This window comes from Melissospora conviva, from assembly GCF_049523535.1.
GTDB lineage: Bacteria > Actinomycetota > Actinomycetes > Mycobacteriales > Micromonosporaceae > Melissospora > Melissospora conviva.
On sequence record NZ_JBLLDT010000001.1, the window covers coordinates 525,082 to 580,501 of the forward strand.

General features: G+C 71.0%; 55 protein-coding genes and 1 riboswitch (2 of these 56 running past the window's edge). Of the genes, 31 read left to right on the plus strand and 24 right to left on the minus strand.

Annotation, left to right across the window (positions count from 1 at the left end; translation table 11 throughout):
* Positions 1-387, plus strand: partial view of a glycoside hydrolase family 65 protein gene (locus ACK8GG_RS02625; RefSeq protein WP_440354224.1) — the end only. Its footprint begins 1,986 nt before the window's first position; only the last 387 of its 2,373 coding nucleotides appear in the window; its start codon lies beyond the left edge, outside the window; the stop codon is at positions 385-387.
* Positions 388-447: 60 nt separating this feature from the next.
* Here ACK8GG_RS02625 and ACK8GG_RS02630 read toward each other — a convergent pair whose 3' ends face one another.
* Genes ACK8GG_RS02630 through ACK8GG_RS02640 form a run of 3 tightly spaced genes read right to left on the minus strand, consistent with a single transcriptional unit; the run spans position 448 to position 2,311 of the window.
* The gene (locus ACK8GG_RS02630) at positions 448-1,242 is read right to left on the minus strand and encodes an ABC transporter permease (RefSeq protein WP_440354223.1); all 795 of its coding nucleotides are present in this window, start codon (positions 1,240-1,242) and stop codon (positions 448-450) included.
* Positions 1,239-1,955, minus strand: a complete 717-nt coding sequence (locus tag ACK8GG_RS02635; RefSeq protein ID WP_440354222.1) for an ABC transporter ATP-binding protein — start codon at positions 1,953-1,955, stop codon at positions 1,239-1,241. Before ACK8GG_RS02635 ends, ACK8GG_RS02630 begins: the two co-directional genes overlap by 4 nt.
* Positions 1,952-2,311 carry a hypothetical protein gene (locus ACK8GG_RS02640; RefSeq protein ID WP_440354221.1) on the minus strand — a complete coding sequence of 120 codons (360 nt, stop codon included), beginning with the start codon at positions 2,309-2,311 and terminating at the stop codon, positions 1,952-1,954. The genes ACK8GG_RS02635 and ACK8GG_RS02640 overlap by 4 nt, the downstream gene beginning before the upstream one ends.
* Before the next feature lie 72 nt (positions 2,312-2,383).
* On the opposite strand from ACK8GG_RS02640, the gene ACK8GG_RS02645 reads away from it, so the two are divergent.
* Together ACK8GG_RS02645 and ACK8GG_RS02650 are read left to right on the plus strand one after the other, a co-directional pair.
* Positions 2,384-2,911 (plus strand): helix-turn-helix domain-containing protein, encoded by a 528-nt coding sequence (locus ACK8GG_RS02645; protein WP_440348434.1) that lies wholly within the window; start codon positions 2,384-2,386, stop codon positions 2,909-2,911.
* A 58-nt stretch (positions 2,912-2,969) separates the two neighbouring features.
* Positions 2,970-3,635 carry an SGNH/GDSL hydrolase family protein gene (locus tag ACK8GG_RS02650; RefSeq protein WP_440354220.1) on the plus strand — a complete coding sequence of 222 codons (666 nt, stop codon included), beginning with the start codon at positions 2,970-2,972 and terminating at the stop codon, positions 3,633-3,635.
* Between the two features lie 127 nt (positions 3,636-3,762).
* Here the strand turns inward: ACK8GG_RS02650 and ACK8GG_RS02655 are convergent, their stop codons facing one another.
* Entirely contained in the window at positions 3,763-3,936 is a 174-nt protein-coding gene (locus ACK8GG_RS02655; RefSeq protein WP_440348432.1) for a hypothetical protein, read from the minus strand.
* Between the two features lie 319 nt (positions 3,937-4,255).
* Here ACK8GG_RS02655 and ACK8GG_RS02660 point away from each other — a divergent pair, with 319 nt between their 5' ends.
* On the plus strand, positions 4,256-4,903 hold the full coding sequence (locus ACK8GG_RS02660) for a dienelactone hydrolase family protein (protein ID WP_440348431.1): 648 nt from the start codon (positions 4,256-4,258) through the stop codon (positions 4,901-4,903).
* Positions 4,900-5,592, plus strand: a complete 693-nt coding sequence (locus ACK8GG_RS02665) for an NADPH-dependent F420 reductase (RefSeq protein ID WP_440354219.1) — start codon at positions 4,900-4,902, stop codon at positions 5,590-5,592. The genes ACK8GG_RS02660 and ACK8GG_RS02665 overlap by 4 nt, the downstream gene beginning before the upstream one ends.
* Here ACK8GG_RS02665 and ACK8GG_RS02670 read toward each other — a convergent pair.
* Positions 5,568-6,689, minus strand: a complete 1,122-nt coding sequence (locus tag ACK8GG_RS02670) for an AI-2E family transporter (protein ID WP_440354218.1) — start codon at positions 6,687-6,689, stop codon at positions 5,568-5,570. The genes ACK8GG_RS02665 and ACK8GG_RS02670 overlap by 25 nt on opposite strands.
* 170 nt (positions 6,690-6,859) lie before the next feature.
* Between ACK8GG_RS02670 and ACK8GG_RS02675 the strand changes: the two genes are divergently transcribed.
* From ACK8GG_RS02675 to ACK8GG_RS02695, 5 genes are all read left to right on the plus strand, one after another.
* Positions 6,860-6,982 carry a hypothetical protein gene (locus tag ACK8GG_RS02675; protein ID WP_440354442.1) on the plus strand — a complete coding sequence of 41 codons (123 nt, stop codon included), beginning with the start codon at positions 6,860-6,862 and terminating at the stop codon, positions 6,980-6,982.
* A 51-nt stretch (positions 6,983-7,033) separates the two neighbouring features.
* On the plus strand, positions 7,034-7,237 hold the full coding sequence (locus ACK8GG_RS02680; protein WP_440348428.1) for a heavy-metal-associated domain-containing protein: 204 nt from the start codon (positions 7,034-7,036) through the stop codon (positions 7,235-7,237).
* A gap of 149 nt (positions 7,238-7,386) precedes the next feature.
* Entirely contained in the window at positions 7,387-7,659 is a 273-nt protein-coding gene (locus ACK8GG_RS02685; RefSeq protein WP_440354217.1) for a GlsB/YeaQ/YmgE family stress response membrane protein, read from the plus strand.
* Between the two features lie 116 nt (positions 7,660-7,775).
* Complete coding sequence (locus tag ACK8GG_RS02690) at positions 7,776-8,192, plus strand: hypothetical protein (RefSeq protein WP_440354216.1); 417 nt, start codon at positions 7,776-7,778, stop codon at positions 8,190-8,192.
* Positions 8,193-8,382: 190 nt separating this feature from the next.
* Positions 8,383-9,162 (plus strand): hypothetical protein, encoded by a 780-nt coding sequence (locus ACK8GG_RS02695; protein ID WP_440348425.1) that lies wholly within the window; start codon positions 8,383-8,385, stop codon positions 9,160-9,162.
* 48 nt (positions 9,163-9,210) lie between these two features.
* Here ACK8GG_RS02695 and ACK8GG_RS02700 read toward each other — a convergent pair whose 3' ends face one another.
* From ACK8GG_RS02700 to ACK8GG_RS02725, 6 genes are read right to left on the minus strand one after another with little or no spacing between them, the layout of a single operon-like run.
* On the minus strand, positions 9,211-9,513 hold the full coding sequence (locus ACK8GG_RS02700; protein ID WP_440354215.1) for a DUF2470 domain-containing protein: 303 nt from the start codon (positions 9,511-9,513) through the stop codon (positions 9,211-9,213).
* Positions 9,510-10,184 (minus strand): biliverdin-producing heme oxygenase, encoded by a 675-nt coding sequence (locus ACK8GG_RS02705; RefSeq protein WP_440348423.1) that lies wholly within the window; start codon positions 10,182-10,184, stop codon positions 9,510-9,512. Before ACK8GG_RS02705 ends, ACK8GG_RS02700 begins: the two co-directional genes overlap by 4 nt.
* Positions 10,181-11,071, minus strand: a complete 891-nt coding sequence (locus ACK8GG_RS02710) for a heme ABC transporter ATP-binding protein (RefSeq protein WP_440355438.1) — start codon at positions 11,069-11,071, stop codon at positions 10,181-10,183. Before ACK8GG_RS02710 ends, ACK8GG_RS02705 begins: the two co-directional genes overlap by 4 nt.
* The gene (locus ACK8GG_RS02715) at positions 11,068-12,126 is read right to left on the minus strand and encodes a FecCD family ABC transporter permease (protein ID WP_440355439.1); all 1,059 of its coding nucleotides are present in this window, start codon (positions 12,124-12,126) and stop codon (positions 11,068-11,070) included. Before ACK8GG_RS02715 ends, ACK8GG_RS02710 begins: the two co-directional genes overlap by 4 nt.
* Positions 12,123-13,145, minus strand: a complete 1,023-nt coding sequence (locus ACK8GG_RS02720; protein WP_440354212.1) for a heme/hemin ABC transporter substrate-binding protein — start codon at positions 13,143-13,145, stop codon at positions 12,123-12,125. Before ACK8GG_RS02720 ends, ACK8GG_RS02715 begins: the two co-directional genes overlap by 4 nt.
* On the minus strand, positions 13,142-14,023 hold the full coding sequence (locus ACK8GG_RS02725; RefSeq protein ID WP_440355440.1) for a hypothetical protein: 882 nt from the start codon (positions 14,021-14,023) through the stop codon (positions 13,142-13,144). The genes ACK8GG_RS02720 and ACK8GG_RS02725 overlap by 4 nt, the downstream gene beginning before the upstream one ends.
* Positions 14,024-14,243: 220 nt before the next feature.
* Between ACK8GG_RS02725 and ACK8GG_RS02730 the strand changes: the two genes are divergently transcribed.
* From ACK8GG_RS02730 to ACK8GG_RS02740, 3 genes are all read left to right on the plus strand, one after another.
* Positions 14,244-15,725 carry an HtaA domain-containing protein gene (locus ACK8GG_RS02730; protein ID WP_440355441.1) on the plus strand — a complete coding sequence of 494 codons (1,482 nt, stop codon included), beginning with the start codon at positions 14,244-14,246 and terminating at the stop codon, positions 15,723-15,725.
* Between the two features lie 81 nt (positions 15,726-15,806).
* Complete coding sequence (locus ACK8GG_RS02735; protein WP_440355442.1) at positions 15,807-16,973, plus strand: WxL protein peptidoglycan domain-containing protein; 1,167 nt, start codon at positions 15,807-15,809, stop codon at positions 16,971-16,973.
* Entirely contained in the window at positions 16,973-17,827 is an 855-nt protein-coding gene (locus ACK8GG_RS02740) for a hypothetical protein (RefSeq protein WP_440355443.1), read from the plus strand. The genes ACK8GG_RS02735 and ACK8GG_RS02740 overlap by 1 nt, the downstream gene beginning before the upstream one ends.
* 236 nt (positions 17,828-18,063) lie before the next feature.
* Here the strand turns inward: ACK8GG_RS02740 and ACK8GG_RS02745 are convergent, their stop codons facing one another.
* On the minus strand, positions 18,064-19,086 hold the full coding sequence (locus ACK8GG_RS02745; RefSeq protein ID WP_440355444.1) for a coiled-coil domain-containing protein: 1,023 nt from the start codon (positions 19,084-19,086) through the stop codon (positions 18,064-18,066).
* 3 nt (positions 19,087-19,089) lie between these two features.
* Positions 19,090-19,219, minus strand: a riboswitch (cyclic di-AMP (ydaO/yuaA leader).
* 297 nt (positions 19,220-19,516) lie between these two features.
* Between ACK8GG_RS02745 and ACK8GG_RS02750 the strand changes: the two genes are divergently transcribed.
* The 6 genes from ACK8GG_RS02750 to ACK8GG_RS02775 all read left to right on the plus strand — a co-directional run bounded on the left by ACK8GG_RS02750 (position 19,517) and on the right by ACK8GG_RS02775 (position 26,295).
* The gene (locus ACK8GG_RS02750; RefSeq protein ID WP_440348414.1) at positions 19,517-20,176 is read left to right on the plus strand and encodes a methyltransferase domain-containing protein; all 660 of its coding nucleotides are present in this window, start codon (positions 19,517-19,519) and stop codon (positions 20,174-20,176) included.
* 180 nt (positions 20,177-20,356) lie between these two features.
* The gene (locus ACK8GG_RS02755) at positions 20,357-21,793 is read left to right on the plus strand and encodes an MFS transporter (RefSeq protein ID WP_440355445.1); all 1,437 of its coding nucleotides are present in this window, start codon (positions 20,357-20,359) and stop codon (positions 21,791-21,793) included.
* Complete coding sequence (locus ACK8GG_RS02760; protein ID WP_440348412.1) at positions 21,790-22,350, plus strand: TetR/AcrR family transcriptional regulator; 561 nt, start codon at positions 21,790-21,792, stop codon at positions 22,348-22,350. Before ACK8GG_RS02755 ends, ACK8GG_RS02760 begins: the two co-directional genes overlap by 4 nt.
* 23 nt (positions 22,351-22,373) lie before the next feature.
* Positions 22,374-23,555 (plus strand): L-2-hydroxyglutarate dehydrogenase, encoded by a 1,182-nt coding sequence (lhgD, locus tag ACK8GG_RS02765; protein WP_440348411.1) that lies wholly within the window; start codon positions 22,374-22,376, stop codon positions 23,553-23,555.
* Between the two features lie 174 nt (positions 23,556-23,729).
* Positions 23,730-24,872 (plus strand): serine hydrolase domain-containing protein, encoded by a 1,143-nt coding sequence (locus ACK8GG_RS02770; protein ID WP_440355446.1) that lies wholly within the window; start codon positions 23,730-23,732, stop codon positions 24,870-24,872.
* A 124-nt stretch (positions 24,873-24,996) separates the two neighbouring features.
* Positions 24,997-26,295: a hemolysin family protein gene (locus tag ACK8GG_RS02775; protein ID WP_440354205.1), complete on the plus strand. Its 1,299-nt coding sequence runs from the start codon at positions 24,997-24,999 to the stop codon at positions 26,293-26,295.
* Between the two features lie 4 nt (positions 26,296-26,299).
* Here ACK8GG_RS02775 and ACK8GG_RS02780 read toward each other — a convergent pair whose 3' ends face one another.
* From ACK8GG_RS02780 to ACK8GG_RS02795, 4 genes are read right to left on the minus strand one after another with little or no spacing between them, the layout of a single operon-like run.
* Positions 26,300-29,047 carry a cation-translocating P-type ATPase gene (locus ACK8GG_RS02780; RefSeq protein WP_440355447.1) on the minus strand — a complete coding sequence of 916 codons (2,748 nt, stop codon included), beginning with the start codon at positions 29,045-29,047 and terminating at the stop codon, positions 26,300-26,302.
* A gap of 53 nt (positions 29,048-29,100) precedes the next feature.
* Positions 29,101-29,736 (minus strand): dihydrofolate reductase family protein, encoded by a 636-nt coding sequence (locus tag ACK8GG_RS02785; RefSeq protein ID WP_440354203.1) that lies wholly within the window; start codon positions 29,734-29,736, stop codon positions 29,101-29,103.
* Positions 29,733-31,094 carry an RNA polymerase sigma factor gene (locus ACK8GG_RS02790; RefSeq protein ID WP_440355448.1) on the minus strand — a complete coding sequence of 454 codons (1,362 nt, stop codon included), beginning with the start codon at positions 31,092-31,094 and terminating at the stop codon, positions 29,733-29,735. Before ACK8GG_RS02790 ends, ACK8GG_RS02785 begins: the two co-directional genes overlap by 4 nt.
* 3 nt (positions 31,095-31,097) lie before the next feature.
* Positions 31,098-31,454 carry a YciI family protein gene (locus ACK8GG_RS02795; protein ID WP_440355680.1) on the minus strand — a complete coding sequence of 119 codons (357 nt, stop codon included), beginning with the start codon at positions 31,452-31,454 and terminating at the stop codon, positions 31,098-31,100.
* A gap of 238 nt (positions 31,455-31,692) precedes the next feature.
* On the opposite strand from ACK8GG_RS02795, the gene ACK8GG_RS02800 reads away from it, so the two are divergent.
* Positions 31,693-31,866: a CsbD family protein gene (locus ACK8GG_RS02800; protein ID WP_440348407.1), complete on the plus strand. Its 174-nt coding sequence runs from the start codon at positions 31,693-31,695 to the stop codon at positions 31,864-31,866.
* A 132-nt stretch (positions 31,867-31,998) separates the two neighbouring features.
* Here ACK8GG_RS02800 and ACK8GG_RS02805 read toward each other — a convergent pair whose 3' ends face one another.
* A complete protein-coding gene (locus ACK8GG_RS02805) occupies positions 31,999-33,492 on the minus strand; it encodes a SulP family inorganic anion transporter (RefSeq protein WP_440355449.1) in 1,494 nt (497 codons plus the stop codon).
* Positions 33,493-33,837: 345 nt separating this feature from the next.
* On the opposite strand from ACK8GG_RS02805, the gene ACK8GG_RS02810 reads away from it, so the two are divergent.
* Positions 33,838-35,460, plus strand: a complete 1,623-nt coding sequence (locus ACK8GG_RS02810; protein WP_440355450.1) for an FAD-dependent oxidoreductase — start codon at positions 33,838-33,840, stop codon at positions 35,458-35,460.
* A 40-nt stretch (positions 35,461-35,500) separates the two neighbouring features.
* Here ACK8GG_RS02810 and ACK8GG_RS02815 read toward each other — a convergent pair whose 3' ends face one another.
* A complete protein-coding gene (locus ACK8GG_RS02815) occupies positions 35,501-37,720 on the minus strand; it encodes a hypothetical protein (RefSeq protein WP_440355451.1) in 2,220 nt (739 codons plus the stop codon).
* A 284-nt stretch (positions 37,721-38,004) separates the two neighbouring features.
* Between ACK8GG_RS02815 and ACK8GG_RS02820 the strand changes: the two genes are divergently transcribed.
* Both ACK8GG_RS02820 and ACK8GG_RS02825 read left to right on the plus strand, forming a co-directional pair.
* A complete protein-coding gene (locus tag ACK8GG_RS02820) occupies positions 38,005-38,595 on the plus strand; it encodes a hypothetical protein (RefSeq protein ID WP_440355452.1) in 591 nt (196 codons plus the stop codon).
* 163 nt (positions 38,596-38,758) lie between these two features.
* Positions 38,759-39,622, plus strand: a complete 864-nt coding sequence (locus ACK8GG_RS02825; RefSeq protein ID WP_440355453.1) for a metallophosphoesterase family protein — start codon at positions 38,759-38,761, stop codon at positions 39,620-39,622.
* Between the two features lie 22 nt (positions 39,623-39,644).
* Here ACK8GG_RS02825 and ACK8GG_RS02830 read toward each other — a convergent pair whose 3' ends face one another.
* Complete coding sequence (locus ACK8GG_RS02830) at positions 39,645-40,595, minus strand: LysR substrate-binding domain-containing protein (protein ID WP_440355454.1); 951 nt, start codon at positions 40,593-40,595, stop codon at positions 39,645-39,647.
* 218 nt (positions 40,596-40,813) lie between these two features.
* On the opposite strand from ACK8GG_RS02830, the gene ACK8GG_RS02835 reads away from it, so the two are divergent.
* Both ACK8GG_RS02835 and ACK8GG_RS02840 read left to right on the plus strand, forming a co-directional pair.
* A complete protein-coding gene (locus tag ACK8GG_RS02835; RefSeq protein ID WP_440355455.1) occupies positions 40,814-44,263 on the plus strand; it encodes a bifunctional proline dehydrogenase/L-glutamate gamma-semialdehyde dehydrogenase in 3,450 nt (1,149 codons plus the stop codon).
* Positions 44,264-44,513: 250 nt separating this feature from the next.
* Positions 44,514-46,427 carry a CBM96 family carbohydrate-binding protein gene (locus ACK8GG_RS02840; protein WP_440348399.1) on the plus strand — a complete coding sequence of 638 codons (1,914 nt, stop codon included), beginning with the start codon at positions 44,514-44,516 and terminating at the stop codon, positions 46,425-46,427.
* A gap of 71 nt (positions 46,428-46,498) precedes the next feature.
* Here ACK8GG_RS02840 and ACK8GG_RS02845 read toward each other — a convergent pair whose 3' ends face one another.
* On the minus strand, positions 46,499-47,728 hold the full coding sequence (locus tag ACK8GG_RS02845) for an MFS transporter (protein WP_440348398.1): 1,230 nt from the start codon (positions 47,726-47,728) through the stop codon (positions 46,499-46,501).
* 424 nt (positions 47,729-48,152) lie between these two features.
* Here ACK8GG_RS02845 and ACK8GG_RS02850 point away from each other — a divergent pair, with 424 nt between their 5' ends.
* The 4 genes from ACK8GG_RS02850 to ACK8GG_RS02865 are packed head-to-tail and all read left to right on the plus strand — an operon-like array spanning position 48,153 to position 51,027.
* On the plus strand, positions 48,153-48,584 hold the full coding sequence (locus tag ACK8GG_RS02850) for a YbaB/EbfC family nucleoid-associated protein (protein WP_440348397.1): 432 nt from the start codon (positions 48,153-48,155) through the stop codon (positions 48,582-48,584).
* Positions 48,574-48,897 (plus strand): type VII secretion target, encoded by a 324-nt coding sequence (locus tag ACK8GG_RS02855; RefSeq protein WP_440348396.1) that lies wholly within the window; start codon positions 48,574-48,576, stop codon positions 48,895-48,897. The genes ACK8GG_RS02850 and ACK8GG_RS02855 overlap by 11 nt, the downstream gene beginning before the upstream one ends.
* Positions 48,894-50,711 carry a WXG100-like domain-containing protein gene (locus ACK8GG_RS02860; RefSeq protein ID WP_440348395.1) on the plus strand — a complete coding sequence of 606 codons (1,818 nt, stop codon included), beginning with the start codon at positions 48,894-48,896 and terminating at the stop codon, positions 50,709-50,711. The genes ACK8GG_RS02855 and ACK8GG_RS02860 overlap by 4 nt, the downstream gene beginning before the upstream one ends.
* 31 nt (positions 50,712-50,742) lie before the next feature.
* Entirely contained in the window at positions 50,743-51,027 is a 285-nt protein-coding gene (locus ACK8GG_RS02865; RefSeq protein WP_440348394.1) for a hypothetical protein, read from the plus strand.
* A 24-nt stretch (positions 51,028-51,051) separates the two neighbouring features.
* On the opposite strand, the gene ACK8GG_RS02870 is transcribed toward ACK8GG_RS02865, so the two are convergent.
* Together ACK8GG_RS02870 and ACK8GG_RS02875 are read right to left on the minus strand one after the other, a co-directional pair.
* Entirely contained in the window at positions 51,052-52,311 is a 1,260-nt protein-coding gene (locus ACK8GG_RS02870; protein WP_440355456.1) for an RNA polymerase sigma factor, read from the minus strand.
* Positions 52,312-52,314: 3 nt separating this feature from the next.
* Complete coding sequence (locus ACK8GG_RS02875; protein ID WP_440354192.1) at positions 52,315-52,650, minus strand: YciI family protein; 336 nt, start codon at positions 52,648-52,650, stop codon at positions 52,315-52,317.
* On the opposite strand from ACK8GG_RS02875, the gene ACK8GG_RS02880 reads away from it, so the two are divergent.
* Both ACK8GG_RS02880 and ACK8GG_RS02885 read left to right on the plus strand, forming a co-directional pair.
* A complete protein-coding gene (locus tag ACK8GG_RS02880; RefSeq protein ID WP_440354191.1) occupies positions 52,640-53,161 on the plus strand; it encodes an ArsR/SmtB family transcription factor in 522 nt (173 codons plus the stop codon). The two genes, ACK8GG_RS02875 and ACK8GG_RS02880, sit on opposite strands and share 11 nt — an antisense overlap.
* 2 nt (positions 53,162-53,163) lie before the next feature.
* The gene (locus tag ACK8GG_RS02885; RefSeq protein ID WP_440355457.1) at positions 53,164-53,655 is read left to right on the plus strand and encodes an SRPBCC family protein; all 492 of its coding nucleotides are present in this window, start codon (positions 53,164-53,166) and stop codon (positions 53,653-53,655) included.
* A 108-nt stretch (positions 53,656-53,763) separates the two neighbouring features.
* On the opposite strand, the gene surE is transcribed toward ACK8GG_RS02885, so the two are convergent.
* The gene (surE, locus tag ACK8GG_RS02890; protein ID WP_440355458.1) at positions 53,764-54,627 is read right to left on the minus strand and encodes a 5'/3'-nucleotidase SurE; all 864 of its coding nucleotides are present in this window, start codon (positions 54,625-54,627) and stop codon (positions 53,764-53,766) included.
* Positions 54,617-55,420, minus strand: partial view of a 1-phosphofructokinase family hexose kinase gene (locus ACK8GG_RS02895; RefSeq protein ID WP_440349200.1) — the 3' portion only. The gene runs 132 nt beyond the window's last position; only the last 804 of its 936 coding nucleotides appear in the window; its start codon lies off the right edge, out of view — the gene reads right to left on this strand; it ends in the stop codon at positions 54,617-54,619. The genes surE and ACK8GG_RS02895 overlap by 11 nt, the downstream gene beginning before the upstream one ends.

A 55,420-nucleotide genomic window follows, 5' to 3' on the forward strand; every position in this document is an offset into this window, starting at 1 on the left:
GCGGAGAACACCCGCGACGGCGTGCACATCGCTTCGCTGGCCGGGGCGTGGATCGCGCTGGTCGCCGGCTTCGGCGGCTTCCGCGACCACGAGCCGATTCCGGACTTCGCGCCCCGGCTACCGGGGCGGATCACCCGCCTCGAGTTCTCGGTGCTCTGGCGGGGGCTGCGGCTGCGGGTGCGGATCACGGCCGAGGAGGCGACGTACAACCTGGTCGGGGCCGACGACGATGCGTCGCTGGAGATCCGCCATCACGGTGAGAAGGTGGTGGTGACCGGCGGTCAGCCGGTCACCTGCGCGCTGCCGGAGATCCCGACGCCGCCGGTCGCCCCGCGACAGCCACCGGGCCGGGCGCCGCTGCGCCGCAACTACAGCCCGGACTTCTGACGCCCTGATCCAGCCGACAGCCCGCACGGGCTGGTGAGAGGCCCGGATCCGCGGAGTCGTTCACGTCAGGTCCCGCCGAAGGGGGGCGATCACGGCGAGAATCGCCGCAGCGGCCGCGTACGCCACGAGGACCGAGGCGCCAAGCACGGGCGAGGCCACCGTTGCAGGTGCCAGCGCGGTCTGGCTCGCGATCGCGTCGGTGAGGAAGTCGAAACTCGTCAGTGACGCCGTTGCGCCGCCTGGCAGGAACGGGTAGATGGCATTGATGCCGGGGATCAGCATCAGGATGTACTCCGCGAACATGAAGTAGCCGAGCACGATTCCGATTGCGACGAGCGGCGAACGCGCCAACGCGCCGATTCCGACACCGAGCAGCATGTAGGCGGCAGCGGCGAGACTGAGCTGGATGAGTGCTGGCGTCAGATCCGCAGGGTCGACGCCCAGCGGCACACCGCGCATCCAGGACGCGACGATCAGGGCGAGCAGGGCCGATAGCGAGACGATAGTGCCGTAGACGATGCCCAGCACCGTGTAAACGGTGAGCTTGGCCGTGAGTACTCGACCCCGTCGAGGGACGACGAGGAACGTCGTCCCGATCGTGCGGTGCCGGTACTCGCTCGTGATCGCGACGGTCCCGATCAGTGCGGGAACGAAGAGAAGGACCGTACCGATGCCGAGCACGAACCCCACGCCTTCGGGCGTGTCGATGTCCGGCATGGGGGGCTGGGCGTTCTGCGGTCCGGTGAGCGCAAGGAGAAGGGTCAATCCGCCTCCGCACGCGAGCGCGATGAGTGTCGACCACAGCGGTACGCCCGTGGCGCGCAGTCGCGCGACTTCTCCGTGAATGACGTTCATGAGAGGGGCCCTTTCTGTGTCAGGCGCAGGAAGGCTTCCTCGAGGGGCGCGTCTTTCGTCACGAGTTGTTCGAGTGCACCCGTCCAGACGGTGCGGCCGTGGTCGATGAGGATGACGTCGTCGATCGTGTGCTCGATCTCATGGAGCACATGGCTGGAGAGCAGTACTGCGCCGCCGGCATCTGCGAACCTGCGCAGGAACGTCCGAAGCCAGGCGATTCCGCCCGGGTCGAGGCCGTTCGATGGCTCATCCAGCACGAGGATGTCGGGGTCGCCGAGCATTGCGGTCGCCAGCGCGAGGCGCTGGCGCATCCCGGTGGAGAATGTGCCGATCCGGCGATCGGCGTACGACTGTGCCTCTACGAGCGATAACACGGTGTCGACCCGCGACCGGGCCATCCCCCCGAGTGCCGCGTACGTGCGAAGGTGAGCGCGTGCCGTCATGCGCGGATGGGCCGACGCGATGTCCAGCACAGCGCCCACCCTTTTCGCAGGCGCAGGCAGGTGCGCATAGGGCAGACCGGCAATGTGCGCCTCACCGTTGTCCGGGCGGACCAGGCCGAGCAGTGCGCGCATCAGCGTGGATTTCCCCGCCCCGTTGGGGCCGAGAAACCCGACGACGCGCCCGAACTCGGCTCGCAAAGCCACATCTTCCAGCGCGACGACTGCCCCGAACCGCTTCGAAAGGCCCCTGACCTCGATCGCAGCGCTCACGGGTGCACGCCTGATCGGAGATCTGCCGCAATCGACTCTGCATCGTCGGTACTCAGAAGGATCTCGTCGAACCCGACCGTGGCTCGGTCAACGGCGATCCGGAGCAGCGGGTGCCCGCGCTTCATCGAGACCAGGCGCCGCACTCCTGAAGGGTGCCTGAACGTCCCCAGCTTGCGGAAGCCGGAGACGACGAGACCGGATCTCACCCCGAGCATCTCTGAGGTCCACCCCTGTCCGGTTGATACATCTCGGATCGCCGACTTCGGTATCAGCAGCTGCGGCAGGCCCGTCATCGTCGCCTCCCATCCGGGGAACTGCACGTGCACCCCCGTTCGGTCGCAGGTGACGGTCGTCATCGTGCTCTCCTTGATCGTTAGAATGGAATCGTACTGGGAACATTATCAGGCTGAGAATGGTTGGGGGTCAAGGTGTCGGACAAGCTCGCTCTGGCGGATGTCGTGCTGCACCCGGTCCGGTTGCGAATCATCCAGCAGCTGGGCGGGCGCAACCGCACGACGGCACAGTTGCGCGAGGCGCTCCCGGATATCCCGCAGGCCACGCTCTATCGCCATGTGGCCGCGCTCCTCGACGCCGGGGTCGTCGCGGTGGTCGATGAGCGCCGGTCCCGAGGCGCCATCGAGCGAACCTTGGCGCTGGGGGATCGAATGGCCGCCGTCGACCACGCCGAGCTTCTCGCCATGAGCGGTGCTCAACTCCGCACCGCCTTCCTGACCTTCCTGGGTGACGTCACACGTGACTTCGACCGCTTCCTCGGTGCAGAGTCGGCCCAGTCGCGTGAGTTGGTCGGATTCGCGCGAACGCCCCTCTACGTGAACACGGAAGACCTCGCCACGATCCAAGCAGGCCTCGCCGACCTGCTCGCCCCCTATCTGGCGGAACGAGAGGACGGCCGACAACGCGTCAACCTCGCCACGATCCTCCTTCCCGACCTCTGAATAAATGAAGCAGGACCGGGTTGAGCCTCACGACGAGAACGACGGTAAAGGAGCCAAGATGCCAACGACGAAGCACATCCTTGTCTACTCAGACTCGCTGACCTGGGGCATCATCCCGACGACCCGGCAGCGACTCCCTTTCGAGGAGCGCTGGCCCGGAGTTCTGCACGCCGCGCTCAACGCCGGAGAGAATGGGCGCATCCGGCTTACGGAAGACTGTCTCAACGGGCGTCGCACCGCCTTCGACGACCCTTACAAGCCCGGGCGGAACGCGCTCAGCGGGGTCCAACAGGTCATCGAAGCGCAATCCCCGCTCGACATCGTGATTCTCTTGCTCGGCACCAACGACTTCCAGTCCATGCACCAGCACAAGCCCTGGCACTCCGTGACTGGCATTGCAGCGCTCATCAATGCGATCAGGACAGCGCCGGTCGAGCCCGGAATGCCGGTCCCGCCGATTCTCGTCATCGCGCCCCCGCAATTGGACAACCCTCGAGGGCCGATCGGCCCCAAGTTCGAGGGCGGGGATGTGGCCTCCCGAGGTCTCGCGCAGGCGATTCGCCAGGTCAGCGGAGATGCCGGCTGCGCTTTCTTTGACTCGAACACCGTCACCACCAGCAGTACACACGACGGTGTACATCTCGACGCCGATCAGCACCATGCATTGGGAGTCGCACTCGCTCCGGTCGTCGCCAAACTACTGGCAGACGGCGCAACTGACTGAAGCTCCTCAGCCGGCACCGCGGGCGCTAAACGCCTAGAACTGGGACTTCTGACCCGTACGCCGTGCTCCCGGCCGGGAGCACGGCGATGGCCGGCGCGCGGCCGTTACGCCGGTGCCGGCCAGGTGGTCAGCGGGTGCCGTCGGTAGAAGGGCGGCCGGCCCGGTCGTGGGGCGCCACGGCCCGCGGGTCGTCGGCGGTCCGCGCCTTCGCTGCCTCGTCGGCCCAGTCGCTCTCGCCGCTCTTCTTCCGCTTGTGCTCGCTGCCGGCCGCCTTCGGCCTGTTCTGATCCTTACGCCCCATCACACACCTCCCGCTGCTCGACCTGCCCGCCACCGGAACCCCGCTCCATGCCGTACGCGGGACTGCCCTGACCCAGGGCTGCCCGGCGTCAGGTGGGTGCGGCGTACCCGGCGCCGGCTGCGGCAAACGACCGGGCGGTCCGGCGGGGAGCGGGCGGTCCGGCGGGCGGTGGCCCGGCGGAACGGTGGCCCGGTGGTCAGGTGGGGTGGCGGCCGGGAGTGGTGAGTCCGACGGGTGCGGGGGTGGCGGCGGCCGGAGCGGGTATGCGGGCACGGACCCGTGGCCGGGCCGCGGGCGACGTCGAGGCAGGGGAGGCCCGATGCAGGCGCAGCGCCGCGAAACCATGATCCCGAGCGCCGGAACACAGCTGCCGGCCGACCTGTCAGTGCCGCCGGGCAGCAGCGAGGTGGTGCTCTTCGCGCACGGCAGCGGCAGCTCCCGGCGCAGCCCGCGCAACACCGAGGTGGCCCGGCAGCTCAACGAGGCGGCCCTGGCGACGGTCCTGGTCGACCTGCTCACCGGAGACGAGGACGAGCCCGAGGCGATCCACGGCGACCTGCGCTTCGACATCAGCCTGCTCACCGACCGGTTGATCGACATCGTCGACTGGGTGCGCGCCGACCCGCAACTCGGGAAACTGCCGATCGGACTCTTCGGCGCCAGCACCGGCGCTGCCGCGGCGCTCTCCGCCGCGGCGGCCCGCCCTGACGCGGTCCGCGCGGTCGTCTCCCGGGGCGGCCGCCCCGACCTCGCCGGCCCGGCGCTGGCCGACGTGCAGGCCCCGACGCTGCTGCTCGTCGGAGGCCGGGACGAGCAGGTACGCGAACTCAACGAGCGGGCGCTGGACGCGCTGCCGCCCAGCGCGCAGTTGCGGGTGGTACCCGGCGCGACGCACCTGTTCGAGGAGCCGGGGGCGTTGACACAGGTCGCCGACCAGGCCAAGAGCTGGTTTGCGGCGAACCGGTGAGCGGCGTGCGGATCGGCATCCTCGGCGCGGGCCGGCTGGGGGAGGCGCTGGCCCGGCACTGCATCTCGGCCGGGCACCAGGTGGTGATCGCCAACTCCCGTGAGTCGGGGACGCTGGCCCCGCTGGCGCGCCGGCTGGGGCGGTCGCTGCACCCGGCCACGGCCGTCGAGGCCGTCGAGGCCGGCGAGCTGGTCCTGCTCGCCGTCCCGTTCGGCCGCTACTGCGAACTGCCGGCCGGGCTGCTGACCGGAAAACCGGTGGTGGACGCGACGAACTACCGGCCGCGGGTGGACGGGCCGTACCCGGAGCTGGACCTGGACTGGACCACCTCCAGCGAGCTGATCCGGGCGCAGCTGCGCGGCGCGAAGGTGATCAAGGCGTTCAACACGATGCGGGCGGATCAGGTGCGCGACTACGGGCACGAGGCGGGCGCGCTCGAGCGGTACGGCATGCCGCTGGCCGGCGACGACGACCTGGCGAAACGGCGGGTCGAGGATCTGATCGAGCAGTTCGGCTTCGATCCGGTCGACACCGGGGACCTGGCCAACGGGGGCCGGCGGATGCAGCCGGGCGGGGTCGCGTACGGGGTGGTTCTGCCCGGGTCGCAGCTGCGCAGCCGGCTCGGGCCGCCGGTCTACGACCGCCGGGTACGGGCGGCGATGGTTCAGGCCGGTTCCGGGGGCGGCTGACCGGCCGGTGGCAGCTCCCGGGGTTCGTCGGCGGTCCGGCGTCGTTCGGTCGCCACAGCGTCGATCACCCGGTACGTCACCGCGACGATCGGCACCGCCACGAAGGCGCCGGCGATCCCGGCGGCGAGGGTGCCGGTGGTGACCGCCACCAGGATCACCACCGGGTGGAGGCGGACCTGGCGCTTCATCACCAGCGGTTCCAGCAGGTTCCCCTCCAGCTGCTGCACGGCGATCACCGCGAGCGCGGTGAGCAGCGCGGCGGTGGGTCCCTTGGCGGCGAGCGCCACCAGCACGGCGACAATGCCGGCGACGGTGGCCCCGACGATCGGCACGAAGCCGCCGAGGAAGGTGATCAGGGCCAGCGGCAGGGCCAGTGGCACCCGGAGCAGGACCAGGGCGAGGCCGATGCCGAGCGCGTCGACGCCGGCGATGAAGACCGTACCCCGGGTGTACGAGGAGAGGGTGTGCCAGCCGACCCGGCCGGCCCGGGCCCAGAGGGTCCGGCGTTCGGCCGCCACCCGGTCCAGCGTCCACCGCCACATCTGCCGGCCGTCCTTGAGCAGGAAGAAGAGGAGCACGAGGCCGAGCAGGATCGCCCCGGTCACCTGCAGGGCGGTCTGGGCGCCGGCGACGGGGTCGGGGGTGGCGCGTCCGGCGGCGTCGAGGGCCTGCCGGGTCCACCGGTCGAGTTGTTCGCCGCTGACCGGCAGCGAGCCGGTCAGGAAGTCGCGGGTGCGGTCGAGACCGCCGTCGAGTTCGTCGGAGAGGCGCCCGAACTCGCTGGCGGTCAGGGTCCAGACCAGCAGCCCGGCACCGGCGAGGCCGCCGATCAGTGTCAACAGCGAGATCAGCGAGGCCAGGACCGGGCGAAAGCCGAGCCGCCCCAGGGCGGTGCGGAGCGGGTCGAGCAGCGCGGCGAGGAAGAGGGTGGCGGCGAGCGCGATCGCCAGCGGCGCGAGCCGGACGGCGAGGCGGGCGAGGAGATAGAGGGCGGCGGCGACGACGAGCAGGCAGGCGCTCCACACCACGGCGTCCCGGACCAGCCAGGGCAGCCGTTCCCAGCTCTGCCGCGGGCTCGCGCCCGGATCGTCCGACATGTCAGAAATGTAACCCTAGTGGCGCGCGGGTACCGGCCACCTGCCCAGGTGTCCGGTACCCGCCGGCGTCAGCGCACCTTCGACTTCATCTTCTCCATCACGCTGCGCCCGTTCGGCGACGGCGTGCCGTACCGCCGTGGGTTTCGCGGCCGGCTGCACTCGCCGAGGAGCTGCACTGCTCGGAGCGGAGCGTCAAGCGGGCGACCGCGGCTCTGCTGCGCAAGCTGCGGGTCGCCAGCCGGACGGAGGCGGCGGCGCTCGCGGGACACGCGGGTCTGCTGACCGAGGGGTGATGCGATCGATACCCCTTAGGGGTACGATTCCCGGGAGAAGGAGGTCGCCACATGACGACTGCTCAGTACACGGTCCAGGGAATGACCTGCGGCCACTGCGTCAACGCCGTCGATGCCGAGGTCCGCCGGATCCCCGGTGTCACCGACGTCGCCGTCGACCTGGCGTCGGGGACGGTGACCGTCACCAGCGACGCGCCCCTGGCCCGGGAGGCCGTCCGGGAAGCGGTCGACGAGGCCGGTTACGAACTGGCCTGATCCTCCCCGGTCCGCGGCGCGTCGCAGCGCCGCGGACCGCCACACCGTGGGAGCCTGGACCGTCGTGGCGCTGCGGACTTGCGCTTCGGTGTTTCACTGGGACACCGGCCGGGCATGGTGCGGGTCATAGATCCGAAGGGAGTTCGACAATGGAAATCGGCGGCTTCTTCACTGCCATCATCATCGGTCTGATCATTGGTGCGCTCGGGCGGTTGGTGGTGCCGGGCAAGCAGTCAATTCCGATCTGGCTGACGCTGCTCATCGGTATCGTCGCCGCGCTGCTCGGCACCGTCGTCGCCGGTCTGCTCGGTGTGGACGACACCCGGGGCATCGACTGGATCGAGCTGCTGATCCAGGTCGTCTTCGCCGCCATCGGTGTGGCCCTCGCCGCCGGCGCGTACGGCCGGCGACGCGTTCGCTGACACTTTCCCGCAGACAGCCGACGCCCCACGGTGGACTCCCCGTGGGGCGTCGTCGTGTCCGGGGCGGGCTGCCGCACGGGCTGCGCATCCGGTCCGGTCGCGCTATGTTGGTGTGCATGTCCGCCGCAGTGTCCCGTTCCGTCCCGGATTCCCGGGTCGTGCGGCACACCCTGCGCGCCGCCGCGGCGGACTCCTGGTCGGTGACCCTGCGTTCCCTGCGGGTGCTGACCGGGGTCGCGGTGACCTTCCTGCTGCTGCTCTTCGGCCCGGCCACTGCGGCGACCGCCACCGGTCAGCCGGGCCCCCAGGCGACCATCGCCCAGGCGGCTGACAGCCGGCCCGCCACGGGCGGGGCTCCCGCAGTCGACGAAGCCCACAGCGCCGACGCCTCGTTCCCCGGCAGCGCCGCTCCGCGGCCCGCTGACGGCGGCGAGACCGCCGCCCCGCAGCGCCCCCGGCCGGCCACCGCTGACGAGAACGCCGAGAGCCGCGGTCGCCCCGCCCTCGGCGAGCGCGCCCCGCCCCGTCGCTGACCGCGTCCTGCCTGGTCGCCACCGCATGTCGCGTGGCAACTGACCGCACCTGCCTGGTCTGACCGCACCCCGCCTGGTCGCTCGACTGCCGTCGGCATCGAGACCGGCGGCGGCAGTCCCGGCCCCGCCCCGACCGGGCGTCCCGTTGAGCCAACTGTCCGCGCTGCCTGCTCACCCTTAGGTACCGGTGATGGAAATCTTCCTCTCGCAAGTCCTGCCCGAAGCCCCCCGCGCCGCCGTCATCTGGCTGCTGCTGCTCGCTGTCGTCATCGCCGCCGCCGCGGCCATCGGCACCGATCGCGGCCGTAGCTGGTTCGACGGCGACGGCCGGATCCGCCGCGCCGCCCTGCCCGACGCCCCGCCGGCAGCCGCCACCGAACGCCAGGAGCTGACCCGGTACGCCGACGAGGTGACCGTCGCCGCCGACCGTGCCGGCACAGCCGCCCGCCGCTGGCGGGACCAGTGGTCGGCCGCGGCCGAGGAGGCCGCCACGGCCTGGGTGGCGTACGAGATGGCCGAGGCGCAGCTGCGGCGCCTCGATGCCACCACGGCGCTGCCCGCACCGCGGACCCCGCGCACCCCCGCCGAGTACGCCGAGCGGGAGCGGCACCTGCACCGGTCGGCGCTGGCCGCGTACTGGCGCGGTGATCTGACGGTGGCCGAGCTCAGCGACGTCTTCGCCCACCGCGACGGCTGGGATCCGCGGCTGCACCCGGTGCATCAGGAGGTGTACCTGGCCCGGCGGGTACGCGACAGCCGGGCGGCCCGGCACCGGGCTGCCGTCGACCGGGAGCAGGCGGCCTGGCAGGAGGCGGAGGCGGCGGCCGTTGCGGCACGCAGCCTGCGGCAGGAAGCGATGGAGGCCCTGGCGCGGCTCACCGCCGCCGGCGGCCGGGCCCCCGAGGAATCGGCGGAGCTGTTGCCGTGGAGCACCGAACCAGTCGGGCAGCCGGCGGCCCGCTTCGTGTGACGGGTCCGCCCGGCTGCCCGGTGCGGTGCGTGGTTCTCGCGACTGTCGTCAGTGCCCGCGCGGCGTGAGGCCGAGCGCGGCGCAGGACTCCTCGTACATGCGGACCACCTCGTGGCGGACCTGGACCCGCTCGGTGATCTCGGTGGCGAAGGGGACCCGGACCGGGACCTCTGCGCCATCCACTGTGGCCGTGAAGTCGATGCCGGTGGTGTCACACCCGGTCATCCGGGCCGCCGAGGCCTGCGGCTGACCGCCGAGCGCCCGGCAGATCAGCAGGTTGTCCTCGGCGTGGTCGCCGTTCATGTGCTTCGTGATCGCCGCCACCGCGGCGTCGTCGAGGGTGAAGCTCATGCCTGCGCCTCGGGCTTCGGCGCGGCCGGCACCAGCTCGGCCAGCTCGGCGAAGACGGCCGTGTTGTGCGCGTACGCCACGACGACCTCGTCGATCAGCGCCTGCTTGGCCGGGCCGTCCAGCGGCAGGGCGTCGAGCTTGGCCCGGTACTCCTTCTTGTACGTCGGGATCGCCGGGATCTCGTCGAACTCGTAGAACTTCGCGCCCACCCCGTCGACGAGGCCGAACGTCCTGTTCACCACGCGGCCGATCATCACGCCGCCGGAGAGGTCGCCGATGTAGCGGGTGTAGTGGTGGGCGATGTACGCCGTCGCCGAGGTGGCGCAGGTTTCGCGGATGCGCGCGGCGTACGCGGCGGTCGCCGGGATCGGCGAGATCTTCTCCGCCCAGTCCGGACCGACCAGGAAGGTCAGGTCGGCCTCGAGGGTCGCCAGCCGGTGCAGGGCGTCGTCGACGAAGGGAGCTGCCATCGGGTCCTCGCGCATCGCCTCGGCGGCGGTCTCCAGCGCGGCGTAGATGAAGTAGTGCTGCACGGCCAGCGCCACGTAGCCCTCCAGCGGCAGGACGCCGTCGAGCAGCGCGGTGACGAACCGCTCCGACTCGGCAACGCCGTGCACCTGCTTGGTGGCTTCCCGGACCTGGACGGAGAAGGAGGCTTCGGTCGTGTTCATCGGCTTTCCTCAGGTGTTGGAATCAAGCGGGTCGTTCGGGCCGGACGGTGGGGAACCACCAGCGGCAGGCCGTTGCGCGGGTGGGCGATGACCTCGATGTCGTGCCCGTACGTCTCACTCAGACAGTCGCTGGTCAGGACCGCGTCCGGGGTGCCGGCGGCGCGTACCCGGCCTTTGGCGATCAGAGTGACAGTGTCGGCGTAGGCCCCGGCCAGGGCAAGGTCGTGCAGCACCACCACGACGGCGTCGCCGGCTTCGGCGCGTTCCCGGGCCACCTGCATGACCAGCTCCTGGTGGTGCAGGTCGAGCGCGGCGGTCGGTTCGTCGAGCAGCATCACGGTCGCACGCTGGGCGAGCACCCGGGCCAGCGCCACGCGGGCCTGCTCCCCACCGGAGAGGGCGGTGAAGGGCCGCTCGGCGAACTGGGCCACGTCGGTACGGCGCAGCGCGTCGGCGACGATCTCGTCGTCGCCGGCCGACTCGGGCAGCCCGCTCCACGGCGCCCGGCCCATCTGGGCCACCTCGTTCACCGAGAACGGGAAGCTGATCATGGCCCGCTGGGTGAGCATCGACCGGCGCAGCGCCAGCTCCGTGGAGCTCCACTGCGACCAGGGGGCGCCGTCGAGTTCGATCTCGCCGCCGGACGGGGCGACGTCGCCGCAGATCGCGGCGAGCAGGGTGGACTTGCCGGCGCCGTTCGGGCCGACCAGGGCGTGCACCTCGCCGGTGCGCACCGTCAGGTCGATCCCGTCGAGCACCCGGCGTCCGCCGAGTTCGACCCGCAGGTCGCGTACCTCGATGGCGACGCTGCCCGCGGGCCGGGGCACCGGCACCCGGGGACGGCCCCAGCCGAAGACGGGGCGCAGCCGGCGGCTGATGCGGCTCATCCCCAGCCTCCGGCGCGGGTACGGGTGCGGCGCAGCAGCCAGAAGAAGGCGGGTCCGCCGACGGCGGCGGTGAGCACGCCGAGCGGCATCTCCTGGTAGTCGACCAGGGTGCGGGCGGCCAGATCGGCGGCGATGACCAGCAGCGCGCCGCCGATGGCGCTGGCGGGCAGCAGCACCCGGTGGGCCGGGCCGGCGACCATGCGGATCAGGTGCGGCACGACCAGGCCGACGAAGCTGATGATGCCGGTGAAGGCGACGGCCGCCGCGCCGAGCAGGGCGGTCATCACGATCATCTGGATGCGCAGCTTCTCGACGTTGACGCCGAGGTGCTGCGCGGAGCGTTCGCCGAGGGCGAGCAGGTCGAGCTTGCGGCTGTTGGCGAAGGCGAAGGTCAGCCCGATCGCCAGGCAGGGCAGGGTGATCCAGACCGCGGTCCAGTTCGCCTGGGCCAGACTGCCGAGGTTCCAGAAGGCGATCGCCGAGACGCCGGAGTCGTCGGCGAGGAACATCAGCAGCCCGATCAGGGCGCCGCCGATGGCGTTGACGCCGACACCGGTGAGCACCAGCGTGACGACCTCGGTCCTGCCGTTGGCCCGGGAGATCAGATAGACGGCGAAGGTGGTGATCAGGCCGGCCACGAAGGCGCCCGCGGCGACGGTCCAGCTGCCCCAGGCGGTCAGTCCGGTCACGATGACCAGGGCCGCGCCGACCGCGGCGCCGGCGGAGACGCCGATGACCCCGGGCTCGGCGAGCGGGTTGCCGAAGATGCCCTGCATCACCGCGCCGGCGCAGCCCAGGGCGGCACCGATGATGGCGGCGAGCACGACGCGCGGAAAGCGGACCTGCCACAGGGCGCTCTCGCCGTGCGCGACGGAGGGGAGTGGGCCGACATCGAGCCCGAGCCGGTGCAGCACCGAGCCGATCACCTCGGCCGGGGAGATCTGCACCTGGCCGGTGCCGGCGGCCACCAGCACGACGGCGAGCAGGCCGACGCTGAGCCCGGCGATCAGCACCGGCCCCCGCGCGCTGCGGACAGTGCCGGAAACGGTGGTCACGCGGCGCCCTGGCAGCGGTGTACGGCGTCGGCCAGGGCCTGCACCGCCTTGCCGGTGCGGGTGCCGAAGTTGAGCAGCAGCCCGTCGGCCATGTCGACGATCCGCCGGTTCTGCCCGGCCGGGGTCTGGGCGACGCCGGGCATCTTGAGCAGGCCGTCGATGCCGCCGACCGATTCAAGTCCCTTGGTCATCACCAGCAGCACGTCCGGGGCGGCGGTGATCAGGCCTTCGCTGGTCATCGGCCGGAAGCCGTCAAGCCCCAGTTCGCTGCCGGTGTCGATGCCGCCGATCGCCTCGATCATCGCGTCCGAGCCGATGCCGTCGCCGCCAATGAGGTAGACACCGGCGGTCCCGCGCAGATAGAGGAAGGCGATCCGGGGCGAGTCCGCCGGGGCGTCCTTGCCCGCCGCGTCGATCTCGCTCTGCACACGTGCGATGAGCTGTTCGCCGGCGTCGGCGACGCCGAGCGCGGCGGCGACCGCGCGGATGTTGACCGGTACGGCGTCCAGGGTCTGCTCGTCATCGATCATGACGACCGGGATGCCGGAGCGGCGGAGCTGGTTGAGCACCTCGGCCGGGCCGATGCTGGCGTCGGCGAGGATGACGCTGGGGTTGAGCGCCAGGACCGACTCGGTGGAGAGGTCGTGGCTGCCCGGAGTGACCACCGGCAGGTGCTCGGCGGCGGCGAAGGTGGTGGCGGTGTCCCGGCCGACGACCTTGTCGCCGAGGCCGAGACTGAAGACGATCTCGGCGATCGAGCCGTAGAGGTTGACCGGCAGGATCCGGCTCGCGTCGGTGACGGTGACGGTCGCGCCGTCCGCGCCGGTGACCGTCACCGGCAGCACGGGCTGCGGGGCGGGGCTCAGCGGCTCCGGATCCATCGAGGCGACGGTGGCGGTGACCGGGCCGCAGGAGGCGCCGCCGGAAGCGGACGCCGGGCCGGGGCCGCGATCGGTGCAGCCGGTGACGCCGCCGGCGACCAGGAGCAGCGCCGTGGCGGCGAGGGCGAGACGCTTCACTTGGCGGCCCTGCGGCGGAGCAGCTTGGTGATGATCAGCAGGAGGGCGATCGCGCCGACGCCGATCAGGGCCATCGTCCAGAGCTGGCTGTTGTCGCCGGCGGAGCTGACCCGGCTCACCTCGACGCTGTCGTTGCCGGCGGCCTGGGCCGCGGCGGCGTCCAGGTCGGCCTCGTTGTCCGGGGCGACGCTGCCGGCGGTGGTCCCGGGGGCCTGCCCGCCGGTCGTGCCGTTCTGTCCACCTGTGGTGCCGCTCTGTCCGCCGGCCGTGCCGGTCTGCCCACCGGTGGTGCCGCTCTGTCCGCCGGTGGCACCGCCGGTGCTGCCCGACTGCCCGGAGGCGAAGGTGACGGGTACCTTCACGTCCTGGCTGCGGTCGGATCCGCGGGTGTGGTCGGCGCGGGTGGAGACCACGCACCTGCGTACCGTGCAGTCGACGTCACCGATCTTGGCGGTGACCTGGACCTGGGCGCTGAAGCTGCCGCCGGGACCGTACGGGATGACCAGATCCTGTGCGTACGAGGGCGGGTCGTTGGAGATCCAGGTGGAGGCGCCGGTGCTACCGGTCATGTCCACTCCGCCACCGCAAGGGCTGGCGACCTGGCCAGCGCCGTTGTCGACGCAGTAGGCGACGTAGATGCCCTTGCTGGTGTCGAAGCCTGCGCCGGTGACGGTGACCGTCTCGCCGGAGCGGCTGATGTTGCCGGCCTTGGAGACCGTCAGGGTCTGTCCCGCACTGCCCCGGCCAACCGTGTTCGCCTGCGCGGCGGTGGCGGTCACGCCGATCGCACCGATCGTCAGCACGGCGCCGGTGAGGGCGGCGGCGATGGTGCGGCGGGTGCGCGCCCGGTACGGGGTCACGGTGCGCGGCGAAGACATGGATCCCCCTGAGATACGTGGATCAGATTGGATGTAAAGGTCAAGATAGGTTCGCCTAACCTAAGGGAACCGTCATCCCGGAAGCAAGAGCCGGTTGGCCTGGTTTCTTGAACATCACATCTGATGGGATTCTTGGTTAGGTTGGCCTAACCTAAGTCCGACCTCCGGGCGTCTCGGCTGACCGCCGCAGACCCCGTCAACGATGTGGAGGACCGCAAGCATGATCCTTTCGAAGGCCGGTGTCCGGCGCGGCCGGACCGGGCGCTGGCTGGCCGTCGTCGCGCTCGGCGCGGCGACCGCGCTCGTCGCCACCCCCGCGGCCGCCGCCGAGGCCGAACTGAACGCCGGCAGCCTGAGCTGGGGCTTCAAGGAGTCGTTCCGCAACTACGTGAAGCGCGGCGACGGCAACCCGCCGATCGCGGCGTCCCAGGGCGCCACCATCAACGCCGACGGCACCTTCAGCTTCTCCTTCGCGGAGGGCACCTACGACGCCGTCACCGGCGCGGCGTCCGTGGAGTACGACGGCAAGATCGCGTTCTCGTACCCCGGACACGGCATGAACATCACGATCGCCAACCCGACGATCGTGCTCGGCAACGGAACGGGCACGCTCAAGGCCGACGTCGCCCTCAACCCGGGCGGCGCCGACGGGTTCGTCGCCACCCAGGCCGACCTCGCGGTGCTCACCACCACGGGCAACGTCGCCGTCGACGGTGCGGTCGTCACCGGCACCAACCTGCCGGCCGCCATCACCGCCGCCGGCGCCGCCGCCATGGACGGCTTCTACGCCGCTGGCGAAGCGCTCGACCCGGTCTCGTTCGCCTTCACCAGCGACGACTCCGTGCCGGCAACCCCGAAGGTCAACATCTCGAAGACCACCGGGCTGAGCCTCGACGAGCCCACCAGCATCACCGTCACCGGCTCGGGCTTCGACCCGAACGCCGCCGGCGGGCAGGGCATCTACGTCGGCTTCGGGCCCAAGACGGAGAACTTCCACACCAACTCCGCCATCCTCGGTGCGGCGAAGTGGCTGAAGGCGAACCCGGCCTCCTACCAGGAGCCGCTCAACGCCGACGGCACCTTCAGCACCACCCTCTCCCTCAGCGCGGTCTACACCACCCGCGGCGGCGAGGCTGTCGACTGCACGCAGGTCCAGTGCTACGTGATGACCTTCGCGGCGCACGGTTCGACCGACCGCAGCCAGGACACGTTCGCGCCGGTCACCTTCGCCGCCGTCCCGGCGCCCGAGGGTGGCAGCGCCAGCCAGCAGATCAGCGCGACCGTCCTCGGCGGCCCGCTGACCCTGGGCGTGGCCGGTTCCTCGGTCGCCCTGCCGGCCGCCGGCATCGGCTCGGTCACCACCGGTGCGCTCAACAGCGCCACCGTCGCCGACCTGCGTGGCACCAACGCCGGCTGGAACCTGGTCGGCCAGGTGGGTGACTTCGTCTCCGCCGACGGTGGCGTCATCGCCGCCGACAACCTCGGCTGGACCCCGAACGCCACCGGCGCCGACGGCAGCGTCGTCACCCCGGGTGCCGCCGCCACCCCCGGCAGCGGCCTGGGCAGCGCCCGTACGCTCTGCAGCTCCGCCGCCGGAGCCAGCGCCGGTACCTTCACCTGCGGCGCCGACCTGGCCCTCGGCATCCCGTCGACCGCCTCGGCGGGCGACTACACCGCGACCCTGACGCTCACCCTTTCCTGAGCCCACGGTCAACCGGTGGGGTGGGGCCTTTCCGGCCCTGCCCCACCGCACCGTTTTTCCGTCCTTCCCGAAAGCCCGGACATGACTCTCCGCGCCACCCTGCACCGGACCCTCGCCGCGCTCGCGACCACCGCCGCGCTGCTGGTCACCGCCGTTCCCGCCGGGGCCGCTCCCGCGCCTTCGCCGACGCCGGACGCCGCCCCGGCCGGTGCCGCGCCGGCAGCGGACGGCGGGTTCCGCTGGGCGGTCCAGCCCTCCAGCAAGGAGGGTCCGACCGGGCGCAACTACTTCGTCTACGACCTCGCCCCCGGTGACCGGATCACCGACTACGTCGGCATCAGCAACCTCGGCACCGAACCGATGACCTTCAGCGTCTACGGCACCGACGCCTTCACCACCGACGACGGCTCCTTCGCGCTGCTGCCGGCGAGCGACAAGCCGACCGACGTCGGCTCCTGGATCAAATTCGCGCAGGGGCGCTACACCGTGCAGCCCGGCCAGCGGCTCGACATCCCGTTCCGGCTGACCGTGCCGGCCAACGCCACGCCGGGTGACCACGCCGGTGGCGTCATCGGCGCGCTCGCCCAGATCGAGACCGACGCCGCCGGTCAGCGGATCAACGTGGACCGGCGCATCGCCGCCCGGGTCTACCTGCGGGTCGCCGGGGAACTCAACCCCGCCGTCGCGGTCGAGTCGGTCGACCTGCGCTACGACAACCCGCTCAACCCGGTCGGCGGCGGCGAGGCCGTCATCGTCTACCAGGTCCGCAACACCGGAAACGTCCGCCTCGGCGGCACCGGCACGGTCACCATCACCGGCCCGTTCGGCTGGGAGCTGGCCCGGACCACCCCGGGCGAACTGCCCGAGCTGCTGCCGGGCGCCACCATCACCGTCACCGAACGGATCACCGGCGTGCTGCCCGCGATGCGACTCACCGCCGAGGTCGAGCTCGACCCCCGCGCCGGCGATCAGCGGCTGGAGCCGGTGACACGCGCCAGCGGAGTCTGGGCCCCGCCGTGGGTGCTGGTGGGGCTGGTGCTGATCGGCGTCGGATACCTCGTGCTGCGCCGGATCCGCAACCAGCAGACGGCCGCTGAGAAGACGTCGGCCGCCCCGCAGCTCGCGGAGAAGACGTCGGCCGCCGAAGCCGCGGCGAAGACCGCCCCCGCGGCCGAAGGCACGCCGGGCGGCACGACGGCAGCCACGCCGGACACCGACGGTGGCGCCGAATCGCCGGAGCAGCGGTGATGCGCGCCCGTGCCGCCCTGGCCGCCGCCGGGCTCGCGCTGCTCACCGCCTTGGCGGGCGCCGCGCCGGCGGTCGCCGCCGAACCGGCGCTGACCGTCGCCCAAGAGAGCGTGCGCGCCGGTGACAAGCTGAGCTTCGCGCTGCGCGGCTGGCCGGCCGGGACCGTGCACGCCGAGCTCTGTGGCAACGAGGCGGCGCGCGGCTCGACCGACTGCGCCACGAGCGCCGCCGTGCAGTTCTACGTGCCCGCCACGGGCAAGGCCAGCGGCCGGCTGACCGTCGTCGCGCCGCCGGTCGCCTGCCCCTGCGTGCTGCGGGTCACGACGCTGGGGGCGGCGCCGACGACGCGTACGGCTCCGGTGGCGCTCAAGGGTGTCAAGGTCGAGGCCGCGGTCGAGACCGTGGCGCCGGCCCGGCTGCGGGTGGCCGACCTGGCGGTCGTCTCCACCGGTGGCCGCGCCGCACTGCTGGGCTGGTCCGACGAGATGGTGGTCCGGGTCGCGCTGCGCAACGAGGGGACCGTGGCGGTCACCGACGCGACCATGCACCTGCTCACCGGCCGTCCCGGCCGGGCTGGGGAGGTGGTGCCGGCGCCGCAGCTCGGTGTCATCGCCCCCGGGCAGACGCGGGAGTACCTGATCCGGGTGCCGGTCGGGGCGCCGGTCTTCGGCGCCTACGAACTCAGTGGCGAGGTGCGAACCGCGGGCGGGAAGGCGGCCTTCGTCGCCGAGGCGGAGAGTTACCCTTGGGCGCTGGTGGCGCTGCCCGGGCTGCTGTTGCTGCTGGCCCTGCTCCGGGTCGTCCTGCGCCGCCGCCCGGCCACCGCCGGCCCGGAGGCCACCCCCGCCGCCTAGGTCAGTAGGGCAGCTTCCGCCCCAGGTGGCGGGCGTACGCCCGGTGGGCGGTCAGGATGGCGTCCAGCCACCGGACGAGCATTTCGTCGGCGCGTACGACGCGGGTCGTGCGGACCTCGAAGGCTTCCCGGTCGTACGTTCCGTGTGCGGGGCGAATGCGGTGCCCGCCGTACGAAACGGACGAAGCCGCCCGGCGGAGTCCTCGCCGGGCGGCTTCGTGGGCGTACGTGGTGTCGCTACAGCAGCGACACGTGGACGTGATCCGTATGGTCCGAGGTGCCGCTGTATCCCGCCCAGCCGGTACTCGGGAACCAGATATTTCGGTGCCAGATGATGTAGTAGATGCCGAGTCGATCGGCATTTCTGATCAGGAATGCCGTCAGATTGTTCCCGTACAACATTTGATCTTGGGTGTAGGCCGGACTGAAGCCGCTGCTCTGCAGGGAGAAGTCACAGGCGCGGCCCTTCGGATGCTCCCAGATGTCGCCGGTGCGGAAGCAGCCGGTGAAGCGGGTGAAGCCCGCCTTGCGGGCCTCCTTGTACATGTGCAGCGTCCGGGGCGTCAGGCAGCCGGAGGTGGTGGGGTCGCCCTGCGTGCAGCCCTCCGGTGCCCAGCTGCCGTCGGAGTTGCGGCCGGGCGCCATGGCAGCCCGCGGGGAGGTCGCCGCGACCAGGCCGTTGCCGGGGAGGCGGCTGCCGCCGACCAGGCTGAGGGCCTTTTCGGTCTCCTCCCGCTGCTTGCGCATGGTCTTGGCTTGCTTTTCCTGCTCCGCGACCTCGGCGTCAATCTCGGCCTTGGCCTGGGCGGCCTCGTCGCGGGCGGCGTTCAGCTCGCCGATCTTGTCGTTGTTGATCATGTTCAGCTCTTCGAGCGTGGTGACCCGTTCGAGGAACGATCCGCTCGACGAGCTCTCCAGCAGTACGGCGACCGTGCTGATCCGGCCACTGCGATACGACTCGATCGCGATCTGTTCGACCTGCGGACGCAGCTTCTCGACCCGGGCGTTCGCCTGGTCAAGTCTCAGCTCGAGCCGCAGCTGGCGCTTCTTGGACTTCTCCAGTTTCTTCTCTGCCTGGAGGTAGCCGCGGGTGACCGTTTCGAGCGCGTCGCCGAGCAGTACGGAGTCGTCATTGGCGTGACCGTGCCCGGAGGGGGTGTCCGGGTCGGCCGCCGCGACCCCGGCGGGGCCGACGACGACGATCGCAGCGGTGAGAGCAGCTACGGCGCCGGTCAGCCAACGGCGTAGGGGTGCCGTCACGTGTTGTCCTTCCTGTGGCCGCCGCCCGGGTTAGCTGACGGGTTCGGGAGGGAAGCTCTCCCTACCGCCGGAGCGGATTCACCCCAAGAATATGGTTCCCCGGGTCGCGTGGGCGATTAGGCGGTGATACCGCAGGCGCTGGTGCGCGCCGACGACGGTGATCGGCAGCGAGATTACCGGAGGCGAGCCGGGCCAGCCACTTCGGTACGTACGGAAATCGTTGCGTCACAACGGGTTTCGGAAATGGCCCGGCAATTGACGGGGATCTGTCGGCGGCGGGGCGATCTTCGTCACGTCGGTCGATTCTCGCCGCGGCGGCGCCGGACTCCCGGTGCGCCGTCGAGACCGCCCCCCGGCTGCCGTGCAGCCGGTCGGCGACATGCCGTGCCGCTAGCAGTCCACCCGGCGCAGAATGTCTCACCATCAGGGGATGAGAACTCAGCAGACTCTGCGGACCAGGCTGGTGGAGTCCCCGACGTCGTACGGCGGCCGGCGGCGCGCCGAGCGCGCGGCCTGGCTGCGCCGGACATTTCCGGACCTGGCCGAGATGACAGTGCTGGACATCGGCGGGCGGGTGGAGAGCTGGACCGGTGCCGACGTGCGCCCGGCCCGGGTGCACGTGGTCAATCTGGAGCCGCCGCGCACGCAGATCCCCGACTGGGTCGAGGTCGACCACGCCGACGCCTGCGAGCTGCCGCCGGAGATCCGGTCCCGCCGCTACGACCTGGTCTTCAGCAACAGCGTGCTGGAGCATGTCGGCGGCCACGAGCGGCGTCGGCGGATGGCCGAGGCGGTCCGGGAGCTGGCGCCGCGGTACTGGGTGCAGACCCCGTACCGGTACTTCCCGATCGAGCCGCACTGGATCGCGCCGGGGATGCAGTTTCTGCCGGTGGCGGCCCGGGCGGCGCTGGCGCGGCGCTGGCCGCTGTCGCACACCCCGGCGCAGGGCTGGCAGGACTCGATGGCCCAGGTGCTCGCCACCGAGCTGATCGGCCGCGCCGAGCTGCGTTTCCTCTTCCCGGAGGCGGAGATCCGCGCCGAGCGGCTGCTGGGGCTGTCGAAGTCCCTGATCGCCGTGCGGACCGGGTGACGCCGACCGGTGGCCGGGCTGCCGCCGGATGACCGCGCCGCACGGGTGGCGGGTGTGGCCCGCGCCTCCACCGGTGGATCTTGTGCAACCGAGGTGAACGCATGTTTACTCGGTCGATGGTGAACGTCTGTTCACCACTGTCGCGTACGCGCGGCAGCCGCTCCACCGGCTGGAACCACCGTGACAGTGCCGCCCACCCGCAGCCCCAACGTCATCCTCGTCGCGCTCGCCTCCTGCGGCGTGCTGGTCTCGATCACCCAGACCATCGTCGTGCCGTTGCTGCCGCAACTGCCCGGGCTGACCGGCAGCAGCGCCAGCAACGTGAGCTGGCTGGTCACCGCCACACTGCTCACCGGCGCGGTCTGCACCCCGCTGCTCGGCCGCGCCGGAGACATGTACGGCAAACGCCGGGTCCTGCTGCTGGCGCTCGGGGCGATGGTGGCCGGCTCGCTGCTCTGTGCCCTCAGCACCAACCTGCCGGTGCTCATCGCCGGGCGGGCGCTGCAGGGCGCCTCGATCGCGCTGGTGCCGCTGGGCATCAGCATCCTGCGCGACGAACTGCCCCCGGAGCGCGTCACCTCGGCCATCGGCTTCATGAGCGCCACCCTCGGTCTCGGCGGCGCGCTCGGCATCCCCGCGGCCACCCTGGTCGTGCAGTACGCCGACTGGCACACCATGTTCTGGGTCTGTGCAGCGCTGAGCGTGCTCATCATGGTCGTGGTGATCCGCGTCGTGCCAGAGTCGCCGATCCGCACCAACGGGCGCTTCGACACCGTCGGCGCGCTCGGGCTCACCGTCTTTCTGCTCTGCGTACTGGTGCCGATCTCCAAGGGTGGGGTCTGGGGCTGGACCGCCCCGGTCACCCTCGCCATGTTCGCCGTCGCCGCGGTCGTCGCGCCGATCTGGACCATCCACCAGCTGCGGATCCGCCAGCCGATGGTGGACCTGCGGGTCTCCGCCCGGCCCGCTGTGCTCTTCACCAACCTGACCGCGATCCTGGTCGGCTTCGCCTTCTACGCCAACGGCCTGACCACCGCCCAGCTCGTCCAGGAGCCGACGGTCACCGGGTACGGCCTCGGCGCCTCGATCGTGGTGGCCGGGCTCTGCATGCTCCCCGGCGGCATCGTCTTCGTCCTGCTCTCGCCGGTCTCGGCGCGCATCTCCGCCACCCGCGGCCCCCGGTTCACCCTCGCCCTCGGCGCCGTGATCCTGATCGTCGGCTACGCCCTGCGCATGGTCACCAACACCAGTCTCGTCGGCATCACCATCGGCGCCACCGTCATCGCCGTCGGCACCGCGGCGGCCTACTCCGCGCTGCCCGCACTGATCATGCATGCTGTGCCGGTGAGTGAGACCGCCGCGGCAAACGGCCTGAACACCCTGATGCGCTCCATGGGGCAGGCGGTCTGCAGCGCCGTCGTGGCCACCGTCCTGGCGAGCATGATCGCCACCACCGGCGGGCACACCGGTCCGACACTCGGCGCGTACCTGACGGTCTTCGCCATCGCCGGGGCCTGCTCGATCGCCGCCCTGGGCTGCACCCTGCTGATCCCGGTGGACCGCCGCGACCCCGGCGCCGCGCCCGCCGCCCCGGCACTGGCCGGCAGCGCGGCATGACCAGCCCCGACACCAGCCGGGCCGCGATCCTGCGCGCCGCCCGGCGCGCCTTCGCCCGGCAGCCGTACGACGCGGTGACGTTGCGCGGCATCGCCGCGGAGGTCGGCGTCAGCGCCTCCCTGATCGTCAAGCACTTCGGCGGCAAGGAGGAGCTCTTCTGGGCGGTCGCCGACTTCGCCGACGCCGCGGCCGACCTGCTGGACGCGCCGAACTCCCGGCTCGGCCGGCACACGGTGCTGACCGTCCTGCGGTGGCGGCGCGAGCTCAACTCCGACCTGCTGGTGCGGGTCGTCTTCGCCGCCGGGGTCGGCGAGGAGCGCGTACTGCTGCGGGAACGGTTCCAGGAGCAGATCGTGCGGGCATTCGCGGCCCGGCTGACCGGCGCGCAGACGCCGCTGCGTGCCGAACTGCTCGCCGCGCACCTGCTCGGGCTCGGCGCCGCGATGGCCGTCAACCTGGGCGGCCCGGCCGCGACCGGGGACCCGGAACGCATCGCCGATCTATACGCTCCCTCGTTGCAGTCTCTGATCGACGGCGAGGCCGCGACGGGCGAGTGAGCCGCAGCGCTAGGGGGACGACGATGAGCGACGTGGTGGTCGGTGGCGGAATCGTCGGCCTGGCGGTGGCCCGGCAGCTGCTGATCCAGCGCCCCGGCAGCACCGTCACCGTGGTGGAGAAGGAGCCGGCCGTCGGACGGCACCAGACCGGGCACAACAGCGGGGTGGTGCACGCCGGCGTCTACTACCCGCCGGGCTCGCTCAAGGCCGCCCTCTGCCGGCGCGGGGTAGCGCTGCTGCGCGAGTACACCGCCGAGCACGGCATCGCCTACCGGGAACTGGGCAAACTCATCGTCGCCCTCGACGCCGACGAGGAGAAGCGCCTCGGCGACCTGCACGAGAGGGCTGCCGCCAACGGCGTACCCGGGATCGAACTGCTCGGCCCCAGCGGCATGCGCGACCTCGAACCGCACGTGCACGGCCGCGCCGCGCTGCACTCGCCGCAGACCGCGGTCGTCGACTTCGGCGCGGTCGCCCGCAGCCTCGCCGACGACGTCGTACGCCGTGGCGGGCAGGTCCGGCTCGGCACGGCCGTACGCGGCATCCGCCAGAGCGGCGACAAGGTGCGGCTGGGCACCTCCGGCGGTGAGATCGTCGCCGACCGGGTGGTGCTCTGCGCCGGGCTGCACGTCGACCGGCTGGCGGTGCTGGCCGGCGGCGACCCGGCCCCGCGGATCGTGCCGTTCCGCGGCGAGTACTACCGGCTCACCCCGCAGCGGGCCGACCTTGTCCGCGGACTGGTCTATCCGGTGCCGGACCCGCGCTACCCGTTCCTCGGGGTGCACCTGACCCGCCGCGTCGACGACACCGTCGACGTCGGACCCAACGCGCTGCTCGCGCTCGCCCGCGAGGGCTACCGGCACCACGACCTGCACCTGCCCGAACTGCTCGGCACGCTGACCTACCCGGGTTTCGTGCGGATGGCACGGCGGCACTGGCGTACCGGGGTGAGCGAGCTGGCCGGTTCGCTGGTGAAGTCGCGCTTCGCGGCGGCGGCCCGCCGCTACGTGCCCCAGTTGAGCGCCGCCGACCTGCTGCCGGCCCCCGCCGGCGTACGCGCGCAGGCCGTCGACCGGGACGGCAGCCTCGTCGACGACTTCCGGATCGAGTTCAGCCGGCGGGTGGTGGCCATCCGCAACGCCCCGTCGCCCGCTGCCACCTCCTCCCTGGCGATCGCCGAGCACATCGTGGCGCGCCTGGAGTGAGGATGAGCCGCGGGCGCCGCGGCACGGTCCGGCGAGAATGTCGTAGCGCTGCGCCAGAGTGTGACGATGATTGATCCCACGTGGCCGCCACAGCCCGCCCCCGGAGCTCTGCGGCCCGAAGGTCTGCGGCCCGAAGGTCTGCGGCCCGAAGCTCTGCGGCGGTTGCACGATGCGATGGCCGCCCGCGTGGCGAACGGCGAGCTGCCGGGCCTGGTCACGCTCCTGGCCCGCGACGACGACGTGCAGGTCGACGCGATCGGCACGTACGGCTTCGACGATCCACGGCCGATGCGGCGCGACACCCCCTTCCGGCTCGCCTCGCTCACCAAACCGGTGCTCGCCGCGCTCACCCTGCGGCTGGCCCAGGAGGGCCTCTTCGAGCTGGCCGAGCCGGTCGACCGGCTCCTGCCGGAGCTCGCCGGTCGCCGGGTGCTGGCCGACCCCGGCGGGCCGCTGCACGACACGGTGGCAGCCCGTCGCCCGATCACCGTCGAGGAGCTGCTGACCTTCCGGCTGGGGATCGGGATCTCGCCGGAGATGCTCACGAGCCGGCCGCCGATCCTGGCCGCCGCCGAGGAGCTGCACCTGGTCCTCGCCGACCCCGACCCGCGGACGCCACATCCGCCCGACGAGTGGATGCGGCACTTCGCCACCCTGCCGCTGCTGACGCAGCCCGGCGAGCGGTGGCACTACAACGTCGGTTCGTTGCCGCTGGGTGTCCTGCTCGCCCGGGCCGCCGGTGCGCCGCTGGCCGAGGTGCTGCGGGATCGGCTCCTGGCGCCGCTCGGGATGACGCGGACCGGCTTCTGGACCGACCCGGCGCAGGCCGCGCTGCTGCCGCCGCCCTACATGACCGACGAGGAGACCGGCCGGTTGGCGCAGCGCCGGGTCTCCCCGCCGCAGGAGTGGAGCCGGCCGCCGGTTTTCCCGTCCGCCGCGGCGGGGCTCCTCTCCACCGTGGACGACTACCTGGTGTTCGCCCGGATGCTGATGAACGGGGGTGCACACGAGGGACAGCAGGTGCTCACCGCCGAATCGGTCGCGGCGATGACCCGCAACCATCTCACTCCCGGCCAGGTGACCGGCGCCGGGATGCTGCTCGACGGCCAGGGCTGGGGGTACGGCGTGGCGGTCGCCGTCAGCCCCGACGAGGTCTCGCCCGTGCCCGGCAGGTACGGCTGGAGCGGCGGCTACGGCACCGCCTGGTTCAACCACCCGCAGCACCGGCTGATCGCGATCGCACTGAGCCAGACGACTGATTTCCTCTTCAACGGCGCGTTGACGGACTTCTCCCGCCTCGCCGTCGCCACCGCCTAGGTCAGGATCCCGGGGTCCGGCCTGCAGGTTTCCGGCAATCGCCGCCGATCCACCCGATCTTCGTCGTCGCCCCCGGTGCACCCGGATACCGTTGACCCGAGCGTTCGTGCGGGAAGGCGGGTCGGTGGGCGATTACGGCGGCAGGCTGGTGCTGGTGCTCGTCCTGGTGCTGCTGAACGCGGTCTTCGCCGGCAGTGAGATGGCGCTGGTGTCGCTGCGTGAGGCGCAGCTGCGGCGACTGGAGCGCACCTCGCGCGGGGGCCGGGTGCTGGCGCGACTGGCCCGGGACCCGAACCGCTACCTGGCCACCATCCAGATCGGGATCACCCTCGCCGGGTTCCTCGCCTCGGCCGCCGCGGCGGTCTCCCTGGCCCAGCCGCTGGTCGAGCCGCTGGGGTTCCTCGGCGGCGCCGCCGACGCGGTGGCGATCGTCCTGGTCACCATCGTGTTGACCTTCTTCACCCTGGTCGTCGGTGAGCTGGCCCCGAAACGGATCGCCATGCAGCGCGCGGAGAGCTGGGCGCTGGCCGCCGCCCGGCCGCTGGACTGGCTCTCCACGATCTCCCGGCCGGCGGTCTGGCTGCTCGGCGTCTCGACGGACCTGCTGGTACGCCTCTTCGGCGTCGACCCGAAGGCGCGCCGGCAGGAGGTGAGCGCCGAAGAGCTGCGGGACATGGTCGCCTCCCAGCGGAGTCTCACCGCCGAACACCGCATGATCATCAGCGGTGCCTTCGAGGTTGCCGACCGGATTCTGCGCGAGATCCTGGTGCCGCGCGGGGACGTGGTGACCCTCGACGCCGACCTGCCAGCGGCGCAGGGCCTGCGGGAGCTGGGCCGGTCGGGAAAGAGCCGGACACCGGTCGTCGAGCCGGGTGGCGGGCTCGACGACGTGCTCGGCATGGTGCACCTGCGGGACCTCATCGACGTCGGCGGCACCGTACGCGATCATGTCCGGCCGGTGATGTTCCTGCCCGAGACGCTGCGGGCGACCGACGCGATCCGGCAGATGCGCCAGGAGCGCCAGCAGTTCGCCCTGGTCGTCGACGAGCGCGGCGAGATGGACGGGATCATCACGATGGAGGACCTGGTCGAGGAGGTCGTCGGCGAGATCTACGACGAGACCGACCGGGACGCCCAGACCGCCGTGCGGGAAGCCGACGGGGCTCTCGTCCTGCCGGGCCGCTATCCGATCCACGACCTGCCCGACGTCGGTGTGCACCTGGAGGAGCTCGACGACGGCGACTACACCACCGTCGCGGGGCTGGTCATCTCCCGGCTCGGCCACATTCCCAAGTCCCCCGGTGAGGTCGTCGACCTGCCGGGCTTCACCGCCCAGGTCGTCGAGGTGACCGGGCACGCCGTGACGAAGGTCCGGCTCCGCGCCAAGCGGGAGGCCCCGGACGAGGGCGGGCAGCAGGGCTGACCGGTCACATCGCCGCGACGGGCGCCGGCCGGCGTCGGTGCCGGGCGCGGCGCAGCTCGTCGGCACCCCAGACGATCGGCGGATAGAGCAGCAGCAACGCCAGCATCCACGGCTTCGGCAGCGCCGTGCCGAAGAGCTGCTGCAGCGGCGCCCAGCTGATGATGACCGCCGCGAAGACGATCTCGAACAGGAACCCCCAGAGCAGCATCCGGTTGCTGAAGAGACCGACCGCGCGTACGGAGGCCCGGTCGGTGCGGGCCGCGAAGGCCGTACCGATCTGGCAGGCGACGATGCCGAGGAAGGTCATGGTGGTCGCCTGCCGGTAGGCGTCGTGCAGCGGCGTGCCCTCGCCGGTCGGCGCGCCCCAGGTCCAGCCCGCGTCCAGCAGGACGAGGAAGAATCCGCCCATCACCAGGACGGAGGAGATCAGCCCGAGGAAGACCCAGGCACGGAAGAGCAGCGCCCGGGTAATGATCTTGTCGGTGCGCCGGCGGGGCGGACGTTCCATCAGACCCGGCTCGGCCTGCTCCCGGCCCAGGGCGAGCGCGGGCAACGTCTCGGTGCCGAGGTCGATGGCGAGGATCTGCATCACGGTCAGCGGCAGCGGCACCGCCCCGGCCGAGAGCGCGAAGATCAGGAAGGGAATCACCTCGGGTGTGGCGTGGGCGAAGATGTAGAGGATGAACTTGCGGACGTTGTCGTAGACACGGCGTCCCGCCCCGACCGCGGTGACGATGGTGGCGAAGTTGTCGTCGGTGAGGATCATCGTGCCGGCCTCGCGGGTGACGTCGGTGCCGGCGATCCCCATCGCGATCCCGATGTCGGCCTTACGCAGTGCGGGCGCGTCGTTGACCCCGTCGCCGGTCATCGCCACCACCTGGCCGTCGGCCTGCAGCGCGTCGGCGATGCGCAGCTTCACCTCCGGGGAGGCCCGCGCGAAGAGCACCTCCCGCTCCTCGGCGAGCAGCCGCCGCAGCTCGGCGTCGGAGAGTCCGGTCAGCTCCTCGCCGGTGACGATCCGCGGCTCGCCCCGCACGATGCCGACCTGCCGGGCGATCGCGGTCGCGGTCAGGCCGTGGTCCCCGGTCACCATCAGGATCCGGATGCCGGCCGTGTGGCACTTCGCCACCGCCTCCGGCACCTCCGGCCGGGCCGGGTCGATCATCGCGATGAAGCCGAGCAGGGTCAGGTCACGCTCGGCGTCGTCCCGGTCCGCCGGCATGCCGGTGAGGCGCCGCCGCGCCACCGCGAGCACCCGCCGCCCCTGCTCCGCCTCGGCGCGCACGGCCGCCTCGAACCCCGTCCGGTACGCCTCGTCCAGCGGCCGGTCGTCGCCGTCGTCGCCGATGACGTACGCGCAGCGCCGTAGCACCTCCTCCGGGGCGCCCTTGGTGTGCAGCCAGAGCTGCTCGTCGCCCGGTGGCCCGGAACCCTCCTCGGGCTGGGCGTCGACGGTCGACATCAGCCGCAGTTTCGGGTCGAAGTGGAACTGCGCGCGCCGACGGGGCCGCTCCGGGCCCGGATAGAGCCCGCGATCCGCCCCGTAGCGCAGCAGCGCCACCTCGGTCGGGTCGCCGATGCAGTCGCCGTCGTTCAGTTCGGCGTTGTTGCACGCCACCACCGCCACCAGCAGCCGGCGCAGCACCGCGTCCGGTGCAGCGTCGGGCGGTGGCAGCGGATCCAGCAGCCGGTCACCGGCGCGGGCGGCGACCACGTGCATCCGGTTCTCGGTGACGGTGCCGGTCTTGTCGGTGCAGATCACGGTGGTGGAGCCGAGCGTCTCGACCGCGCTGAGGCGCTTGACCACCGCGCCCTGCCGGGCCAGCCCCCGGACGCCGACGGCCAGCGCCAGGGTGATGATCGGCAGCAGTCCTTCGGGAACGTTGGCGACCAGCAGGCCGATGGCGAAGGCGAAAGCCTCGGAGACCTCCATCCCGGCGGCGAAGACCCCGATCGGGAAGAAGAGCGCCCCGGCGGCGACGGCGACGGCGGCGATCACCCACGCCACCCGCCGTACCTGCCGTTCGAGCGGGCTCTCGTCGCGTCCGACCCGCTGGGACAGCTCGGCGATGCGTCCCAGTTCGGTCCGCATCCCGGTGGCGTAGACCAGCGCCCGGGCGTCGTCGGCCAGGCAGGAGGTGCCGCTGAAGACCAGCGTGCCCGCCTCGGTGAGCACCGCCGTCCGTTCGGAGCTGTCGGCGGCGCGGTAGACCGGCTGCGACTCCCCGGTCAGCGCCGAGAGGTCCACCTCGACCGCGCCTTCGATCAGCCGGGCGTCGGCCGGCACCCGGTCGCCCTCGCTGATCTCCACCACGTCACCGGGGACGAGTTCGCTGCCGGCGATCTCCCGCCACTGGCCGTCGCGCCGGGCCTTGACCTGCTGCGGCAGGTACTTCGTCAGCGCCTCGACGGCCCGTTCGGCCTGGCGCTCCTGCGCCGAGGCGAAGACCGCGTTCAGGGCGATCACCAGCAGGATCGCCACGCTGAGCACGGTGGTCCCGGCGATCCAGGCCAGCCCGGCCGCGACCCAGAGCAGCAACGCCAGCGGATGCACCAGCTGACGCCCGAGCTCACGCCAGTAGCTCGCCTTCTGTTCACGGCGCAGCTCGTTCGGGCCGTACCGTTGCAGGCGGCGCTGGGCCTCCTCGCTACTGAGCCCCTCGGGGCCGGACTCCAGCGCCGCCGCCAGCTCCGCGAGAGGCGCCTGCGGGTCTGGTCCTTCGCGCGTCGTCGTCGCCGGGTTGCTCGCCACCCTGTCAGATTCCAGCAATACCGGCCCGAAATGGGGCCGATCGCGACAGAAGGTCAGCGGCGGACCCGGTATCGCACGTGGGTGACCGCCGGCGAGGCGATCACCTCGACCGGCTCCAGCCGCGGATCGCCCACGTCGTCGAAGAGCCGCTCACCCGAGCCCAGCACCACCGGCGCCAGATGCAGGTACAGCTCGTCGAGGAGCCCGGCGCGCAGGAACTGCGCGGCCGTCGACGCCCCGCCGGCCACCATCACATCGCTCTCCCCGGCGGCCTCGCGGGCCTGCGCCAGCGCCGCCGCCGGCCCCTCGGTGACGAAGATGAACTCCGTCCCGCCCGCCATCGGCAGCGGCGGCCGCGGATGGTGGGTGAGCACGAAGACCGGGGCGTGGTACGGCGGATCCGCCCCCCACCAGCCCGTCCAGGCCTCGTCCCACGGGCCGGGGCCGCCGCCGAACATGCGCCGCCCCATCACGTACGCGCCGACGCCGCGCATCAACTCCGCCGCCACGTCGGAGTCGACGCTCTCCACACCGCCCGCGAGTCCCTGCTGGGCGCGCCAGCCGGCGGTGCCGAAGACCCACTCGTGCAGCCGCATGCCGCCCTCGCCGAGCGGATTCTCCAGGCTCTGGTTCGGCCCCGCCACGAAGCCGTCGAGCGAGATCGACAGCTGACATCTGACCCGGCTCATGCCACGCCCTCCTCGGTGAAGACGGTGCGCAGCGCGATGGCGTGCGCGCCGGGGTGCGTACCGTCGTGCAGCGTCGCGCCGGGCACGCGTACGGTGTCGGTCCTGGTCTCGGTCATCGTGGTCGGCCTCCGGTCGTCGGCGTCGCCCAGGCGGGTGGCGCGGGTCAGCAGGTACTGCTGTTCGGGTGCGCTGGTGGTCAGCCGCATGGCGGTCAGATACTCCGCGCGGGCCGCCTCGTGCTCGCCGGCCAGCTCCAGCAGGTGGGCCCGGACCGCCGCGAGGCGGTGGTGCCGGGCGGTGCGCGCGTCGTGGCGCAGCGGTTCCAGCAGGGCCAGGCCGGCGTGCGGCCCGTCGGCCATGGCGACGGCGGCGGCCCGGTTGAGCGTCACCATCGGGTTCGGCGCGAGGTGGTCGAGGAGCCGGTAGAGCGCCACGATCTGTCGCCAGTCGGTCTCGGCGTAGCCGGGCGCCTCCGCGTGCACCGCCGCGATCGCGGCCTGGAGCTGGTACGGCCCCGGCGGCGACTGCGCCAGCGCCGCGCTGACCAGCGTGATCCCCTCGGCGCAGGCGGCCCGGTCCCAGCGGCTGCGGTCCTGTTCGGCGAGGGGGATGAGGGCGCCGCGAGGTCCGGTGCGGGCGAGCCGGTGCGCGTCGGTGAGGAGCATCAGCGCCAGCAGCCCGGCTACCTCCCCGTCGTCGGGTAGGAGCCGGTGCAGTTGCCGGGTGAGCCGGATCGCCTCCCCGGTCAGCTCGGCGCGTTGCAGCTGCGGGCCACCGGAGGCCGCGTACCCCTCGTTGAAGATCAGGTAGAGGACGTGCAGCACGGCGGCGAGCCGGGCGTCGCGGTCGGCCGGCGTCGGCGCGGCGAAGCGCTCGCCGGCGAGACGCTGCTTGGCGCGGCGGATCCGCTGGCTCATGGTCGCCTCGGGGGTCAGGAAGGCGTGCGCGATCTGCGCGGTGCTCAGCCCGCCGACCGCCCGCAGGGTCAGCGCCACCTGCGCCGACGGCGCGAGCGCCGGATGGCAGCAGAGGAAGAGCAGCAGCAGGCTGTCGTCGGCGTCGCCGGGTGCCCGTTCGTCGGCCGCCGGGGCCGTGTCCCGTACGCACTCAGCCCGTTCCCGTTCCCGCCGGGCCGACTCGCTGCGCCAGGCGTCGGTGAGCCGCCGGGTCGCCACCGCCAGCAACCAGCCACGCGGGTTGCCCGGTACGCCCTGCGCGGGCCACTGCACGGCGGCGGCGAGCAGCGCCTCCTGCACGGCGTCCTCGCAGGACTCGAACTGGCCGTACCGGCGGACGAGCGTGCCGAGGACCAGCGGCGCGAGACTGCGCAGCTGGTCCTCGGCAGCACGGGAGAGCACCTCTCACATCTCCGTGCCGGAGTCGTCGAGGATCGCGCGGACCTCCATCGATCCGCCGTGGCGCAGGTCCGGCCAGCGGGCGGCGATCTCGGTGGCGCGTTCGAGGCTGTCGCAGTCCACGGCGAGATAGCCCATGAACTGTTCCTTGCTCTCCAGGAACGGCCCGTCGGTGACGGCGGGACGCTCGGCGCCGGGCCGCAGCGTCCGGGCCTGGGTGACGTCGGCGAGCGCCTGCCCGCCGATCAGTTCACCCGACTCGGTCAGCTCCTTCATGATCGTGTCGACCTCGCCGAAGAGCGCCGTGCGCTCGGACTCGGTGAGGTCGGCGACGAACCCCGGCCGGTTGTAGATCAGCAGCATGTACTTCAACGTCAGCTCCTCGCTCGGTACGCGGCCCGGTGCGCGCGTCCCCGGTGAAGGGTCGGAGCCGACGACGCGATGCCGACACCGGAACCGGAATCGGGTCAGGAAATTCTGCGTCCGATTCCGGCCCGTCGATGCCAGGCCGCGCCGGTACGTCCGCAGGTGGTGCGATTGGCCCGCCGCCGCCCGGGGTATTGAGGGGTCGTAGCCGCACCACCGACACCAGGAGGCCGTCATGGGCATGGACGACAAGATCGGCAACAAGTCCGAAGAGACCGCCGGCAAGTTGAAGGAAGGCGCTGGTCGGCTCACCGACAACGAGCAGCTCGAGGCCGAGGGTCGCGCCGACCAGAGCAAGTCGAACCTCAAGCAGGCCGGCGAGAAGATCAAGGACGCTTTCAAGAAGTGAGCACCCCGGAGCTCCGGGCTCCGATACGACGACCACCGCGATACTCGCGGTGGTCGTCGCTTTTGGGCGTTCAGGCGCCGGGCAGCTCCTGGGCGATCTCCCAGATGTTGCCGGCCGGGTCGGCGGTACGGGTCAGTCGCTGCCGAGCCGGCCCGCGAGGGTGCCGTGCAGCCGGGCACTGGGCTGGTTCAACCCGATGATCTCCACGGTCTTGCCGCGGGAGGCGTACTTGGTGGTGACCGCGTCGAGTGCGGCGACCGAGGAGGCGTCCCAGATGTGGGCGCGGGTCAGGTCGATGATCACCCGGTCGGGGTCGCCCGGGTAGTCGAACTGGTGGACCAGGTCGTTGCTGGAGGCGAAGAAGAGTTCGCCCTGCACGGAGTAGATGCGGGTGCCGCCGTCGGGGTCGAGCACGCTGGTCACCTCGACCAGGTGCGCCACCCGCCGGGCGAAGATGACCATCGCGGTCAGCACGCCGATCACCACGCCGATCGCGAGGTTGCCGGTGGCGACCACGGCGGCGACCGTGACGACCATGACGACCGTCTCGCCGACCGGCATCCGCCGCAGCGTCGCCGGGGCGATCGAGTGCCAGTCGAACGTCGACACCGACACCATGATCATGACGGCGACCAGGGCGGCCATCGGGATCAGGGCGACGATGTCGCCGAGCGCCACCACCAGGAACAGCAGGAAGACGCCGGCGGTGAAGGTCGAGAGCCGGGTCCGGGCACCGGACACCTTCACGTTGATCATCGTCTGGCCGATCATCGCGCAGCCGCCCATGCCGCCGAAGAAGCCGGTGACGATGTTCGCCACGCCCTGCCCCCACGACTCCCGCGTCTTGTTCGAGGGAGTGTCGGTGATGTCGTCGACGAGCTTCGCCGTCATCAGCGACTCCATCAGCCCGACCAGGGCGATGCCGAGCGCGTACGGGGCGATCAGCTTGAGGGTGTCCAGGGTGTACGGCACGTCCGGCAGGCCGAACATCGGCAGGCTCTCCGGCAGCGCGCCCTCGTCGCCGACGGTCGGTACGGCCAGCCCGGCGGCGACCGTCACCGCGGTGAGCACGACGATCGCGACCAGCGGCGCGGGCACGGCGGCCGTCAGCCGGGGCAGCCCGACGATGATCGCCAGCGCGACGGCGACCATCGGGTAGACCAGCCACGGCACGCCGATCAGGTGCGGGAGCTGGGCCATGAAGACCAGGATCGCCAGTGAGTTGACGAAGCCGACCATGACGCTGCGCGGGATGAAGCGCATCAGCTTCGCCACCCCGACCAGCGCCAGCACGATCTGGATCAGTCCGCCCAGGATCACCGCGGCGACCAGAAAACCGAGTCCGTGCTCCTTGGCCAGCGGCGCCACGACCAGCGCGATCGCCCCGGTGGCCGCCGAGATCATGGCGGGCCGGCCGCCGCAGAAGGCGATCACCACCGCCATCGTGAACGAGGCGAAGAGCCCGACCTGCGGATCCACCCCGGCCAGGATGGAGAACGAGATCGCCTCGGGGATCAGCGCCAGTGCGACGACCAGGCCGGCGAGCACCTCGGTCCGGAAGACCTTGGGGGAGGCCAGCCAGGGCGGCCGGGGCAGACGCGACGCGACAGCCTGGGACGACGACATGCCACCATCTCCACTCGTGGTGCGCCGGCGTGGGCGCGAAGGTGCCGGGTGCGTGACGTGGTCCCCCGGACCGCGCGCGACTCTACTGCGGTGTCGCGGCGTACGCCGATCGATCGTGTCGGGGGTCACCGGCGGCCGGGCCGGGGTGAAAGGGACACGTGACCCGCCGGGTGCGGATGATGGAGGGACGCGGCGCCGGCTCGACAGGGAGGCATACCCCTAGGGGTATGCTGTTCAGGTCGGGGTCGCCCCGGGTACGGATGTGACCCGTCAGGCAGTGCCGGTGGCGCGCCACCGGCGGACGCTTGTCAGGTGGACCGGCCACGGACGTGACGGAGGAGCGGCATGAAGACGATCATTGTCGGCGGTGTGGCCGGCGGGATGTCCGCGGCGACCCGGTTGCGCCGGCTGATGCCCGACGCCGAGATCGTGGTCCTCGAACGCGGGGAGCACGTCTCCTACGCCAACTGCGGCCTGCCGTACCACCTCGGTGGCGTCATCGCCGACCGCGAGGAGCTGCTGCTGCAGACCCCGCAGAGCCTGCACACCCGCTTCGGCCTCGACGTGCGGGTACGCAGCGAGGTGCTGCGCATCGACCGCGACCGGCACACCGTCCGGGTCCGCGACCGCGACGGCCGGGAGTACGACGAGTCCTACGACCGGCTGGTGCTCAGCCCCGGTGCCGCCCCCGTCGTGCCCGACCTGCCCGGCGTCGAGCGGGCGATGACCCTGCGTACGGTCACCGACGTCGACCGGATCGTCGCCGCCCTCGACGCCCGGCCACGCACCGCCGTCGTCGTCGGCGGTGGCTTCATCGGCCTGGAGGCCGCCGAAAACCTCGTGCACCGCGGACTTGACGTCACCGTCGTCGAGCGCGACGCGCAGGTGATGGCCCCGCTCGACGCGGAGATGGTGGCCCCGGTCCACGACGAGCTGCGCCGGCACGGGATCGCGCTGCGGCTCGGCGCCGCACTGGCCAAAATCGGCCCGGATCAGGTGGAGCTCGCCGACGGCGAGACGCTCCCCGCCGACCTGGTGCTGCTCGCCATCGGCGTACGTCCGGAGACGGCGCTGGCCCGCGACGCCGGACTGGCGATCGGCGAGCGCGGGGGCATCACCGTCGACGCCGCCATGCGTACCAGCGACCCCGACATCCACGCCGTCGGCGACGCGGTGGAGAAGCCCGACGCGATCGGCGCCGCCGCCGCCCTGATCCCGCTGGCCAACACCGCCAACCGCCAGGGCCGCCTCGCCGCCGACGCCATCGCCGGCCTGCCCGTACGCCTCGGCGGGCGCATCGGCACCGGCATCGTGCAGGTCTTCGGGCTGACCGTTGCCACCACCGGCTGGAACGAGAAGCGGCTGCGCGCCGCCGGGCGGGCGTACCAGGCGGTGCACACCCACGGCGCCTCGCACGCCGGCTACTACCCCGGTGCCGAGCAGCTCTCGCTGAAGGTGCTCTACGACCCGGCCGACGGGCGGATCCTCGGCGCCCAGGCCGTCGGCGGCGACGGCGTCGACAAGCGCATCGACGTGCTCGCCACCGCCATCCGCGGCGGCCTGACCGCCCCGGAGCTGGCCGACCTGGAACTCGCCTACGCCCCGCCCTACGGCTCCGCGAAGGACCCGGTCAACATCGTCGGGTACGTCGCCGGCAACCGGCTCGCCGGCACCGAGGAGGCCGTGCAGTGGCACGAGCTGGCGGAGGTGGTCGCCGCCGGAGCCACCGTCGTGGACGTCCGCAGCCCGCAGGAGTACGCCGCCGGCACCGTCCCCGGCGCGCTGAACCTGCCCCTGGACGAGCTGCGGCAGCGGATGGCCGAGCTACCCGCCGGCGACCTGGTGCTCTACTGCCAGTCCGGTCAGCGCTCGCACACCGCCGCGTCGCTGATTCGCCCCGGCCGCGACACCCGGGTGCTGAACCTCGACGGCGGCTACCGCACCTGGCACGCCGGCACCGGCTCCTGACGCCGCAGGTTGCCGTCGCTCCGACCTTTCGGGCGCGAGCTTATTCCGATGGCCCGTTTGCCTGATCACGAATACGTCGACCTAGTTCGTCGTAGATTTCCTTGGCGCTTGCGCCGTTATTGCCAGCTTGGATCATCTTGGCATCTTCGAGTTGATCCCGTACCCTCCGCCGCAAAACACCCTCGTTCAAATTGGCGTTCTCAAGCCTAATTTGGTCTGCGAGGCTCACCAGATTCTTTGGAAGAAAATCGAAGCGGCTTATGTCGGTCAAGATGGGGAGACTGATCCAGAGCTCCTTATCGATGGCCGCGCGGAGTGGTCCTAGTCTCAGGTACTGACTGAGAAAGTCTGGCGAGATGGCTGGACTGTCGGGGGCCTTTCTGCCCAGTCGTCTTCGGAGCTCTGTTTGTAGTGAAAACGCTACACGGTCAAGGGTGAGCCACCAGTGGTGATACCCAAGAGGTGACACGGTGGCATTTTTCCTGCATTGAATAACGCCGACTGTGTTTTCTACGTCGTGCGATACCAAGCGATGAACGTTTAGGAAATCCCATTCGTCTGACTGTTTCCCGCTGCGGCGCTTTTCGTGACTCTCAAACCAAATCTCCTGCACCGCTTGACGCAAGTCCGCTGGTGCATCGTCGACCAGTTCTGTCAGATTCCGAGACTCAATGCCAAAGTTTTCGTTCAGGTAAAGTTTGACGTCGTCCTCAGGGTGGCGATCGCCGCGGAACTGTTCGACCCACGAGATGAACTGGGCACTCGATCGCCCGGAAAGGATGTACATGCGCTGGATGAAGGGCACGTCGTTCCGCCACTTGTGGTGGCCGGTTCTAGAAAACGCAATGCATTTGTTTAAATGCCGCTCCACTTCCTCGATGACGCCATCTGTGACGTAAAGCCTTAGGCCTGCGTCCTTGATCGCACGCATGAGCGCTGAATATCGGCGGTCGGCAGGATCTTCTACTAAGGTTTCGGCGACGAGCGGAAGGATCGCTGAGGCGTCTAGCCATATCTCACCGGATGAAAACATCTTCAAAAGACTCTTTTGTACGTCGGGCGTTTGTCGCAAGAAGGCGAACATTGTGTAGGCGTCGGCTACCCGGTTCAGGTACTTCCTGACTATTCCAGTCGGCCGATCGAGAATCTCTACGACAGCGGAAGCGATCTGTTTCTTGTTGAGTACATTCCCGGTCTTCTTGTCAGTTTCGTCTAGGGCTACGTCGATTTCGTCGACGTCAATCTGGTGAGGATGTCCACTCTTGGTTGCTTCGACGAAGGCCTCTCCACGCCTCAATAGGACTGTCTCGAGGGCAGCCCGCAACTGGATGCCGATTGTCTTTTGCTTTTCCGGGCTAACCCCTTCCAGAAGTTCCGGAGGGAGGGTGTTTAACAAGTGCGCCTCTAGTTCTGCCTCAAATAGGAGATACTCCGACACCTTTGCCTGGAGCTTCTGGCGCTCTGGATGGGAAAGGCAGTACTTTTTCTCTTTTGAGTGAAAATGAACTGGGCCGCCCTTTCGGGATAGCCTCCGGAGGGCGGAGTCAGCCTGCTGAGACGCCTGTAACTGGTGACTCGCGGGAAGATACGCTAGTATTCGGCGATTTACTTCCTCGCCTGATAGCAGGTTGTCGAGGTCCGAGTCGTGCAGAGCGGCCATGACCAGCGACTCAAAGCAGGTCTTCGTGTAGCTCTTACTGTCTTTTTGGTCGCGTTCATCCAATGCGAGGTGAAGGAGTCCGACTCGGGCTTCCTCGTTCGTAAGTGCCGGCGCCACGCTGGTGCGAAGTCGTCGTTCCACTAGGAGAGGTTCGACGATTCGTTGGATGATTTCTTGCGACGCCGTTTCCCTTTGGGGGTGAGAAAGTTCCCGTTCGAGGAACCAGTTCTTGTCCCGGATATCGAGGAATATTCTTCTGTCTTTCCTCGTCTTGCGAATCAGGTCATCTGCATCCGGGCCAATCGTTCGATTTGTGACATAAATCAATTCCTCTGTTTCGGGAAACGTTTCCGACAGTCTTCGCAAGGTGGCGTTGATTTTCGCGTTCCAGTCACTGGAAAGTGAATACTGGATCACGATGTTTGCGTCTTCTGTCGGTTGATAAAGGATGCCATCCCTTCCGCCGTCGCCGCGTTGGGCGGCCATTGTCCTTAGGCTTGGGTATTCAACTGCCAAGAATTCGGCAGCGAAGCGCTCAAAGAACTGCCAGTCAGCTGAAGGAATCTGATCAAGGGCGAGGCTCAGTCGATCATTGGGCACGAGTACATGCTAGGCGGCACAGTCCTAGTTGGCGAGTATCCGCTCAGGTCAGTTGACGTGGACATAGGCCTCGGGTCAGTAGGACGTTCACACCGTGGGCGCTGCTCCTCGCGTTTGCGCGAAAGTTCCGTGGATGTTGCCAGCTTGAAACAGGGAGACTGTCCGCGCGGAACGGGAAGGATCAACTGGTGGAGGCGCAGGAGCCTTCGCCCAACACAGTGTTTGTTTCCTGGGCCGGCGGGTAGGCGCAGCGTCCGCGCAGCGACCCCTTCCGGGAGGCCCGAATGAGCACCAGGACCGACAGCATGCCCGTCACCCAGGCCGTCCACGACCTCGGCTCCGCACTCTGGTTCGGGGGCGCGACCATGGGCGTGATCGGGGTCAACTCCGCCGGCCGGGACCTGGAGCAGGGTGTCGACCGCATCCGGGTTGCCAGCTCCGCCTGGCGGCGCTTCGGCCTGCTCGAATGGGCCGGCATCGGGGCCACCCTCATCGCCGGGGCGCAGCTGACCCGCTCCAGCCGGCGCCGCATCGGGCTGCAACAGGGCTACGGCACGGTCGGCGGCGTCAAGGCCGGGCTCGCCGTGGCGGGGGCACTCGCCACCGGGTACGCCGCCTACTGCGGGATGCGCATCGGCGCGGAGGCCGAACGGGCCCGCCGCGAGGAGGAGCCGATCGAGGTCACCGACGCGACCACCCCGAACTCGCGGACCCCGGCGCGGATCGCCAAGTGGCAGCGGCGTCAGCGCATCGCCCAGTACGCCGTGCCGCTGCTCGCGGGGGCGAACATCGCGGCCGGGTCGAAGCTGGTGCAGTCGTACCGGCCGATCGAGAGCAGCAAGGGCGTACTGAAGCGGATCATCCCCGGGCTCTGATCGGCGTCCGGCTCTGATCAGCGTCCGGCTCTGATCGGCATCCGGGCTCTGATCAGCATCCGTGCGGGACGACCGGCTGCGGTCCTGAGCAGTCGCCGGCGTTGCCGACCGGGCCGGGCCGGCGGGCTTGTCGTGGGCGCGGCCCGGTCAGTAGCGTTCCGGCGTGCCGATTCCCGCTGCCTCCGGGCCGACCCTCTACGCCACCAGCGACCTGCATGTGCGGCACGCCGACAACCGGCGGCTGGTGGAGGAGGCGCTGCGTCCCACCGGTGAGAGGGACTGGCTGATCGTCGCCGGGGACATCGGGGATCGCTTCGCCGAGGTGGAGGAGATCCTCGCCCTGCTCGCCGGGCGGTTCGCCAAGGTGATCTGGGCGCCTGGCAACCACGAGCTCTGGACGGTCGGCGCGGACCCGGTCCGGCTGCGCGGCACCGACCGCTACGACGCGCTGGTGGCGATGTGCCGGGCGCTGGGGGTGGTCACGCCGGAGGACGAGTATCCGGTCTGGACCGGGCGCGGCGGGCCGGTGCGGATCGCGCCGCTCTTCGTCGGCTACGACTACTCCTTCCGGGTGCCGGGGGTCGCCGACCGGGACGAGGCGATCGCGCTCGCGTACGAGCACGGGGTGATCTGCACCGACGAGGCACTGCTGCATCCGGACCCGTTCCCCAGCCGGCAGGAGTGGTGCTGGGACCGGGTGGCGCGTACCGAGCAGCGGCTGGCCGCCTGCGATCCGGAGGTGCCGCTGCTGCTGGTGAACCACTATCCGCTGGTCCGCGAGCCCACGGATGTGCTCCGGTATCCCGACTTCGCCCTCTGGTGCGGCACCGAGCGCACCGCCGACTGGCACCGGCGTTTCCCGGTCGCGCTGGTCGTCTACGGCCACCTGCACATTCCCCGGACCACCTGGTACGACGGGGTGCGCTTCCAGGAGGTCTCCCTCGGTTACCCGCGTGAGTGGCGCCGGCGCAGCCACCAGCCGCGAATCCTGCACGACGTCCTGGCCCCGCCGCTCGCAGCGAGCTGACGGCCGCGCGGGTCGGGTGGGGTCAGCGCTGGGCGTCGGCGGCTTCCTCTTCGAGGATCTGGCGGAACGCCCGGGCCGCGGGCGACGCCGCGCTCGCGAGCCGCTGGGCGGTGAAGACGGTCCGGCGGGGTGCGCCGGGTAGTTCCAGCAGGCGGCAGCCCGGCGTACGGCCGGCCCAGACCAGGTCGGGGATGAGGGCGACGGCGTTGCCGGACTCGACGAGGCGGATGTGCGCCTGCAGGTCGGCGGTCTCGTAGCGGACGTCCGGCTCGAAGCCGGCACTGCGGCAGAGCTGCTCGGCCCAGTGCCGGGAGGCCGCACCCCGGGGCTCCATCACCCACGCCGCGTCGCGGGCGTCGGCCAGCGACGCCATCGGTCGGGCGGCGACCTCCTCGGCGGGCAGGGCCAGCCGGATCGCGTCGCTTGTCAGGTCACGCCGGTCCAGGCCCGGGTGGTGCGGGGCGGCGTGCGCCGGATACTGCTCGGCGATCACCATGTCGAAGTCGCGCGCCCACGTCTCCCGCAGCGCCTCCTCCGGCTCCCGCTGCACCATCTCCACCCGTACGGCGGGGTAGCGGGCGGCCATGGTGCGCAGGGTGCCCGGCATCAGCGCCAGGGCCGCCGACTGGAAGACCGCCACCCGCACCCGGCCGCTGACCTGGGTCAGCGAGTCCTGCAGGGCGGCTTCGGCGCGTTCGAGGGTGTCGAGCACCTCGGCGGCGGAGGCGACCAGCAGCTCCGCCTGCGGGGTGAGTTGCAGCCGCCGCCCGGACTTGCGCAGCAGCGGCAGACCCACCTCCTTCTCCAGCTGACTGAGCTGCTGGGAGACCGCCGACGGGGTGTAGTTGAGCGCGTCGGCGACGGCGGCGACGGTGCCGCGTACGGCGAGCTCCCGCAGCAGCAGCAGACGGCGAACCTCGAGCACGGCGCCCACCCCCTTCACCTCGTCCGGGCAGCGCTCAAGGGTAGCCATGCTCGTGGCCGTCACCGTCGGTCACCGGCATGGAAGCCATGGCACCCCGTCGCGGACCGGGACCGACGGCCGCCGCCGGCCCCGCCGCCTGGCCTTGGTGTTTCATTAGCGGAACTTAAGGACAACCGTCATGAAGCGTCGCTTTTCCTAATCCATGATCACGGGGAGACTTGTCGCTATCCGCCTGAGAAGGGGCAACCTGAGAAGGGGCAACCAGGATGAGCGAGCTCTCCACCGACTCCGACGTGCCACCGGCTCCCGAGGGCAGCGGTGACGATCTCGCGGGGGAGACCGTCGCCCTGGTCCGGCGCTGGCTGGCGCAGGCGCGGACGTACCCGACGGATCCGGCCGCGGCGCGCCTGGCCGACCTGCTGCGCGACCCGGATGGGCTGGCGTTCGCCGTGGGTTTCGTCGACCGGGTGGTCCGCCCCGAGGACCTGCGGGTCAGCGCAAACGCGCTCGCCGAGCTCGCCCCCGGCGTACCGGGGTTCCTGCCGTTGCCGTTGCGGGCGGCCGTGCGGGCCGGTGGGGTGCTCGGGCCCGTCATGCCGCAGGTGGTGGTGCCGATCGCCCGGCGGGTGCTGCGCCGCATGGTCGGGCACCTGATCGTCGACGCCACCGACCGCCGCCTCGGCAAGGCGATCGGCCGGCTGCGCGCCAGTGGCGTACGGCTCAACGTCAACCTGCTCGGTGAGGCGGTGCTCGGCCGGGCCGAGGCCCGTCGGCGGGTCGCCGAGACCGAGCGGCTGCTGCGCCGCGACGACGTCGACTACGTCTCCATCAAGGTCTCGGCGAGCGTCGCCCCGCACAACCCGTGGGCCTTCGACGAGGCGGTCGCCGACATCGCCGCCGAGCTGACCCCGCTCTTCGCGGCCGCCGCCACCGCGGCCACGCCGAAGTTCATCAACCTCGACATGGAGGAGTACAAGGACCTCGACCTGACCATCGCGGTCTTCACCGAACTGCTCGACCGCCCCGAGTTCGAGGCGCTGGAAGCCGGCATCGTGCTCCAGGCGTACCTGCCCGACGCTCTCGGCGCGATGATCCGCCTGCAGGAATGGTCGGCGCGGCGGCGCGAACGCGGCGGCGCCGGCATCAAGGTACGCCTGGTCAAGGGCGCGAACCTGCCGATGGAGCAGGTCGAGGCGTCCCTGCACGGCTGGCCGCTGGCGACCTGGGGCCGCAAGCAGGACTCCGACACCAACTACAAGCGCGTCCTGCACTACGCGCTGCACCCCGAGCGGGTCGCCAACGTCCGCATCGGACTCGCCAGCCACAACCTCTTCGACGTCGCGTACGCCTGGCTGCTCGCCGGCGAGCGCGGAGTCCGCGACCACATCGAGTTCGAGATGCTGCTCGGCATGGCCCAGGGGCAGGCCGAGGCGGTACGACGGGACGTCGGCGGACTGCTGCTCTACACGCCGGTGGTGAACCCGCAGCAGTTCGACGTGGCGATCGCGTACCTGATCCGCCGCCTCGAAGAGGGGGCCAGCCGGGAGAACTTCATGTCGGCGGTCTTCGAACTCGACTCCGACCCGGCGCTCTTCGCCCGTGAGGAGGAGCGTTTCCGCGCCTCGCTCGCCGCCGTCGACGAGGTGGTTCCCCCGCCACACCGGGTCCCCGACCGGTACGCCGCCGTGGAGCGGCCCCGCTTCGGGCACTTCACCAACACCCCCGACACCGACCCGGCCGTACCGGCGAACCGGGCCTGGGCGCGGGACATCCTCGGCCGGGTTCCGGACTCCCGGCTCGGCGTCGACGCGATCGGGGCCGCCCGGATCGACGACGCCGACCGCCTCGACGCGCTGCTGTCGGCGACCGCCACGGCGGCCCAGGCCTGGGGTACGCGCAGCGGCTCCGACCGGGCCGAGGTGCTGCACGCCATCGGCGACGCCCTCGAAGCCCGGCGCGGCGAGCTGATCGAGGTGATGGCCGCCGAGGCCGGAAAGACCATCGACCAGGCCGACCCGGAGGTCTCCGAGGCCGTCGACTTCGCCCACTACTACGCCGAACTCGCCCGCGAACTCGACCGCGTCGACGGCGCCCGGTTCACCCCGGAGCGGCTGACCCTGGTCACCCCGCCGTGGAACTTCCCGGTGGCGATCCCCGCCGGGTCGGTGCTCGCCGCGCTCGCCGCCGGCTCGGCGGTCGTCCTCAAGCCCGCCGGGCCCGCCGAACGCTGCGGCGCCGTCGTCGCCGAGATCATCCGGGGGGTGCTGCCCGATCCCGACCTGCTCACCCTCGTCCAGGTGCAGGAGTCGTCCCTCGGTGCGGAGCTGATCGGCCACCCGCTGGTCGACCGGGTGATCCTCACCGGCGCGTACGAGACGGCCGAGCTGTTCCGGTCGTTCCGCGCGGACCTGCCGCTGCTGGCGGAGACGAGCGGCAAGAACGCCGTCATCGTCACCCCCAGCGCCGACCTGGACCTGGCGGTCAAGGACGTCGTCGCCTCCGCGTTCGGCCACGCCGGGCAGAAGTGCTCCGCCGCCTCGCTGGTCGTCCTCGTCGGCGCGGTCGCGTCGTCGCGCCGCTTCCGCGATCAGCTCATCGACGCGGTCTCCTCGCTGACCGTCGGCTACCCGGCCGACCCGCGTACGCAGATGGGGCCGGTCATCGAACCCGCGACCGGCAAGCTCCTGACCGGGCTGACCGAGCTCGGCCCCGGGGAGAGCTGGCTGCTGGAGCCGAAGCAGCTCGACGACTCCGGACGGCTCTGGAGCCCCGGTGTCCGCGACGGTGTCCAGCGCGGGTCGGCGTTCCACCGTACCGAGTACTTCGGACCGATCCTCGGCATCATGACCGCCCGCGACCTCGGCGAAGCGATCGAGATCGTCAACGACGTCGACTACGGGCTCACCTCCGGCCTGCACTCGCTGGAGTCCACCGAGATCCGGCAGTGGCTGGCGACCGTCCAGGCCGGCAACCTCTACGTCAACCGGGGCATCACCGGCGCCATCGTGCGCCGCCAGCCCTTCGGCGGCTGGAAGAAGTCCGCCGTCGGACCCGGCACCAAGGCCGGCGGCCCGCACTACCTGACCGGCCTGGGCCGCTGGGAAACCGCGCCGTCAACCGCCTCGGCCGAGGTCACCAACCCTGCCGTACGGCGCCTGCTCGACGCCGCCCGCAGCGCGCTGACCCCCGACGAGTGCGATGTCGTCGAACGCGCCCTCCGCAGCGACGCCGCCGCCTGGGAGCAGACCTTCGGGCTCGCCGCCGACGTCTCCGGCCTGCCGGTCGAACGCAACGTGCTCCGCTACCGGCCGATGCCGGTCACCGTCCGCTGCGGCGTACGCGGATCCCAGGCCGACCTGCTGCGGGTGGTCGCCGCGGGCGCGCTGGCGGGGGCGCCGATGGTGGTCTCCACCGCGGCCGCGCTCGTTGGCCCGATCCGGCAGGCGGTGGCCGCGGTCGCGCAGCGCTTCGTGGAGGACGAGACGAGCTGGCTGCACCGGGCCGAGGCGATGGAGAGCGGCCGGATCCGGCTGATCGGGGAGTCCCCGGCCCGGCTGGCCGAGGTGATCGGACGCCGCCCGGACCTGGCGGTCTGGGCGCAGCCGGTGACCGAAGCGGGACGGGTGGAGCTGCTCTGCTTCCTGCGGGAGCAGGCGGTCAGCGTCACCGCACACCGCTTCGGCACCCCCGACCACCTCTCCGACGACCTGCTCTGACGGAGCAACTTCGGGGAAACTGCTGCACGTACGTCCGAGGCGGCAACTTCGGGGAAACCGCGACGGGGAAGAGGTGTAAGGGGAGCCCGACAGCGAGGAGCGCCGACGCCGAGGGTGGCACCGTTGATGGTGGCGGACCGGCCGTCGATCGTCGAGATCAAATCCGATGCGACAGTCCTATGCGGATGATTGAATTCTTCGTCTCAGCCCGAATCTGGTGTCCGGGCTGGCCTGAGGAGGACCAATCAGAGTGATTACGCATCGGCCGCGTCCCGGCCTGATCGGCGGTTTGGCGCTGACGCTCGCCGTCACCGCCCTCACCGCCCTGGCAACCGGCAACGCCGCGAATGCTGCACCCCACTACGAGTCGGCAGAGCCGGTCCAGGTCGGATGGACGGACTCTGCCACGCCGGAGCAGTCCTACGACTCGGAGGGCCGGAACCTGCCGCTCGGCACCTCGGTCGACGAGTCCGGGCAGAGTCACACCTCACGTGTCTACGCCACCTTCGACCTCGCCCCGTTCAAGGGCGACAAGATCTACGGCGGCACCGTATACATCCAGGAGACGGGCGTCGCCGACTGCTCGAAGCGGGCGATCGAGATCTGGCGTACGAAGGCGATCAGCAAGACGCCGACCTGGAACCGTTCACCGAAGCCGCTGGCGAAGGTGGACGAGATTCTCACCGCCGGGGTGTGCCCCAACGCCACCATCACGTTCGACGTCGGTTCGGCCGTACGGGACGCGGTGCAGGGCAAGGAGAAGAGCATCACGTTCGAAATCCGCGTTCCCGCGCAGTACGAGGCGGACCCGACGTACGCACGTCAGATCTACTGGTTCCGCCACGTGCAGCTGACCGTGCAGCACAACTCCGTACCGAAGATCGACAGCGGCGCCATGTTCAACAGCGGCTTCGCCTGCGACCGCCAGGAGCCGTACCGGCACCTGGGTCGTTTCGCCCCGCTGCTGCAGGCAGTCGGTACCGACGCTGACCAGTTCGACCAGAACAACCTGCGCACCGAGTTCGGGATCTGGCCCACGAATGACGAAAGCGCACGGACTCTCCTCTCCGCCGAACATGGCCGTTCCGGCCGGGCGAACGGCGTGACCATCCCCGAGGGCACGCTCGTCGACGGCCAGACGTACGCGTGGCAGGCGCGAGTGGGCGACGGCACCGACGTTTCCAAGTGGTCGAAGACGTGCTTCTTCACCTACGACGGGTCCGCCCCGCCGGAGCCGACGGTGACCTCGGCGAACTATCCGCCCGAGGGTGGCCGGGCGCCGCTGGGCGAGTTGGGCGTCTTCACCTTCTCCGGCAACGGCAACCCCGACATCGCGGGCTTCCAGTACGCCTGGAGCAGCCTCCCCGCCAACGGCTGTGAATACAGCGGAACCGTGGGCGAGCTCGTCTGCACGGATCCCTTCGAATGGCCGAACGCGGTCCGGGCTGACGCTCCGGGTGGCTCGGCGACCGTGACCCTGAACCCGCCCGGCTCGGCGTGGCGGCAGCTGTACGTACGCGCGCTCGATGCCGCCGGCAACGTGTCCCGGACGGTGACCTACGAGACGTTCATCCCGTCGAGCTCACCCGAGATCCGGCTGGAGAGCGGAACGCCCAGGTGGGGCCAGGAGGTGCAGCTCAAGCTGACCCCCGCGAACGGGTTGACCGATGTCCGCGAATACCAGATCACGGTCGATCGCGAAACGGTGACCTGGCCCGCGGAGGCGGACGGCACCGCGACCTTCACCTTCACCGCCGACAACATCTACGGGCCTACGGTCACCGTGCGCAGTGTCAGCGGAAACGGATTCGTCTCGGAGGCGACGGGGTGGTCGGTGTTCTTCTACCAGTGGCCCACGATCGAGTCGGATCTCTACCACTCTCCGCCTGATGCGGGTCCGGTTGGCGGTGTCGGCGTCGAGGCATCGTTCACCTTCTCCCCGCCGCCGGGCGGGACGGACATCGTGGCCTACGAGTACTTCTTCTACTACCAGGACGCTGACCAGGTCCAGGGCCCGACCCAGGTGAGCGCCGGCGCCGACGGCACGGCGACCATCACCTGGGCGCCGGAGCACAGCGGGTGGGTCGACCTGTTCGTCCACGCGATCCGCGCCGACGGGTCGACCAGCGACGCCAACTCCAACTACTACTTCGAGGTGGCGTAAACCGCCTAGCCGTCAGGCGACGCGTACCGGCCCGGCCCTCACGATCTGTGGGTGCCGGGCCGGCCGCCTCCTCAGACGGTGGCGTCGACCGGGACGGGCGCCTCGTGCTCGGCGCGCTCCACCCGCCCGTGCACCAGGTGGTAGAGCCCGGTGGAGACCACCACGACCCCGGCGAGCACCAGGTACATCTGGTTGTAGCCGAGCTGGTTGAGCAGCACGCCGAGCAGGACCGGTCCGAGACCGATGCCCAGGTCGAGCATGAAGAAGTGCGTCGAGATGGCCAGGCCCATGCGCGGCATCGGCACGCGGGAGACGGCGATCGACTGCAGCGCCGACATCAGGGTGCCGAAGCCCAGGCCCATGAACGCGCCGGCGAGGACCAGGACCACGTTGGTGGTGGCGAGCCCGAGCATGACGAGGCTGACGGCGAAGGCCGCGATCGAGATGTAGACGACGAGGTTGTCGCCGCGCCGGTCCTGCAGCGGGCCCATGATCAGCCGGGCGGCGAAGAGCGTGATCGCGTACGCCAGGAAGAAGAGGCTGGCGCCGGTGGCGAGGCCGCGCTCGTCGGCGTACGAGTTCAGGAAGGTCAGGACGCCGGCGTAGCAGACGGCCAGGACGAGCATGAACGACGCCACCGGTACGACGTCGCGGTGCAGCATGTCCGACGGGTGGAAGCGGCGCAGCCGGGCGCGGTGCTCGGGGCTGGGCGTCTTGTCCGGTGCCCGCAGGAAGAGCGCCGCGGCCATCGCGAGGACCGCCGCCGTGGCGGTGGCGGTGAAGAGCCAGATGTAGCCGGGGCCGTGCACGAGCATCAGGGCCAGCGACGGGCCGATCGCGGTCGCCAGGGTCATGCTCAGGGTGAAGTAGCCGGTCCCCTCGGCCCGCCGGGACCTCGGAATGATCGACTGGGCCAGCGTCATCACGGCCGTGCTGCCGATCGCGAAGGCGGCGCCGTGGATCGCCCGTACGACCAGCAGCAGGGCGACGGAGTCGATGCCGTCGATCACCAGGTAGCTCAGCGACGTCAGCACGAAGACCACGAGGGCGATGCCGAGCATGCGGCGCCGGCCGAAGAGTTCCACCAGGTTGCCGGCGAAGAGCCGGGAGATCGTCGCGCCGATGACGAAGATGCTGGAGGCCAGGCCGCCGAGGGTGTCCGAGGCGCTGAAGCGCTCGACGGCGTAGAGCGCCATCGTCGTCATCAGCATGTAGAAGACGAACGCGAGGAAGAAGTTCACAATCCAGGCGAAAACGAGATCTCTGGTCCAGATCCGTTCCTTGGCCCCGCTGTACGTCACGCGTGTGTTCCTTTGCTGTGCTGGAAGAGTGGGTGGTGCACTCATGGCCCCTGGCCAGGCGCTTCTTCAATGCTTCCACGCAGCGGGCCCATCTCCCGGCTATGAACTCCCTCACTTTTGCTGGCATGCGCCCGATTTGACTGCTGCGACGCCATGCGCTCTTACGGCGTCTTCTGGCGTCGGGCCTCCTGCGCGCGGGCCACTCACCTGTGATCGCCCATTGCAGTGATCGATGCTCCCCGTTGCAGCCACTGGTCGACTGGCCTGATCACGGAGGTGCGCCGACGAGACTCACGCCCGGCCTTCCAGCGGTCCACATGGGACTCCGCGTAGGACTCTGATGGCGTACGGTGTGCCTTCCCCCGCCGCACCCACTGCCTTCGGGCGCCGGCTGATGGGGGTGACAGCACACGGGGGAGGACTGGTGGCCCAGTTCGCCATGGGCGATTTCGAGGCGTCGACCGAGCGGTTCGTGAAGTCCTGGACAGCGGGCATCTCTGAACAGGCTGCGAAGGCGCAGGCCCTGTCGGAGCGAGTAGCGGCGATGTCGTCGACCGCGGAGGGTGCGCAGGGCGCTGTCCAGGTGACCGTGGCGTCGTCCGGTGTGATGACCGACCTGCAGCTCGACAGCCGGGTGCTGCACTGGCGGGCCGATGAGATCGCCGCCGAGGTGCTGCGGGTGATGCGCCAGGCGCAGAGTCTGTTGGCCGAGCAGGTCGCCGAGGCCGCGGCGGAGACCGTCGGCGCCGAATCCGAGACCGCCCGCGCCGTCGTCGGCAGCTATGAGTCGCGCTTCCCGGATACATCCGAGGAGGACGAGCCCGGGTATGGCAGCTGGGGACACAGTGGGCGCTGAGGCAGGCGGGTTCGAGGTCACCGCGACTGCGCTGACGGGTCACGCCCGCTCGCTCGACCGGATCGCCGCGTCGATCGGCACCGCCCACGGCGCCGCGGCGCACGTGCAGATGGGAGCCGGTGCTTACGGGCAACTGCCGGCCTGTCAGGCGATACCCTTCCTGCTGGACTTCCTGCAGTTGCCGGCGGTGGATGCCCTCACGGCGGCGCAGGAGGCGTTGCAGAGTGCCGCCGGCGCACTCGAAGTCACCGCCGACTCGTACCGGCGTGCCGACGAAACGGCCGCCGAGGCGTTCGGGCAGATGCACCGATGAGCGTCGAGGTGGCGAACCCGCTGATCGCGGCCCGGCAGGACACCACCACCGCGTACGCCGGCTTCGGTCTCGGCGAGAGCATCGTCGACCTGCGCAACGGCATCCAGAGCGGGTCGTGGATCGACTCCACCATCGGCGGTGTGGGCACGTCGATGGAGGTGCTCTCCACCTGTCTGGATCCGATCGGCTCGGTCGTCTCCTGGGGAGTCGCCTGGCTGATCGAGCACGTCAAGCCCCTCTCCGACGCACTCGACTGGCTGGCGGGGGATCCGGACCAGATCACCGCGTACGCGCAGACCTGGCGCAACGTCTCCGCCCATGTCACCGCGCAGGTCGCCGACCTCTCCGCGGCCGTTCGGGACGAGATCGCCACCTGGACCGGGCCCGCCTCCGAGGCGTACCGCCGCTACAACGAGCGGCACCAGCAGCACCTCACCGAGCTCGCGGACGCCGCCGGTCTGATCGGGACCGTTGTTGAGGGCGCGGGCCTGCTCGTGGCCCTGGTGCGGGAGCTGGTCCGGGACCTGATCGCCGACTTCGTCTCGGTCCTCGCCGTGCGGCTGTGGCAGTGGCTCGCCGAGGCCGGGCTCACTCTGGGCCTGGCGACACCCCTGGTTGTGGCGCAGGTGTCCAGCCTGGTCGCCAAGTGGGCAGCGAAGATTGCCGGACTCCTCGCGGCCCTGGCCCGCAGCGTCGCGCGGCTGCGGCCGATCCTGTCGAAACTCGGCGAACTGCTCGACACCCTGCGGGCGGCGCTGAAGGGACTGCGCCGTACCCCCGGCGGCGCCACCGCACCCGACATGACGGCCCCCCGCCAAGCGGCCCCGACCCAGAACAACGGGGCAGATGCCGCCACGGTCGGTGAGGGCGGCGCCACCCGTGCAGACCACGGCGGGGGCGGTACGAGCGCTGCCGGTGGTGGGCGCCACAGCGCTGCTGCCGGTGGCGGGCAAACGCCGTCTTTCGGTGGGTCCGAGGGGCCGACCGGTGGCGGCCCGGCGCAGGACGGCCACAGTGGCAAGTCACCCGCAGCCGAGGAGGCCCCTGACGGCGGCCCCGACACCCCGGGCCCCGAGCCGACGGTGGCGCCGTCCGTGAGCGATCATGCCAGCGACGCCGAGTTGCGGCTGCTCGGCAGGGAGGTGCACAGCATGGTCGAGCTCGACCCCGGCAATCACGTCAACGACGCGTATGACGTCACCTTCACCGACGGCACGCACGGCGTCTACAAGCCGAATGTGCCAGAGAACGAGTTCGTCCAGGGCCGCTCCAGCATTCCGGAGAACCAACTGGCAGCCAGGGAAGTCGCCGCGTCCCGCCTCAATGAGGATCTGGGCTTCGACCTGGTGCCGACGACGGCGCGCTGGGACGGTCCACACGGGGCCGGCTCGATGCAGGAGTTTGTGGAGAACGCGAGCCAGGGCCTTCCTCCGGGGTGGTACACGATCCGAGAACGCGAGCAGATGGCGGTGCTCGACTACATCAGCGGCAACACCGACCGGCACATGGGCAACTACCTCACCGGCCCCGACGGCCGCCTGGTCGCCATCGACCACGGCTACTCGTTCCCGGAGTCCAACGCCGAACTGCTGCGCTCGGAATTCGTACAGCAGCAGAAGAACCAGCCGCTCAGCCCGGAGACGATGGCCCGGATCCACGCCACCGACCCGGACCGGATGGCCGAACGGTTGCGGGCGTCCGGCCTGGGCGAGAAGGCGGTCGACGGCGCGATGGACCGCTTAAACGAGATACGCAGCCGAGGAATGATCACTGGCGAGGCGTGGAACGCGTTCCGTCCGCCGAGCCTGTGGTGAGTTGGAAACCGCGGATAGCCAGGAGGCAGACATGACCGAGCAGACGCCGACGCGGGTGGCGGTGTACTCGTTCGCCCAGCACACCAATCGGCGGGTGGCCGAGTTCACCTGGCAACCGGGCCAGGCGGTGACGCTGAACATCCTCGACCCGAACTGGTCGGCGCTGGCGAAGGACTTCTACGACAACGGCGTTCCGCTCGGCGCGGGGCGGGTCCTGCCGGCCGCCGGCGCGGAGTTCATGCGCGCTCTCCTGCAGCGCTTCCGGATGAGCTACTACAGGTTCGTGGACGAGAGCGACTCCGCGCCGGTCGCGTAGCGACTCAGCCTGAGGAGTGCCGGGTCAGTACAGGGCCTGCAGCCGGGTGTGCAGGTGGGTGCGCTCCGGGTCGGTCCCGGCCAGCTCGATCGCCCGCCGGTACGCCGCGGCGGCCTCCGCGTACCGGCCGAGCCGGGCGAGCAGCTCCGCCCGGGCGACCGCGTACGGGCCGTAGTCGCGCAGCAGTGGCTCCTCGGCGAGCGTGTCGAGCCGGGCCAGTCCCACTGCCGGTCCGTCGCGCATCGCCACCGCCACGGCCTGGTTCACCGCCACCACCGGCGAGGGTGTGATCGCCATCAGGACGTCGTAGAGGGCGACGATCTGTGGCCAGTCGGTGCTCGTGACGTCGGAAGCCTCGTCGTGCAGGGCGGCGATGGCGGCCTGCACCCCGTACGGGCCGGGTGGTCCGCCGGTGAGCGCGACCGGCACCAGCGCGCAGCCCTCGTCGATCATGTCCCGGTCCCAGCGGTGGCGGTCCTGTTCGTGGAGGAGGACGAGTTCGCCGTCGGCGCCGGTGCGGGCGTCGCGGCGGGCGTGGGTGAGCAGCATCAGGGCCAGCAGTCCGGCGACCTCCCGTTCGGCGGGGAGGAGCCGGCGCAGGATCCGGCCGAGCCGCAGCGCCTCTTCGGCCAGGTCCAGCCGTTGCAGTTGCGGGCCGGAACTGGCCGAGTAGCCCTCGGTGAAGACCGAGTAGACGACCTGGAGCACGCCGGGCAGCCGCTGCGGCAGTTCGTCGCGCCCCGGTACCCGGAACGGGATGCGGGCGGTGCGGATCTTGTTCTTGGCCCGGACGATCCGCTTCGCCATCGTGGCGGTGGGGACGAGGAAGGCGCGCGCCACCTCCGGGGTGGTCAGTCCGGCCAGGCAGCGCAGGGTCAGCGCCACCCGATCGTCGGCGGCGAGCGCCGGATGGGCGCAGGTGAAGAAGAGCTGCAACCGCTCGTCGGGCAGATCGTCGCCACCGGCGTCGGCGGCCGGGGCGGGGCCGGCCCGCTGCGACTCGACCGCGAGCAACGCCAGCCGGTCGGCGTACGTGCGGTCGCGGCGCAGCCGGTCGACGGCCCGCCGCCGGGCCGTGGTCATCAGCCAGGCGCCGGGTCGCGACGGTACGCCGTCGACCGGCCAGCGGGCCAGCGCCGCCTCGATCGCCTCGGCGGCGGCGTCCTCGGCCAGGTCCAGGTCGCCGAAGCGGTGCACCAGGGCGGCGAGCAGCCGGCCGCGCTCCTCGCGGAACGCGGCCGCCACCGAGAGCGTCACCGACCCGTCGGTGGGCTGCTCGTCCATGGATCAGAAATCGGCGACCGGCCGGACGACGACCGCCCCGGCACCCCGCGCGCCCGGGCAGCGGGTGGCCCAGTGCAGGGCCGCGTCCAGGTCGGGTACGTCGATGACGTAGTAGCCGCCGAGCACCTCCCGGCTCTCGGCGAACGGGCCGTCGGTGATCGTCGGCTCGCCGGCGTCGTTGACGCGTACGGTCGTGGCGGTCGTGAAGTCGGCGAGCGAGTGCGCGGAAACCATGATTCCGGCGTCCTGCACCGCCTTGTCGAAGACCTGCCAGTCCTCGAAGGAGGTCGAGCATTCCGCGCCGCCGTCGGTGCTGGTGATCAAAAGCATGTACTTCATGTTCGGCTCCCGTGGTGTTCGTGGTGGCGTGCCGACGGCGTCTCTCGCCGTCCGTGATGACGACGAACGGGACCGGGCCGGATGGACACCTCCGGAGAAGTATCTGCCGCAACGCATCGAAAGTGCTTGCGGCCGGTCCGGCGCGCCACTAACGTACAACCACATGGTTGTACAAACGACGACCGAGGCGGATGCGGACCGCGTCTTCCACGCCCTGTCGGACGCCACCCGCCGCGACATCATCGCCCGGGTGATCCGCCACGAGGAGTCGGTAACCGGGCTCGCCGCGCACTATCCGATGAGCTTCGCGGCAGTGCAGAAACACGTGGCGGTGCTCGAACGCGCATCGCTGGTCACCAAGCAACGACGAGGAAGGGAGCAGATCGTGCGGGCCGACATGTCGGCGATTCGCCGGGCGAGCCGCCTCCTGGACGCGTACGAAGAAATCTGGCGGCACCGGGTCGCCCAGATGGAGAGCATCCTGGCCGAGGAAGGGACCACCGAACCGTGACAGTGATCAGTACGCAGAAGGACCCGGAGACGTTGACCTTCACGCTCGTCGCCGAGTTCGACGCCGACGTCGAGCGGGTCTGGCAGTTGTGGGCCGACCCCCGCAAGCTGGAGCGCTGGTGGGGCCCGCCGACCTGGCCCTCCACCTTCGACCGGTACGAGTTCGAGGTCGGCGGCGCCGTCCGCTACCACATGACCGGCCCGGACGGGGAGAAGGCGCGGGGCTGGTGGACGATCACCGCCATCGAGGCGCCGCACCGGCTCGCCTTTGACGACGGCTTCGCCGACGAGAGCGGTGAACCGGTCGACCCCAAGGACCTGACCCACGGGGTCGTCGTGATCGAGCCGTACGGCGACCGCACCCGGATGACGGTGACCTCGACGTTCCTCAGCCTGGAGCAGATGGAGCAGATGGCGGCCATGGGCATGGAGGAGGGCCTGCGTCTGGCGATGGGCCAGATGGACGCGGTGCTCGCCGAGAAGACCCCCGCCTGACGTTGGTGTCCGGTGCGGGCGGCTCCGACGAGGGGCCGCCCGCAACCTGTGGCGACCGCGCCGTGCCGGTCGTCGCCGAGGAGCGGCGTCCGAAGAGGAGCAGGAGGATCAGCCGAGGGCGCGTTCCTCGGCGTCCGCCGCGGAGCGCGCGGTAGGGATCGCCACGTCGGGCAGGTCGCCCAGAGGGCGCAGGGCGGTCACGGCGGCGTACCCGTCGGCCAGCCAGGCCAGGTCGGAACCGGGCACGGGCCGCGCATGGCTGGCCTCGATGACCGTACGCGCGAAGCCCTCCCCGCTCTCGGTGACAGTCACCTGCACCTGGCCGAACGGGGCGAGGGTGGCCCGGCGCAGCCCGGCGACCTGCTCGGCCGGCAGGTCGGGCACGTTGAGGTTGAGCACCGTCGCCGGTGCCGCGTCGAGCAGCCAGGGCAGCAGCTGCCCCGCCAGCTCGGCGGCGGTCGACCAGTGGCGGGACTCGTCGTCGACGGAGTCGAGCACGGCGATGGCGGCGCCGCCGCTGCCCGCGCTCGCCACCGCCGGGGAGAGCACGTCCAGCGAGACGGCCAGGGCGTGGGCGCCGTGCTGCGCCGCGGTCAGCGCCGCCCCGACCGTGCCGGAGTGCAGGACCGCGTGCCCCGCGTTGGCACCCCGGTTGATGCCCGACAGCACCAGGTCCGGCGGCGGGCCGAACACCCCGAGCGTGGCCAGGAGGGCGATGTAGGCCGGGGAGGCTGCCACGCCGTACGCGGGCACCTCGGCCAGCCCGGCCAACTCCGTGGCGGTGTAGACGACCCGCCCGTCGTCGGTCACCGCGGTCAGGGCGGCGCTCATCCCGCTCGCCTCCGACTGCGGCGCCGCGACCACCACGTCGTGGCCCTGTTCGTACGCGGCCCGGGCCAGCCGGCGGATGCCGGGGGCGTGCACACCGTCGTCGTTGGTCACCAGGATCCGCGCCGGACGGTCACCGGTCATCGTCGCCGCCCGAGGTGTCGTCGACGGGTTCCAGCCGGACCCGGCCGGCGAGTTCCCGTACGGCCTCGGCCCGGCCGGTGCCGAGCCCGTGCCGGGTGACGTTCATCGCCCCGGCGGCGGCGCCGATGCGGATCGCCTCCCGCAGGTCACCACCGCGGGCCAGCACCGCGGCGACACCGGCGGTCATCGAGTCACCGGCGCCCCGATGATCGGCCAGCTCCAACGGCGGCGAGTGCACCTGCAGGGCCGTGCCGTCGTCGAGGAGGGCGAGGGCAGGGTCTCCGGCTCGGCTGATCAGCACCGATTTCGCGCCCTGCTCCTGCAGGCGCCGACCGGCGTCCAGGAGCGTCGCGACGCTGTCGTCGTCGGCGTAACCGTCGTCGATGAGCTCCTCGTGGCTGACCTTGAGCACCGCCACCCCGCCCTCCAGCACCGCCGTCAGGTGGGCGCCGGAAAGGTCCGCCACGACCGTCCCGCCGTTGGCGCCCAGGTCCGCAGCGAGACGTCGGTAGATGTCCGGGTCCACCACGTCCGGATGGGCGGGGCCACTGAGGATGCTGACCGGCGCCCGCAGCCCCTCGGTCAGGGTCACCGTGTAGAGCTCGTCGATGTCGTGGCGGATCATCGGCGACCCCGGGTTCTCGGCGATCTCCGCCCGGGTGCCGTCGCGCCGGTCGTGCACGTACCAGCCGGTGCCGGATTCCCGCTCCACCACCCGTACCGTCACACCCTCCTCGGCGAAGAGTTTGCGCAGCGTGTCACCGACCTCGCCGCCGAGGGCCACACAGAGGGT

Bases quoted from the DNA above. Each gene is read 5' to 3' on its own strand.
- ACK8GG_RS02690 (WP_440354216.1), top strand. From the start codon at position 7,776: ATGTCCGCCGCAGTGTCCCGTTCCGTCCCGGATTCCCGGGTCGTGCGG.
- ACK8GG_RS02870 (WP_440355456.1), bottom strand. From the start codon at position 52,311: ATGGACGAGCAGCCCACCGACGGGTCGGTGACGCTCTCGGTGGCGGCC.
- ACK8GG_RS02800 (WP_440348407.1), top strand. From the start codon at position 31,693: ATGGGCATGGACGACAAGATCGGCAACAAGTCCGAAGAGACCGCCGGC.
- ACK8GG_RS02740 (WP_440355443.1), top strand. From the start codon at position 16,973: ATGCGCGCCCGTGCCGCCCTGGCCGCCGCCGGGCTCGCGCTGCTCACC.
- ACK8GG_RS02770 (WP_440355446.1), top strand. From the start codon at position 23,730: ATGGCCGCCCGCGTGGCGAACGGCGAGCTGCCGGGCCTGGTCACGCTC.
- lhgD (WP_440348411.1), top strand. From the start codon at position 22,374: ATGAGCGACGTGGTGGTCGGTGGCGGAATCGTCGGCCTGGCGGTGGCC.
- ACK8GG_RS02875 (WP_440354192.1), bottom strand. From the start codon at position 52,650: ATGAAGTACATGCTTTTGATCACCAGCACCGACGGCGGCGCGGAATGC.
- ACK8GG_RS02730 (WP_440355441.1), top strand. From the start codon at position 14,244: ATGATCCTTTCGAAGGCCGGTGTCCGGCGCGGCCGGACCGGGCGCTGG.
- ACK8GG_RS02835 (WP_440355455.1), top strand. From the start codon at position 40,814: ATGAGCGAGCTCTCCACCGACTCCGACGTGCCACCGGCTCCCGAGGGC.
- ACK8GG_RS02725 (WP_440355440.1), bottom strand. From the start codon at position 14,023: ATGTCTTCGCCGCGCACCGTGACCCCGTACCGGGCGCGCACCCGCCGC.
- ACK8GG_RS02820 (WP_440355452.1), top strand. From the start codon at position 38,005: ATGAGCACCAGGACCGACAGCATGCCCGTCACCCAGGCCGTCCACGAC.
- ACK8GG_RS02630 (WP_440354223.1), bottom strand. From the start codon at position 1,242: ATGAACGTCATTCACGGAGAAGTCGCGCGACTGCGCGCCACGGGCGTA.
- ACK8GG_RS02805 (WP_440355449.1), bottom strand. From the start codon at position 33,492: ATGTCGTCGTCCCAGGCTGTCGCGTCGCGTCTGCCCCGGCCGCCCTGG.
- ACK8GG_RS02795 (WP_440355680.1), bottom strand. From the start codon at position 31,454: ATGCTGCTGATCTACAACCGGCCGGGGTTCGTCGCCGACCTCACCGAG.
- ACK8GG_RS02700 (WP_440354215.1), bottom strand. From the start codon at position 9,513: ATGAGCTTCACCCTCGACGACGCCGCGGTGGCGGCGATCACGAAGCAC.
- ACK8GG_RS02660 (WP_440348431.1), top strand. From the start codon at position 4,256: ATGCAGGCGCAGCGCCGCGAAACCATGATCCCGAGCGCCGGAACACAG.
- ACK8GG_RS02810 (WP_440355450.1), top strand. From the start codon at position 33,838: ATGAAGACGATCATTGTCGGCGGTGTGGCCGGCGGGATGTCCGCGGCG.
- surE (WP_440355458.1), bottom strand. From the start codon at position 54,627: ATGACCGGTGACCGTCCGGCGCGGATCCTGGTGACCAACGACGACGGT.
- ACK8GG_RS02655 (WP_440348432.1), bottom strand. From the start codon at position 3,936: ATGGGGCGTAAGGATCAGAACAGGCCGAAGGCGGCCGGCAGCGAGCAC.
- ACK8GG_RS02760 (WP_440348412.1), top strand. From the start codon at position 21,790: ATGACCAGCCCCGACACCAGCCGGGCCGCGATCCTGCGCGCCGCCCGG.
- ACK8GG_RS02830 (WP_440355454.1), bottom strand. From the start codon at position 40,595: ATGGCTACCCTTGAGCGCTGCCCGGACGAGGTGAAGGGGGTGGGCGCC.
- ACK8GG_RS02705 (WP_440348423.1), bottom strand. From the start codon at position 10,184: ATGAACACGACCGAAGCCTCCTTCTCCGTCCAGGTCCGGGAAGCCACC.
- ACK8GG_RS02685 (WP_440354217.1), top strand. From the start codon at position 7,387: ATGGAAATCGGCGGCTTCTTCACTGCCATCATCATCGGTCTGATCATT.
- ACK8GG_RS02680 (WP_440348428.1), top strand. From the start codon at position 7,034: ATGACGACTGCTCAGTACACGGTCCAGGGAATGACCTGCGGCCACTGC.
- ACK8GG_RS02735 (WP_440355442.1), top strand. From the start codon at position 15,807: ATGACTCTCCGCGCCACCCTGCACCGGACCCTCGCCGCGCTCGCGACC.
- ACK8GG_RS02670 (WP_440354218.1), bottom strand. From the start codon at position 6,689: ATGTCGGACGATCCGGGCGCGAGCCCGCGGCAGAGCTGGGAACGGCTG.
- ACK8GG_RS02695 (WP_440348425.1), top strand. From the start codon at position 8,383: ATGGAAATCTTCCTCTCGCAAGTCCTGCCCGAAGCCCCCCGCGCCGCC.
- ACK8GG_RS02880 (WP_440354191.1), top strand. From the start codon at position 52,640: ATGTACTTCATGTTCGGCTCCCGTGGTGTTCGTGGTGGCGTGCCGACG.
- ACK8GG_RS02865 (WP_440348394.1), top strand. From the start codon at position 50,743: ATGACCGAGCAGACGCCGACGCGGGTGGCGGTGTACTCGTTCGCCCAG.
- ACK8GG_RS02640 (WP_440354221.1), bottom strand. From the start codon at position 2,311: ATGACGACCGTCACCTGCGACCGAACGGGGGTGCACGTGCAGTTCCCC.
- ACK8GG_RS02750 (WP_440348414.1), top strand. From the start codon at position 19,517: ATGAGAACTCAGCAGACTCTGCGGACCAGGCTGGTGGAGTCCCCGACG.
- ACK8GG_RS02710 (WP_440355438.1), bottom strand. From the start codon at position 11,071: ATGAGCCGCATCAGCCGCCGGCTGCGCCCCGTCTTCGGCTGGGGCCGT.
- ACK8GG_RS02860 (WP_440348395.1), top strand. From the start codon at position 48,894: ATGAGCGTCGAGGTGGCGAACCCGCTGATCGCGGCCCGGCAGGACACC.
- ACK8GG_RS02785 (WP_440354203.1), bottom strand. From the start codon at position 29,736: ATGAGCCGGGTCAGATGTCAGCTGTCGATCTCGCTCGACGGCTTCGTG.
- ACK8GG_RS02650 (WP_440354220.1), top strand. From the start codon at position 2,970: ATGCCAACGACGAAGCACATCCTTGTCTACTCAGACTCGCTGACCTGG.